Here is a 55,476-nt window from a genome sequence, read left to right as displayed (position 1 = left end):
GCGAGGGGCTGCCGCGGCGGCTGCTGGCCGGGATGGGGGTGTCGTTCGCGGGGGCGATCGTCGTGGGGGTCTCGGTGTCGGGGTCCGGGCACGCCTCGGTGCTCGGGGTGGTGCTGTGCCTGCTGGCCGCCGTGTCGTACGCCGGGGGCGTCGTGGCGCAGAAGCCGGCCTTGAAGCACGCCGGCGCGTTGCAGGTCACCTTCTACGGGTGCCTCGTGGGCGCCGTCGCCTGCCTTCCCTTCGCGGGTGTGCTCGTGAGCGAGGCGGCCCGGGCTCCGCTGTCCGCGACGCTCAACATGGTGTACCTGGGCGTGTTCCCGACCGCGCTGGCGTTCACCACCTGGGCGTTCGCCCTGGCGCGGACGACGGCCGGGAAGATGGGGGCGACCACCTACGTGGTGCCGATGCTGGTCGTGCTGATGTCGTGGGTGGCGCTGGGGGAGGTGCCCGGGATCATCACCCTGGCCGGCGGGGCGCTCTGCCTGGCGGGGGTCGCCGTCTCCCGTCGTACGGGCTCCAGAGCGGCCGCGACTCCCGCGGCCGGGGTCAGCTCCCGGTGAGGTCGCGTTCGAGGGTGCGGGCGTACGACTCGACGGCGGTGACGATGTCCACGGCCTCCGGGTCCAGCAGCCACTGCGTCTGCAGCCCGTCGAGCGTGGCGATGATCTCGGCGGCCTTGGCCTCCGGGTCGAGGCCGGCGCGCGTCAGTCCCGCCTCCTGGGCCGAGCGGATGGTGCCGGCGACGATGGCGCGCATCGCGCGATAGCGGGTCACGAAGTGCTCGTGCCCGGGCGCGTCCGGCTCCAGGCTCTCCGCCACCAGCACCGTGAACAGCTTGGCGAGCCCCGCCCGGTCCTTGTTGCGCCGGGCGAACTCCGGCAGCGCCCGTAGCCGCGCGGCCGGCTCCATGCCGAGCAGCTCCAAAGCGAACGCCTCGCCGTCGAGGTCGCGGCGCTCGATCACCGCCAGCAGCAGCCCGGCCTTGTTGCCGAAGTGGTGTAGCAGTCCGGGCTCCGTGATGCCGGCGCGGGCGGCGACCTCGGCCAGGGAGGTGCCCCGGTAGCCGCGCTCGGCGAACAGCTCGGCGGCGATCACGATGATCTCCTCGCGCCGCTGCCGGGCCCGCTCGCGGCGCGTCGGCGCGGACGGGGAGTCGCGGAGGGGTTGATCGGCGGGGCTCACGGTGTTAAACCTAGCGCATTCGCTTACCGAGCACTAAGTAAGTCGAAGGGGCCGGCGCATGGCGGGACTACTGTTACGAACGGGGGTCGTCGCCCTCGCGGCGGCGCTGAGCACAGGCCTGGGAACGGGCCTGGGTACGGGCATGGGGTCGGCGACGGCCATGACCCGGTCCGTCCCGGAGCCGGTCATCCTCGTCCACGGATGGAACGGCACGCCCGACGCCTTCGCGCCCATGAAGACGGCCCTGGAGCAGGCCGGGCATCCCACGTACGCGATCGACCTGCCCGGTGAGGAGAACGTCGCGAACGCCAGCGCCATCGCCGCCCTCGTCGAGCAGGTACGGCAGACGCACGGGGCCGACAAGGTCAGCCTGGTGGGCCACAGCATGGGCGGCCTGTCGGCCCGCCACTACCTGAAGTCCCTGGGCGGCGCGGCCAAGACCCTCGGCTACGTCTCCATGGGCACCGGTCAGCGCGGCTACTGGCCCGCCTGCCTGCTCCCGACGGCGCAGGGCGGGCAGATGTGCCCCACGAGCACGTTCATGAGGCAGCTCAACAGCGGCGACCCCACGCCCGGTGCGGTCCGCTACACCGTGCTGGCCAGCTCGCTCGACGAGACGCGCGCCGACACCATCGACGGAGTGGCCTGCACGGCGGAGCTGCCGGGCGTGCAGCACGCCGACGAGCCCGGGAACCAGCTGTTCATCGACGCGGTCCTGACCGTGCTCGACGGCCGGTGCCCCGCACCCTGACGGGGCGTCAGCCGCGGACCGCGCATTCATGGGCCCCAACTCCAGCTCCCCGGGTGCGGCCGGGGAGCTGGAGCCCGTTTCATTCAGCGACGGTCCGCTCCGCCTCCGCGCGGAGGGCGGCCAGTCGCTCCGCCTCGTCGTGCAACGCCGCGATCAGGAGCAGCTCCAGTCGGAGCTCCTCAAGGTCCGGCGTCGCGAGGCCGTCAAGGACGCTCATGGCGGGCCTCCCTTGGCAGGAAGACGCCCCACCGGTCACACCGGTTTACCGCTCCGCGGATATCGGTCCCAGCGAAATCCCGCCCAGGGGGACCCGGAAGGCGTCACTCCCGGAACCGCTCCCACGCGGACTGCCGGGTCATGCCCAGCGAGGCCCCGATGCGCTCCCAGCTCACGTCGCGGGTGCGCAGGTGCCGTACCCAGTCGTGCAGGTTGTCGTCGACCTGGACCTGCACCGCGGCGATCTTGGGGAGATGGTCGAGGATCTGCTCCTCGGTCATGGTCTCCCACATGGGCAGGCGCGGCTCGGTGGAGGCGGCGAGCCGCTCCTGCTCCAGGATCTCGGAGCAGAGGCCGACGCACTGGTCGCAGATGTGGACGCCGGGGCCCGCGATGAGCTTCCCGACGTCCGCGCTCTTCTTGTGGCAGAACGAACAGTGGAGATTCTCTTTCCAGTCAGGCATGCCCTGACACTAATCCGTCAGGCGATGCCTGACAACATCCATGCGGGTCCGGATGATCTCCTGACGTTCCTCGCTGATCCTGCGGCAGATCGTCACGTACGCGTTGACGACCTTGCAGTAGGCCTGGCGCGCCTCGTCGAGCTGGGCGGTGAGCGCGACGATCCGGTCGAGGTCGCCCCGCAGCTCGGCCTCCGTGAGAAGGACGCGCGTCTCCTCCATGATCTCTTCGGCCCGCAGCCGTGTGCGGCGGAGCAGTGCCGAGCACTCGGAGAGCTCCCTCAGGCGCGCCGAGGAGACGATCAGCTCCGCGGCGCGCACCGCCGAGCCGGTTTCCCCGTGTCTGCGGAGATCAGATGCCACTCCCGCCACCTCCCCGGTCGAGATTGCCTAAGCGTAGACGCGTGAAAGGGTGCGGCGGATCACCGTGGAAGGCCCTGGGGTACGGCACTCCTACCAGTGGGAAAGTTCTCTACCCACGGTGGAGAAACCCGCTCCTGAAAGTAATTCGGTACTGACAAATAGTGACCGCTTGGCACTATTAGCTGGGCTTTTCTGAAATAGGCGAAGAATTGTCGGAGTCGAGAGGGGACGGGAAAAAAGCGTGCGGCGAAGTCGCCGATCGCCCCACGCGCCCACCGGCCTTCGTCACATACTGAAACGAGGTGAAGGCGGACTGTAGCGGCGAGGGGCGCGGCTGTGGCTATCACGACATCGGCGAAGGACGGGGAGACGGTGGACGTCAGCATCGTCATCCCGGCCCGCGACTGCCGGCCGTACCTGGACCGGTGCCTGACCTCGGTCCTGGTTCAGCGGGTGCGCAAGGAGATCGTCGTCGTCGACGACGGCTCGACCGACGGCAGCGCGGAGCTGCTCGACCTCTACGCCGCCTACCACAGGGCCAGCATCAAGATCGTGCGCCTGGAGGGCGCGGGAGGAGGGGCCGGGCGCCCGCGCAACGTCGGTCTTGACCACGCCACCGGCCGCTACGTCTTCTTCTGCGACGCCGACGACTACCTCGGGCCCGAGGCGCTGGAGCGCATGGTCGCCATGGCCGACCGCAACGGCTCCGACATCGTGCTCGGCAAGATGGTCGGCCACGGCCGCCGGGCCCCGGTCTCGATGTTCGCCCGCGACGCCGAGCACGCCGACCTGGGCGCCAGCGCGGTCTACAACAGCCTGTCGTGCTTCAAGCTGTTCCGCCGGGACATGCTCGAACGCCACCGCATCCGCTTCGCCGAGAGCCGGCTCGTGGGCGAGGACATCTACTTCACCGTCCACGCCTACTGCCACGCCGGCGTGATCTCCGTGGTCGCCGAGCACGACTGCTACCACCTGGTCGCCCGCTCCGACGGCAGCAGCATCATGCAGCAGTCCGGCAGCCGCGATCCGCTGGGCTGGCTCGCCATGATCCGCGGGCCGGTCCAGCTCATGCTGGAGCACATCCCTCCCGGCCCGCTGCGCGACCACCTGCTGCTGCGGCACTTCAAGCTCGACGTGCTGGCCCAGCTCGGCGTGCCGTTCCTGGAGTCCGGCCAGGTACGGCGCAAGGACATCGCGCAGGAGGTCGCGGCGCTGTGCGACGAGTGGCTGACGCCGGGGGTCCACGCGCGGCTCGGCCGCATGGGCCGCCAGCGGATCGCCTCCCTCGACGACGTCGACCGGCTGGGGCGGCTGGCCGACATCGAGGCCGCCGCCGTCCGCCGCCGGCTGACCACGCTGCGCTGGGAGGACGGCCTGCTCGTGGTCGCGGGCACGGCCGGGCTCGACGGCGTCCACCTGCCGTACACGATGTCGCTGGTGCTGCGCGAGCGGCACGACGCGGGGCGGGAGCTGGTCGTGCCGGCCGCGTGCGAGGGGGACCGGTTCACGGCCCGTGTGGACGTGTCGGAGCTGGGCTCGGGCATCTGGGACGCGCGGATCGCCATCGAGCTGGAGAACGTGCTCCGGACGGGCCGGCTGGGGGCCGACCGTGACGAGGACGTCGCCCGCCCCGCCGCCCGGCTCGTCGGCGAGGCCGTCGTCATCCCGTACTTCACCAAGGACAACGGCAACCTCAGCGTGGACGTCGGCGGGCACCTGATGGCAGTGCCGGGCTGCGTGCGGGTCACCCGCACCCGGTGGGCGCTGGGCAACCGGCTGGCCATGGACGGCGAGGTCACGGTCGGCGGTTCGGCCCCGGCCGAGTCGGCGCTGCGCCGGCTGATCTGGCGGGAGCGGCGCACCGGCGCCGAGCGGTCCGAGCGGGTGGTGCCGCTGCCGGAGGGAGGGTTCACGGCCCGGCCCGCGGTCGGCCGGCTGACGCCCGGCACCTGGGACGCCTATCTGGAGGTCGTGGTGGGCGGGCCGCCGGCACGGTTCCGGGTGGAGATCGACGCCGAGACGGTGGCCGCGCCGCGCCGCCTGTGGGGCGGGGCCGTGTTCCGGAGTGTGCGGCCGTACGCGACGCCGGGGAAGGGACGGTTGAGCGCCGTCGTCCGGAAGCTCACCGCTCGCACCGTGCTTCGGAAGATCCTGCCGTAATTGCCACCTATGTGCAGGTGCAAGAGAATGTCCTAAAGTAGGGCATGTTGTGACGCCCCAGCTGAAGGATGTGCCGTGCACGTACCCGATGGCTTCTTCGACGCCGCCGTGTCCGTCTCCGCCGGAGCCGTGGCGGCGGCCGGCGTGGCGGTGTGCCTGCGCGGAGCCCGGCGGGAGCTGGACGACCGCACCGCTCCCATGGCGGGGCTCGTCGCCGCGTTCGTCTTCGCCGTGCAGATGCTGAACTTCCCGGTCGCGGCCGGCACCAGCGGGCACCTGCTCGGAGGCGCGCTGGCGGCGATACTCGTCGGCCCCTACACAGGGGTGTTGTGCATGGCCGTGGTCCTGCTCGTGCAGGGCGTCTTCTTCGCCGACGGCGGACTCACGGCGCTGGGCGTCAACATCACCATCATGGGCATCGTCACCGTGCTAGTGGGCTGGGGCGTCTTCCGGCTGGTCACCCAGCTCGTCCGGGGCAGGGGCGGGGTGACGGCCGCCGCGTTCCTCGCCGCGCTGGTCTCGGTGCCCGCCGCGGCGCTGCTGTTCACGCTGCTGTTCTGGATCGGCGGCACGGCGCCGATCGAGGTGACGGCCGTGGCCGCCGCGATGGGCGGCGTCCACGTGCTCATCGGCATCGGCGAGGGCCTGATCACCGCGTTCACGGTCGGCGCGGTCCTCGCGGTCCGGCCCGACCTGGTGTACGGGGCGCGCGGGCTGGCCACGTCACTGGTGCTGCGCGGCGCCGACGGCACCACGACGGTCGAGCCGGCCCGGCCGACGCCCTCGGGAGTGCGGCCGCGACCGTTCCTGCTCGGCGGGGTCGGGCTGACGCTGCTGCTGGCGGGCGTGGTGTCGTTCTTCGCCTCCTCCAGCCCGGACGGCCTGGAGGCGGTCGCCGAGAACAAGGGCTTCCTCGACCAGGCGACCGACCACCTGATGAGCTGGTCGCCGCTGGGGGACTACGGTGAGGTGGGCGGCATCCCCGTGGGCGTCGCCGGGGTCATCGGCGTCGGCATCGTGCTGCTCGTCGCCGGGGCCGTCGCCTACGTGGCCCGCGGCCGGTCCACGGGTGACGAGGCCCGCGGTCAGGACCCAGACGCCGGACATCGGGTCCACATCTAGGGAAGGCGCGGAGTACGGATGGGTGCGGGGCACCACCACCAGCTCTACCTGCCGGGCGGCTCGGTGGTCCACCGGCTGCCGCCGCAGTGCAAACTGCTCGCCGTCTTCGTCTTCGCCGTGGTCGTGGTGGCCACGCCGCGCGAGCGGTTCTGGGCGTTCGGCCTGTACGCGGTGCTGCTGGCGGCCGTCGCCTGGGCCGCCCGGGTGCCGCCGGGGCACGTGCTGCGGCGGATGGCGATCGAGCTGCCGTTCGTGCTGTTCGCCTTCCTCATCCCGGTGATCGGCCTGGGGGAGCGGACCACGGTGCTCGGCCTCTCGCTGAGCGTGCCGGGGCTGTGGGCGGCGTGGAACATCCTGGCCAAGGCCACGCTGGGCGTCGTCGCCTCCATCCTGCTGGCGGCCACGACCGAGCCCCGGGTGATCCTGCTGGGGGCGCAGCGGCTGCGCGTGCCGTCGCTGCTGGTGCAGATCGCCATGTTCATGCTGCGCTACCTCGACGTGATCCTGGACGAGATGCGGCGGATGCGGGTGGCCCGCGAGTCGCGCGGCTTCGAGGCCCGGGACGTCCGGCAGATCCCCGTGATCGCCCGCTCGGCCGGGGCCCTGTTCATCCGCTCGTACGAGCGGGGTGAGAGAGTGCACCTGGCGATGCTGAGCCGCGGCTACTCCGGCCGTATGCCGATGATCGGCGAGGTCTCGGCGTCGGCCGCGCAGTGGGGGACCGCACTCCTGCTGCCGGTTTCGGCTCTGGCGGTGTTGGGACTGTCCCTGTGATCGTGAACTCTCTCGAAGTCAGCCGGCTGGCCTACGCCTACCCGGACGGCACGCAGGCCCTGTTCGGCGTGGACCTGACGATCGGCCGGGGCGAGCGGGTGGCGCTGCTCGGCCCGAACGGCGCGGGCAAGACCACGCTCGTCATGCACCTCAACGGCATCCTGACCCCCGGGCACGGCACGGTCACCGTGGCCGGCACGCCCGTGCGCAAGGACACGCTCAAGGACGTCCGCCGCCGCGTCGGCCTGGTCTTCCAGGACCCCGACGACCAGCTCTTCATGCCGACCGTCCGCGACGACGTGGCCTTCGGCCCGGCCAACATGGGGCTGACCGGCGAGGCGCTGGAGCACGCGGTCAGGGGCGCGCTGGACCGGGTCGGCATGTTGGAGGCCATCGACCGGCCGCCGCACCACCTGTCCTTCGGCCAGCGCCGCAGGGTGGCCGTGGCGACCGTGCTGGCGATGGAGCCGGAGATCCTGGTGCTGGACGAGCCGTCGTCCAACCTGGACCCGGCCGCCCGCAGGGAGCTCGCCGAGATCCTGCGCTCGCTCGACGTCACCGTCCTCATGGTCACGCACGACCTGCCGTACGCGCTGGAGCTGTGCGAACGCTCGCTGATCCTCTCCGACGGGGTGATCGCCGCCGACGGGCCCACGCGCGAGCTGCTCTCGGACGCCGAGCTGCTCGCCGCCCACCGGTTGGAGCTCCCGTACGGCTTCGCCATTCCAGCTCCGGCCGAGCCGGCCTGAGCCGCGCCACAGCACCTCCAGGCGAAGTACAGTGGCTCATCGAGGAGGGGCCCAATGAAGCTGCGGCTTGCGCGACACGCCCTCGGTGACGCCGTGGTGGTGGCCGTGGAGGGTGAGCTCGACCTTTTCACGGCGCCCTTCCTCCGGGACGAGGTGCGCGACGCCATCAAGCAGGACAGCGCCCGGCTCGTCCTCGATCTCCAGCAGCTGTCGTTCATGGACTCCAGCGGTCTGTCGGTGCTGATCGAGGCGTGGCGGCTGGCCACCGGGGAGGGCGGCGGGGTGTCGCTGGCGGCCCCCCAGGCGCCGGTGGCGCGGATCCTGCGCACGACGGGCCTCGACCGCCGCATCAAGGTGTACTCCGACGTCGACAGCGCCGTGGGTGAGATTTAACCCACCCCGAGTAGAACTTCATTCGGTCGGCGGGTTAAGGTCCCCGATATGGACGTGAACGGATCTGCAGCAATCATCTCCGGCGGCGCCAGCGGCCTCGGTGAGGCCACCGCCCGTGAGCTGGCGCGGCACGGCGCGACCGTCGTCGTCGCCGACCTGAACGAGGAGCGCGGCAAGGCCGTCGCCGACGAGCTCGGCGGCGTCTTCGTCCGCACCGACGTGTCGGACGAGGACCAGGTGCAGGCCGCCGTGGAGGCCGCCGTCGCCACCGGCAAGCCGCTGCGCGTCGTGGTCAACAGCGCGGGCATCGGCTGGGCCGAGCGCACGGTCAACCGCGACGGCGCCCCCCACAGCGCGGCCTCCTACCGGAAGGTCATCGAGGTCAACCTGATCGGCACGTTCAACCTCATGCGCATCGGCGCCGCCGCCATCGCCAGGACGGAGCCGGTGGACGCCGACGGCCAGCGCGGCGTGGTCGTCAACACCGCGTCCGTCGCGGCCCTGGAGGGGCAGACCGGCCAGCTCGCCTACTCGGCCTCCAAGGGCGGGATCGTCGGCATGACCGTCCCCGCCGCCCGCGACCTCGCGGCCATCGGCGTCCGGGTCAACACGATCTGCCCCGGCATCATCGACACCCCCATCTACGGCTTCAACCCCAACGCCGACGAGTTCAAGGCCAAGCTGGTCGCGCCCGTCGTCTTCCCCAAGCGCATGGGACAGGCCGGCGAGTTCGCCCACCTGGTCCGCTCGCTCATCGAGAACGACTACATGAACGCCGAGGTCATCCGCTTCGACGGCGGCATCCGCTTCCAGCCCAAGTGAGGTCCCGTGTCTGACGACGTCCTCGTCGAGGAGTCCGGCGGCGTCGCCGTGCTCACGATCAACCGCCCGAAGGCGCGCAACGCGATCAACGGCGCGGTGGCCCGGGGCATCGCCGAGGCGCTGGACGCCCTCGACGGCCGCCCCGACGTGTCCGCCTACGTCCTGACCGGCGCGGGCGGCACCTTCAGCGCCGGCATGGACCTCAAGGGCTTCCTGGCCGGCGACTTCCCCGTGGTCGAGGGGCGCGGGTTCGGCGGTCTCACCGAGGCGCCGCCGCGCAAGCCGCTGGTGGCGGCGGTCGAGGGGTACGCGCTGGCGGGCGGCTTCGAGCTGGCGCTGTCCTGCGACGTGATCGTGGCCTCCTCGGAGGCGACGTTCGGCCTGCCGGAGCCCAGGCGCGGGCTGGTGGCCGGTGCGGGCGGCATCATGCGGCTGCCGCGTCGCATCCCGTACCACGTGGCCATGGAGATCGCCCTGACCGGCGACCACTACCCGGCCTCGCGCCTGTACGAGCTGGGCCTGGTCAACCGGATCACCGAGCCCGGCGCGGCCCTGGAGGGGGCGCTGGAGCTGGCCCGCAAGATCGCGGCCAACGCGCCGCTGGCCCTCGCGGCGACCAAGAAGGTGATCATCGAGTCGGCGGACTGGCCGCTGGAGGAGATGTTTCGCCGCCAGGGCGAGATCATCAACCCGGTGTTCGGCTCCAAGGACGCCATGGAGGGCGCGGCGGCCTTCGCCGAGAAGCGCGCCCCCCAGTGGAAGGGCGAGTAGCCCGTCCGTCCGCCCCCTCCCCTCCACGGGGAGGGGGTTTCTTTCCTCACGCGCGCATGACACGCCCTGCGTACGGTAAAGGAGAGGACGTCTGAGCGGGAGGGCGTATGAGCGGCTATTCCGGGTCGAGGTACGAGTCGGTCAAGCGCGGAGCGGGCACGTTGCTGACCGGCGCGCTCAGCGCGCTCGTCGTGATGGTGCTGATCCTCGGCGTGATGTGGGGCGTCGAGATCGTCGACTACCTGTTGAACGGCAGCCTCGACCAGTACGGAATCGTCGGCTTGGAGCCTGAGGGGCTGGTCGGCATCCTGTTCGCGCCGTTCCTGCACGTCGGCTTCGGCCATCTCATGGCCAACTCGCTGCCGCTGCTCGTGCTCGGCTTCCTGGCCGCCGTGCGCGGCCTCGGCAAGTTCCTGGCCGCCAGCCTGCTCATCGTCCTCGTCGGCGGCATCGGCACCTGGCTCACCAGCCCGGACATCATCACGGTGGGCGCCAGCGGGCTGGTCTTCGGCTACTTCGGGTACGTCGTGTGCCGGGGGCTGTTCGACCGCCGGGTCCTCGACATCGTCCTCGGCATCGGCGTGGCCGCCGCGTACTACTCGATCCTGTGGGGGCTGCTGCCCAACCAGCAGGGCATCTCGTGGCAGGGCCACCTGTTCGGCCTGCTCGGCGGAGTCGTGGCGGCCTGGGTGCTGCGCCTCAAGCGCTGACCTGACCCGGCGCCGGGGGTTCCCGGCGCCGGACCAGGCCGTCCGGATCAGGCCGTCCGGATCAGGCCGTCCGGATCAGGTCAGACGCGCTCGACCACGTAGTCGATGCACGCGGTCAGCGCCTCGACGTCGGCCGGGTCGATCGCCGGGAACATCGCCACGCGCAGCTGGTTGCGGCCCAGCTTGCGGTACGGCTCGGTGTCGACGATGCCGTTGGCGCGCAGCACCTTGGCCACCGCCGCCGCGTCCACGTCGTCGGAGAAGTCGATCGTGCCGACCACCTGCGAGCGGAACTCCGGCGCGGCGAACGGCGTCGCGAAGGACGCCTTCTCGGCCCAGGAGTAGAGGCGCTGCGCCGAGTCGCCCGTGCGGGCGGTCGTCCAGGCCAGGCCGCCGTTGCCGTTCATCCAGTCGAGCTGGTCGGCCAGCAGGAACAGCGTGGCCACGGCCGGGGTGTTGTAGGTCTGGTCCTTCGCGGAGTTGTCGATGGCGACCGGCAGGCTGAAGAACTCCGGCACGTAGCGGTCGGTGGCGGCGATCTCCTCGACGCGGGCCAGCGCGCGCGGCGACATCAGCGCGATCCACAGGCCGCCGTCGGAGGCGAAGCTCTTCTGCGGCGCGAAGTAGTAGACGTCGGTCTCCTCGATCGACACGGGCAGGCCGCCCGCGCCGGAGGTGGCGTCCACGAGCACGAGCGAGTCGTCGGAGCCGACGCGCCGGATCGGCATGGCGACGCCGGTCGAGGTCTCGTTGTGGGTGAGCGCGTAGACGTCGACGCCGTCCTCGGCGACCGGCGTCGGGTAGGTGCCGACCTCGGACTTGATCACCGACGGCTCGCCCAGCCACGGCGCCTTGCGGGCGACGGTGGCGAACTTGGAGGAGAACTCGCCGAACGACAGGTGCTGCGAGCGGTCGCGGATCAGCCCGAAGGAGGCGATGTCCCAGAACGCGGTGGTGCCGCCGTTGCCCAGGACGACCTGGTAGCCCTCGGGCAGCGAGAACAGGTCGGCCAGCCCGGAGCGCACGCGGCCGACCAGCTCCTTGACCGGCTTCTGGCGGTGGGAGGTGCCCATGACGCTCGCCCCGGCGGAGGCGAGGGCGGCCAGCTGCTCGGTGCGTACCTTCGAGGGCCCGCAGCCGAAACGGCCGTCGGCGGGCTTGATGTCAGCGGGAATCACGATGTCAGCCACCCGACCAGGTTACTGAGCCGCTCGGGATGACTTGGCCCGGGTCCGGATTGTGAGATGTGCGCGTCGCTGGTCGCGGCTCGTGACGATCACGTACGCTCGGCGTGGTCAGGTGAGTCTCGGGGGAGCAGTCGAGTCCGGAGGCCGGTTCGATCATGCCCGACAGCCCGGTGTACCAGGTGATCGACGAGGCCGTGCGGCGGCCGTCGCCTCTGTCGAAGGAGCGCGGGCTGCCGATCCTGGTGCTCACCGGCGATCCGGCGGCGGCCGGGCAGGCGGCCGGCACGGCGGCCCGGTTCGGCCGGCGGGTGCCGTACGCGGAGATCCACGCCAAGGGCTTCACGGACGTGGCGGCCATCGTCGAGCGGCTGGCGGGCGCCCAGGGCATGCTGTCCACCTGGGCGCGCGGCACACTGCTGCCGCCGCCCCGGTTCCCGCTGACCCTGTTCGCCCTGTGGGCCTGGAGCCGGCGCGGCGCCGAGGTCCCGGGCGCGGGCACCCCGCCGAACCCCGTGGTGAAGCGGCTGGTGTTCCGGCAGTGGCTGATCGAGTGGCGCAAGGAGCGGGCGCGCACCGGCCGGGTGCGCAGGGCCATGGCCGACTACGTGGGCCGCGCCATGACCGCCTGGATCCCCGCCTCCGGCCTGGCCGCGTACGGGCTGCAGAAGCTCGTTGACGGCATCAGCCTGCTGGTGTGGGGCGCGGGCATCGCGGTCGCGCTCGTCGGCGGACTCGTCCACGCCCTGCTGCTGATCCGCGGGCCGATCTTCTACCGCTGGTTCCGCCGGGCCCCCTACTTACGGCGCGGGCGGGACGAGAGCGTCATCGAGTACGCGGTGCGCGTCAGCGAGGCGCCGCCGGAGGAGGTCGAGCGGCTGCTGGTCGCCGCCCTGCTGGAGGACCTGCGCCAGGCGTACCAGCGCCGGGTCATCCCGTGGCCCGGCTGGGGCCGCGACACCTATCCCGTGCTCCAGCTCAGGAACGCCGACCCCGGCACCGCCAGCCGCCGGTTCATGGAGCTGCTCAACGAGGTCAGGACCGTCGCCGGGCAGAAGGGCCCGCTGTTGGTGGTCGCCTCCACCACGGTGGCCCCCGGGACCGAGCCCGTGGAGCCGCCCAGCGGCCCCGAGGCGGACGCGGTGCAGCTCTTCCACGACTGGCGCAATCGGGTCCGCTGGGTCCGGCCCAGCCCGTACCTGCTGATCGAGGCGGAGGCAGAGGCGGAGGCGCAGGCCGGGGCCGGCGGGGACGAGCGTCACAGGATGCTGCCCGTCCGGCCGCTGGCGTACTGGCTGGCGGTGGCGGCGCTGCTCGTGCTGCCCCTCACCGGGGCCGTCGTCGCGACCGCGGGCTGCGGCGCCGAGCTGACCAGGGTGGCCGACCAGTGCGTGGGCCTCGGAGCGCTGGAGAAGATGGGCCCCCACCCCCTCGTCCAGCCGGTGCTGAGCCGCATCGAGCGGCAGAACTCGCAGATCCCGTTCGCCGCCAAGGTCTTCACCGTCGCCTACCTCGGCCCGCTCACCACGCAGCCGGGCGCGGCGTTCAAGGACGGCCAGATGGCCGCGGTGGCGGGCGAGCTCACCGGCATCGGCGCGTACCAGGACAGCTACAACCGGAGCAAGTCCGACTGGAAGATGAAGGTCGTCTTCGCCAACACCGGCCAGGACTTCCTCAGCGCCGAGCTGGCGGCCAGGGACATCGAGGACCGTGCCCGGCGCGACCCCTCGCTGACGGCCGTCGTGGGCTTCGCCTGGAGCCGCGAGGAGGTCAGGCGGGCCGTGAACGTGCTGACCGGGGCCAACCTGTCGATGGTCAGCACGGTGAGCACGGTCGGCCAGCTCGCCGGGGCCGGGCAGCAGCGCTCGGCGTACCTGTTCCGGCTCGCGGTCGTCGACGAGCTGCAGACCAGGGCCACGGTGGAGTGGCTGGCCACGCTGGGCCTGGGCGAGGGCGTGGCGCCGAAGCCGAGCGTCGCCGTGGTCTGGCAGCGGCAGCCGGGCGAGCTGTACAGCGAGGACCTGAAGAACCTGTTCCTGCGCGACTATCCGGGCGAGAAGTCCGAGCACTCGTTCAGCGACGACGCCTCGCTCGGCGCGGCCATGGAGGAGGCGTGCGGGAGCGGTGCGCGGGTCGTCTACTACACGGGCCGGGCCGACTTCCTCAGTGGCCTCAAGCGGGCGTGGGGAGCCTCATGCGAGCGGCGGCAGGTCAGGCTGGTCGTCTCGGACGACCTCACGGGCGCCGTCGCCAACGACGTCGCCTCGAACGGGCGCGGGCACGACACGACCCTGTCGTTCGTGTCGCTGACCGACGTGCGCGACGCCTCGCTCAACCAGGGGCAGAAGACGCTGCGGCAGTGGGCGGGCACGTCGTTCGTGTTCTCGTTCGCGCATGCCTCGTTCGGCTACGACGCGGCGCAGGCGGTGGCGATCGCGGTCGACGCGTACCGGACGCAGAGCGGCGCGGAGGACATCCGTGACGGCGTGCACTACAACCTGAGGGGCCTGCGCTTCGACGGCGCCACGGGGTCGGTGGCCTTCTCCGGCGACGCCAGGAACCACGACGCGCAGGAGCGGGAGGTATGGCTCATGTCCGTCGAGTCGGGGCAGCCGATCCGGGCCCGCTGGGTGTGCAGGCCGACGGCTGAGGTGGCCGGCTGCGGAGCTCCGCCCAAGTGAGGGAGTCCGGGGAGCGGCGAGCTGTGCCGCCCGGGTGACGGGCACCCGGGCGGCGAGCCGGCCGGATCGGCGCCGGGTCAGATGGTGCCGGCGACCTCGGCGGCCCCGGGCACGTCGCTGAGCGGACGCGAGGCCGGGCCGATGTAGTTGGCGCTCGGGCGGACCAGGCGGCCCGTCCGCTTCTGCTCCAGGATGTGCGCGGCCCAACCGGCCGTGCGGGCGCAGGTGAACATCGAGGTGAACATGTGCGACGGCACCTCGGCGAAGTCGAGGACCACGGCGGCCCAGTACTCCACGTTGGTGGCCAGCACACGGTCGGGCTTGCGGGCGTGCAGCTCCTCCAGGGCCGCCTGCTCCAGCGCGGCCGCCACCTCGTAGCGCGGCGCGTCGAGCTCCTTGGCGGTACGGCGGAGCACGCGGGCACGCGGGTCCTCGGCGCGATAGACGCGGTGGCCGAAGCCCATGAGCCGCTGGCCCTTGTCCAGCTCGCTCTGCACGTACTTCTTGGCGTCGCCCATCTGCTCGACGCCCTCGATCATGTGCAGCACGCGGGCCGGGGCGCCGCCGTGCAGCGGGCCGGACATGGCCCCCACGGCGCCGGACAGAGCGGCGGCCACGTCGGCGCCGGTCGAGGCGATCACCCGGGCCGTGAACGTCGAGGCGTTCATGCCGTGCTCGGCGGCCGAGGTCCAATAGGCGTCGATGGCCTTGACATGCCTGGGGTCGGGCTCACCGCGCCAGCGGACCATGAACCGCTCGACGATGGTCTTGGCCTCGTCCACCCGGCTCTGCGGCACCATCGGCAGGCCGAGGCCGCGCGCCGACTGCGCCACGAAGGACAGGGCCATCACCGAGGCACGGGCGAGCTGGTCGCGCGCCTCCTCATCCGAGATGTCGAGCAGCGGCTTGAAGCCGTAGGCCGGGGCCAGCATGGCCAGGGCGCTCTGCACGTCCACCCGGATGTCACCGGAGTGGACGGGAATGGGGAACGGCTCCGCCGGGGGCAGGCCCGGCTGGAACTTGTTGTCGACCAGCAGGCCCCAAACGTGTCCGAAGGGGACACGGCCGACCAGCTCCTCGATGTCGACGCCGCGGTATCGAAGGGCGCCCCCTTCTTTGTCCGGTTCCGCGATCTCGGTCTCGAAGGCCACGACGCCTTCGAGGCCGGGTTTGAAGTCGGACATTGTTGGCCGCCTCCCTTTCTTGCCATGTTCCGGCAATGCTGCGTGTACGGTCGCGGCCGCTTCGGGACTCGTCGGCATTGTTGCCTCGCTCTCTCGCCCCGAGCTCCACCGCTCTGTTGATGTCGAGATACCGGCGGGTCAATTTAACCCCCTGCCGAGTCATGCTCGGTCTCCGGACCCGTTGAAACGCCATCGCCCCAGGTCGGGGGCTCAGTATGGGGTCCGCGGCCGGGCGCGCAAGAATACCGTCTCGTGGATGCCACCTCGCGCCCGCCCTCGCTGGCCGGGCTTCGCCGCACGTATGAGGGCGAGCCGCTGCTCGAATCCGACGTCTCTCCCGATCCGATCACGCAATTCAGCGTGTGGTTCGAGGACGCGCTGCAGGCCGGCGTGCCCGAGCCGAACGCCATGGTGCTGGCCACGGCCTCGGCCGGCGGCCGGCCCAGCGCCCGAACCGTGCTGCTCAAGGGCTACGACCAGAGCGGCTTCGTCTTCTACACCAACTACGAGTCCCGCAAGGGCCGCGACCTGGCCGAGAACGCCAGGGCCTCGCTGCTGTTCCCGTGGCACCCCATCCGGCGCCAGGTGCGCGTGGAGGGCTCGGTGGTGCGGCTGCCGCACGAGGAGTCGGCGGTCTACTTCCGCTCCCGGCCGTACGGCTCGCGCGTCGGCGCGTGGGCGTCGCGGCAGAGCGCGGTGGTGCGCTCGCGGGAGGAGCTGGACGCCCGCTACGAGGAGCTGGCGGCGCGCTGGCCGGACGATCCGCCGGTGCCCGACTTCTGGGGCGGCTACCGGGTCGTGCCGCTGGAGGTGGAGTTCTGGCAGGGCCAGCTCGACCGGATGCACGACCGCCTCCGTTACCGGCGAACCGGAACCCGGTGGGTCTTGGAGAGACTCGCCCCTTAATGTGCGTCAAGTGGCAATCGGGGAGCTCGTCAAACGTCACTTACTGGACACCCGGCCGCTGGCCGTGCCCGCGTACCGGCGGATCTGGATCGGCCAGACCGTCTCGCACGTGGGCAACGCCGCGACTCTCGTCGCGGTCGGCCAGCAGGTCTACGTCCTCACGCACTCGTCCTTCTGGGTCGGCCTGCTGGGCATGGCCAACTTCGTCCCGCTGGTCGCCTTCGGCCTGTGGGGAGGCGCGGTCGCCGACGCGGTGGACCGGCGCCGCCTCCTGCTCGCCGGCTCGGCCATCTCGTGGACGGGCACCCTGTTCGTCCTGCTCCAGGCGCTCCTCGGCCTCGGCAACGTCTACGTCCTGCTGGCCGCCGTAGCGGTGAGCGCCACCGGTTTCGCGATCAGCTCGCCCACCCGGGGCGCGATCATCCCCCGCGTCCTTCCCCCCGACCTCGTGCCGGCGGCCAACGCCCTCAACTCCCTCGTCCACAGCCTCGGGGCCATCGCCGGGCCGATGATCAGCGGCCTCGTCCTCGCCTGGTCCGGCTATCCGGCCGTCTACGCGCTCGACGCGGTCCTGTTCGGCGCCGGCCTGTACGCGGCGCTGCGCCTGCCGCCGCTGCCGCCGCAGGGCGAGGTGCGGCGCCCCGGTGCGCGGGCGGTCGCCGAGGGGCTGCGGTTCATCCTCGGCAGCCAGGTGCTGCTCATGTCGTTCGTGGTGGACATCATCGCGATGGTGCTCGCGTACCCCCGCGCCCTGTTCCCGCAGGTGGCGGCCGAGCGGTTCGGCGGCGACCCCCTCGCCCTCGGCTGGCTCAACGCGTCCATGGCGATCGGCTCGTCCGCCGGGGCGCTGTTCTCCGGCTGGGTCGGGCGGGTCACCCGGCAGGGGATCGGGCTGGTCGCGGTCATCGCCGTGTGGGGGCTGTCCGTCGCCGCCGCCGGGCTCGTCCACCAGTTGTGGGCCGTGGTGGCGTTCATGGCCGTGGGCGGGGCGGCCGACGTGGTGTCGTCGGTGTGGCGGCAGTCCATCCTCCAGCTCCACGCGCCCGACGAGATGCGCGGCCGCATGCAGGGGGTCTTCCTCGTGGTCGTGGCCGGCGGGCCGCGGCTGGGCGAGCTGCGGGCCGGCGCCACGGCCGCCGCGTTCGGGCTGGGCGCGGCCTGGGTGGGGGGCGGGCTGGCGTGCGCCGCCGCCGTCCTGGCCGTCGGCCTGTCGGCCGCCCGCTTCAGGAACTACCGCTCCGGCGACCGTACGGACGCGTAGCGAGGCTCAGGCAGTCGTACGGGGGCCGAACAGTCGTACGGAGGGTCAGGCGGCGCCCCTGACGGTGCCCGCGGCGACCCTGAGGTCGGCCAGGAAGCCCGCGTAGGCCGCGTCCCGGTCCGGGGCGCGCAGCACCGCCGACGGGTGGATCGTCGCGACAGCCAGCGCGTCTCCCAGCGGCACCGGCTCGCCCCGCTGCCGCGTCACCCGGAACGCCGCCCCCAGCAGCGACCGGGCCGCCGTGGCGCCCAGCACCACGACCACCTCCGGCTCCACCACCGCCAGCTCGGCCGTCAGCCACGGCCGGCATGCCTCCACCTCGGCGGCCGTCGGCTTCTGGTGGATGCGCCGTTTGCCGCGCATGACGAAGGAGAAGTGCTTGACCGCGTTCGTCACGTAGACGTCGTCGCGGTCGATGCCCGCCTCCTCCAGCCCCCGGTCCAGGACCCGCCCGGCGGGCCCCACGAAGGGCTCGCCCTTGAGGTCCTCCTGGTCGCCCGGCTGCTCGCCCACGAGCATGAACCTGGCCCGCGCCGGCCCCTCGCCGAAGACCGTCCGGGTGGCGTTCCGGTAGAGGTCGCATCCCTGGCAGCCCGCCGACGCCTCCCTCAGGGAGTCCAGGTCGAGGTGGCCGGGAAGGAACCGGGCCGCCCCGTTGTTGCCGTCCTTTGCCATCGCCGGTCCTTGTCCGCAAGTGAAGAGGTACGCAAGTAAGGTTTCCTCTGACTTGTGTGCCCGAGGCGGACGGGCTCAGTCCCTGCCATGACCGGCGTAGCATTCCAGATGGGAGGAGCCTTGACCGCACACGGCCTGATCGACACGACGGAGATGTATCTCCGGACGATTTACGAGCTCGAGGAGGAGGGCATCGTCCCCCTCCGGGCCCGCATCGCCGAGCGTCTCCAGCAGAGCGGCCCCACCGTGAGCCAGACCGTGGCCCGCATGGAGCGCGACGGCCTGGTCCGCGTGGAGGGCGACCGGCACCTGTCGATGACCGAGTTGGGCCGCACCCTCGCCACGCGGGTGATGCGCAAGCACCGCCTCGCCGAGTGCCTGCTGACCGAGGTGATCGGTCTGCCGTGGGAAGAGGTGCACATCGAGGCGTGCCGCTGGGAGCACGTGATGTCGGAGTCCGTCGAGGCCCGCCTGGTGACGCTGCTGCACAACCCGACGACGTGCCCGCACGGCAATCCCATCCCCGGGCTGGGCGAGCTGGGAGCCCAGGAGCCGGCTGACACGAGTGTGTCCATCTTGACGTCGATGTCCGCCCTGGCCGGACCGAGGGACATACCCGTGGTCGTGCGGCGAATTAGCGAACAAGTGCAAAGCGATCCCGCCGTGATGCTTAAACTCAAGCAAGTTGGGATACAACCCGGACGCGAGGTCACGCTCGCGGCGAGCGACGACGGTGTACGGGTGACAGGTGACGGTGACGCGAACAACATTCCCGCGGAGCTACCGCGCGACGTTGCCGCGCACGTTTTCGTCTCCAAGCGCTGACGCGCGCGCTGCTGCTTGGTTGAATCCCTCGAGGGAGGCCCTCCACTCCCTTCCGGTCAAGACTGTTGCAGGAGCGTCCGTGGTTCGCTTTGCGCACATGCCTCCCCTAGGAGTGGTCTCCGGATGAAGCGCTGGGGGGATCTCTCCGAGGACGCGGCCGACCAGCTCGCCGCGGAGTCCGTCCTGGACCACGCCGAGATGGCGGTCGTGGTGACCGACCGCTTCAGCAACCTCCTGTACTGGAACCCGTTCGCGGAGAAGCTGTTCGGCCGGCCCGGCAAGTCCGTGGCCGGTGACACGTCGGTGCTGTCCCTCGGCATCCTCGAGAAGGACCACCCGCTCGCGGTCGAGCTGGCCAAGCACGTGCTCAAGGGCGGCGTCTGGGAGGGCACGTTCGACGTCCGGCGCGGCGACGGCACGATCGTCTACGTCCGAGCCCAGGCCGTGCCGCTGCGTCACTCCTCCGGCTCGGTGACCGGCATCGTGATCACCGCCCGGGAGGCGCTGCGCAGCAACGAGCGCGAGAAGGACCGCTTCGGCCTGCTGGAGCGCATCGGCGAGCGGCTCGCCGGCTCCCTGTACGTCGAGGAGACGCTCAAGCGGGTCGCCGAGATGCTCGTCCCGCAGTTCGCCGACCACTGCTTCATCGAGCTGATGGAGGGCGACCGCCTGGTGCGCCGGGTGTCGCAGCACGTGCAGGGCTGGACCCCGCCGCCCGGCACCTGGAAGCCGGTCGGCGCGGAGATCCGCTACCCTCCCGGCCACTACGCCGACGTCGCGATGCGCCGCCAGGAGACGATCCTCGTCGAGGACTTCGCGGTCAACAGCTTCCCCAGCCCGAGCGAGAACAGCGCCAAGCTGTGCGGCGAGGTCGGCATGACCTCCGCGATCGTGGCTCCGCTGTGCGTGCGCGGCGAGACCCTCGGCCAGATGTACCTCGGCCTGTCCAACCTGACCGACCGGCGCAGCCCCCACTACGACGCGTTCGACCGTGACTTCGTCGGCGCCATCGCCACCCGGGTCGCGCTCGCCATCGACAACGCGCTGCTGTTCGAGGAGGAGCGCCACACCGCCGAGTCGTTCCAGAAGCACCTGCTGCCGAGGGCGCTGCCGCAGCTCGACGGGCTGCAGATCGCGGTGCGCTACTACCCGGCGGCGCCGCTCGCCTCCCACGGCCAGGGCATCCAGACCCAGGTCGGCGGCGACTGGTACGACGTGATCCCGCTGTCGGCCGGCCGGGTCGGCATCGTCATCGGCGACGTCGAGGGCCGGGGCGCCCGCGCCGCGGCGATCATGGGACAGCTCCGCGCCGCGCTGCGGGCCTTCGCCCAGGACGACAAGTCGCCCGCCGACATCCTCGCCCGGCTCGACGAGTGGACCCGCATCATCGCCACTCCCGAGAAGGACGACAACGGCGCCGACATCAGCGTCCCGCCCATCGTGACCTGCCAGTACCTCGTCTACGACGCCTGGTCGCGCACGTTGTCGTTCGCCAACGCCGGCCACGCGCCGCCGCTGCTGCTGGTCGACGGCGAGTGCGTCGAGATGGACATCGAGGAGGTCGGCCAGCCGCTGGGTGTGCGCGCCAAGGGCCTGCACGCCGACCTCGTCTACAAGGAGCAGACCCGCGTGCTGCCGCCCGGCGCCGCCCTGCTGCTCTACACCGACGGCCTGGTGGACCGGCGCCCCAGCCGCGACGGCCAGATGGCGAGCGACGAGGAGACACTCGGCGTGCTGTGCGAGAAGCTCGCCAAGTACGCCGACGCCGAGGTGGAGCGGGTGGCCGACGCCGCCACGGTGGCCGTGCCCGGCGAGATCGACGACGACATGGCGATCCTCGTGGTCCGCTCCGCCCAGGCCGACCTGGACGTGGAGGAGCGCACGTTCCCCGCCCAGCCGATCATGGTGGGCGAGGCGCGCCGCATGGCGTCCGAGGCGTTCGACGCGTGGAACGTACCGGAGGAGCGGGCCGAGCTGGCCTGCCTGCTCGTGTCGGAGGTCGTCACCAACGTGGTGCTGCACGCGGCGACCGCCACCGTGCCACGCCGCGAGCTGACCGTGGACGGGCCGCTGCCGTTCGACGAGTCGTGGGACGTGCCGGGCTTCGAGGACGAGGTCGTGGGCGAGAAGGAATTCACGCTGCGGCTGCGGCGGGGCGACGAGGCCGTCTGGGTCGAGGTGTTCGACCAGGACCTGCGGCTGCCGCGCATCCGCAGCGCGGGGGAGAACGACGAGGGCGGCCGCGGCCTCTATCTGGTGGACCAGCTCGCCCGGCGTTGGGGCTCGCGACCTACCAGGGAAGGCAAAGCCGTCTGGTTCGAGATTCCCACCCGTAGCCGCTGAGTGGTTCACTCGTCGGCATGGAGCTGGCCTTCGAGCGGCGTGGCACCGGCCCGCCGCTGATCCTCGTCCACGGCATCGGGCACCACTGGCAGGCATGGCTGCCGGTGATGGACCGGCTGGCCGCCTCGCGCACCGTGATCGCGCTCGACCTGCCGGGATTCGGCGTCTCGCCGCCGCTGCCCGCCGGCACGCCGTACACCGCGGAGTCGCTGGCCGACGCGGTCGAGGCGTTCTGCGACCTGCTCGGTGTGCGGGAGCCGCACGTGGCGGGCAACTCGCTGGGCGGCTACATCGCGCTGGAGCTGGCCTCACGCGGCGTGGTCCGCACCGCCACCGCGCTGTCGCCGGCCGGCTTCTGGTCACGCTCCGAGCTCCTGTACGGCCGGACGGTGCTGCGCGCCATGCGGGCCGCGGCCGGCGCGATGCCGCCGGAGCAGGCGGTCCGGGCCGCCTCCACCCCGGCGGGCCGGGCGCTGACCGCCGGTCTGCTGGTCGCCCATCCCTCCAGGCTCTCGCCGGAGGCGCTGGTCGCCGCCTCGCAGGCGCTGGCCGCGGCGCCGGGGTTCGAGGAGACGCTGGAGTCGTTCGCCGGGATGATGCCGCCCGCGCCGCCCAAGGCGCCGATCACGATCGCCTGGGGCGAGCACGACCGGCTGCTGCCGCGCCGCCAGGCCGTGCGCGCGGCCCGGTGGTCGGGGCAGCGGGTCAGGCTGCTGCTCGGCTGCGGCCACGTGCCGATGAGCGACGATCCGGAGCTGGTGGCGCGGGTCCTCCTGGAGGGCAGCGGCGGCTAGGGCGGTGCGGCCGGGCTAGCGGAACGTCTGGCCCCAGAGGAGCAGCATGACGATCACGAAGACGATCATGATGCCGGCGTAGCCGACGGCGCCCAGGCGCAGCGCGCGCCGCACGCGGTTCAGGGCCCAGGCGAACAGCAACGCGAGGAACACCAGGAGGATCAGGCCGCTGTCCATGGTTGCCAGTATGCGCCGCCATGAGGCCCGGCGTGCGCCGGACGACCGGGTCTCTCTAGAACCCGAACGACCGGCCGATGATCTCCTTCATGATCTCGGTGGTGCCGCCGTAGATGGTCTGCACCCGGCTGTCCGCCCACGCCCTGGCCACCGGGTACTCCGTCATGTAGCCGTAGCCGCCGTGGAGCTGGAGGCAGCGGTCGATGACCTTGTTCTGCAGCTCGGTGGTCCACCACTTGGCCTTGGCCGCGTCCACCGCCGTCAGCCGCCCGGCGTTGAGCGCGAGCACGCACTTGTCGACGTAGTGGCGGGCGATGTCGGTCTCGGTGGCGAGCTCCGCCAGGACGAACCGGGTGTTCTGGAACGACCCGACGCTCCGGCCGAACGCCTGCCGGCCCCGGCAGTACTCCACGGTCTGCTCCAGTACGGCCTCGGCCGCGGCGACCGCGGCCACCGCGATCGACAGGCGCTCCTGCGGCAGGTTGCGCATGAGCTGGAAGAACCCCTGGCCGTCCTCCGGGCCGAGCCGGTTCGCCACGGGCACGCGGACGTTCTCGAAGAACAGCTCGGCCGTGTCCTGCGCCTTCATCCCGATCTTGTCGAGGTTGCGGCCCCGGCTGAACCCCTCCATGCCGCGCTCGACCACGAGCAGCGTGATGCCCCGCGCGCCGGCGGCGGGGTCGGTCTTGGCCACGACCACGACGAGGTCGGCGTTGACGCCGTTGGTGATGAACGTCTTCTGCCCGTTGACCACGTAGTGGTCGCCCTCGCGGACGGCGGTGGCGCGCACGCCCTGCAGATCGCTGCCGGCGCCGGGCTCGGTCATCGCGATCGCGGTGATCAGCTCGCCGCTCGCGAAGCCCGGCAGCCACCGCTGCTTCTGCGCGTCGTCGGTCAGCTCCACCAGGTACGGGGCCATGACGTCGTTGTGCAGGGAGAACCCGAGGCCCGTGGCGCCGTGGCGCATGATCTCCTCGACGATCACCGTGTTGAACCGGAAGTCGGTGACGCCCGCGCCGCCGTACTCCTCGGGGACCGAGAAGCCGAACATCCCGAGCTCGCCTGCCTTCTGCCAGACCTCGCGCGGGACGATGCCGTCCTTCTCCCAGCGGCCGTGGTGCGGGACCACCTCGCGGGCCATGAACTCGCGCACGGTCTCGCGGAAGAGCAGGTGCTCCTCCTCGAAGAGGTCTCGCTCCATCGGTCTCCTCCAGGCAGGCGTGAACGGACGCCAGAATACGATTCTGTTACCCCGAGGCATACCCGGTCGGGCGCCGGTTTTCGTGGCGCGGACACGGCTTCATCACAAGTGCCGAACATCGCCTGATTGAAAGTGGTATCGACCTTAAGATCTACCTTCGGTCTATGTGTGAGCGGAGTGTCCGGTGAATCGGTGGCGCAAGGCGTTGATCGCCGCAACGGTCGGCATGGCCGCGTCCGCCGCCTTCGTGGTGGCATCCCAGCCAGGACAGGCTGAGGCGTCTCTCGTCGCCAAGTACTTCTGCACGGGAGGCGTCGCCGGCGCGACGGGCGGTGTGCAGGTGGAGGCGCTCGTCACCCCCCGGCTCACGTCCGGGGGCATGCTGGACGTCGGGTGGTCGATCAAGTATCTGGGCGGCAAGCAGTTCGGCTCGCCCGGCTTCTTCCCGAAGGGCTCCACGCTGAACCTCGAAGGCACGGTGGACATCACCGGCGCCTGGTCCGGCCAGCTCCGGCCGAAGGGCTCCCAGGACCAGGCCGAGCTCGTACCCGGCGACTTCCTCAAGCTGCCGTCGGGCCTGTCCGACGCGGGGTCCGTGCAGCGCTCCGGCACCATCCGCGTCAAGCCGGCCGGTCTGGTCGTGCGCTTCAAGCCCGCCAAGGGCGAGGTCATGGTCAACGACAACAGGCTGGTCACGTACTCAGGAGGCTGGTATCACCAGCAAACGCCTGAGCAGTACGCGGATCACATCTACGACCTGCACACGACCACCGAGAAGGACGCTGTCGCCAAGCTGGAGTTCAAGGGCACCCAGGTCGCCTACATCGGCAGGCGCGAGCCGGGGCTCGGCCCCGTGCGGATTCTCCTGGACGGCGACACGGTCACCGACCCGCTGGTCGAGCCGGGCAAGGACCGCAACGGCGAGCCGATGACCGGGACCAGGTCCAAGGAGGTCCTCTGGGAGTCGCCGGAGCTCGAGTACGGGCCGCACACGATCGAGGTCGTCAACGTCGTCGACGGTGACGACAAGACCGCGCACGTGGACGCGTTCCGGGTGAGCACCGGTGAGATCACCGAGCCGCCCTCGCACAACGAGGCCACCTGCACCCTCCAGGGCGACCCGGGGGCCATCGAGGTGAACGTCCCCGGCGCCACCCCCACGAGCCCCACCCCCACGACCTCGGACCCGACGACGCCCCCGCCGACGTCTCCGACCACCCCGTCCACGAGTGCCACGCCGACCACCGGCAACACGTGGCACTACACGCCCACCCCCGGCACGAGCCACGTCAGCGTGGTCACCGGAGGCGTCAGGACGGCGACGGCGACGGCCACGGTGACCCCGACGCGGTCGCCCAAGCCGACGACCACCAGGTACGTCAAGGCCCAGGTGGCCAAGACTCCCAAGGGCGGGGTGGACACGGGTGAGGCGCCGGAGCCCGCGAGCTCCTCGTACGGGCTGATCGCCGGCGGTTCGCTGCTGCTGATGGGAAGTGCCACGGGCGGGCTGCTGCTGCGCAGACGGCAGGCCGCGCACGCCGGAGGAGAGCGCTGATGACCGAGCACACGAACGCCCAGCCGGACGAGCAGCCGAACCCCCAGCCGCCCGCGCTGCCGCAGGCGCAGGTGGATGAGCGGAAGCAGGCGCGCCGGTCGGCGCTGAACAGGGCCATGCCGGCGCTGCTGGTCGCCGGCTCGCTGGGCGGGGTGGGCGCCATCATGGTCGGGCTGCTCTCGCTGATCCCGGCCGTGGACGACGGGTCCGGCCCCGTTCCGGGAACGGTGGCGCAGGCCGGGCCGAGCGCGGTGCAGATCCAGAACGCGGCGGGCGCGTTCGTGCTGTCGCCGACGGTCGGACCGGGCGGCAAGAACGTCCCGCTGACCCCGGCCCGCCCCGACGCCCCGCCGCCCCTGGCGGCGGCCCCGGTCGTCGCGCCGATCCCGCCCGCCAAGACCACGGCCAAGAAGAAGCCCGCGCCGACCCGCATCAAGATCCCCAAGATCAAGGTGAACGCGTTGGTCGGTTCCGTCACGGTGGACCTCAAGGGCAACCTGACCACGCCGCCGCTGACCAAGCCCAACCTGACGGGCTGGTACCGCTTCTCGCCCGTGCCCGGTGAGCTGGGCCCCTCGGTGATCAACGGCCACGTGAGCACCCGCAAGGGCGCCGCCGTGTTCTACCGTCTGCGGGAGCTGGCCAAGGGCGACGCGATCTACGTGTACCGCTCGGACAAGAAGGTGACCAAGTTCACGGTCAGCGGGATCGAGCAGGTCGGCAAGAATGCGTTCCCCACCAGCCGGGTGTACGGCAACACGGCGAACGCGCAGCTCAGGCTGATCACGTGTGGGGGCGTCTTCAACAAGACAGCCCACTCCTACACGGACAACATCATCGTTTATGCCACCCTGTCCAAGAAGAAGGGCTAGAGCCCGACTTGCACGGGTTTCCGGGTTTACAGGAGATTTACAGGGAGTGTTCGTAAGATCTCAATCTAACCGTGACCAATGGCTGCCAGTCTGGTACGCCTGTTGAACCTGTGCCGAAACGGAGAAGGACAGTGCTGACGTCCAAGGCGCGGCGCCGCCTCGCCCTCAAGACATCCGCCTTAGCCGCAGCAGGTGCAGGTATCTTCGGTGTCATCCCAGCCGTGGCCGCCCTGGCGACCCCCGTCGAGCGGCAGTATGTCTGCACGCCTGCCACCGGGGCCGGTGTCCCCGCTGCTGCGCCGACCATGACGGTGCCTTTCGGCATGGAGATGGTGACGCCCGGGGCAGCCACGCCGCACGCGACGGTCACGGTCAACTGGCGGATCGTGCAGCCCAGCACCGGAGCCCTCACTGCGCCGGCAGCGATCACCCCCACAGCGACCATCGTCGCCGACGCCACGGTGACGCCTAGCGGCTCCCCGGCTCCTTCCTTGCCCATCGTGGCCTCGGGAGCCGTCACCCCCTACAGCACGGTCACCGCCGGCTCGCCGCTTCCGATCCCGACCATGAACATCGTGGTGACTCCGACGGCGACGGGCACGATAGCCGTCAAGGGCGACGCGTTCGCGCTGAAGGTGAACAACACCACCTGGTACAACTGCGCACCTCATACCGCGGGCGGTGGCCCGTCGATGGCCTTCGTCGTCGGCACCGGCACGCCCACCTCGACCTCCACCTCGACGTCGACCTCCACACCCACCACCACCCCGACCACCCCCACCCCCACCCCGACCCCCACCAAGACGACCGCCACCCCCAAGCAGACCAAGACCAGCTACGTCACCGTGGTCGAAACCCCCACGAAGCGGTCCTCCAAGACGCCCAAGGCCGGTGCCAACACCGGTGCCGGTGGGGAGATGGGCCCCGACGGGCGGATGTTCGTGCTGGTGGGATCGGCGCTGATCCTGGCCGCGGGCGCCGGTGGGCTGGCGATGCGCCGTCGCGGCGTGACCCGGGGCTGACGGCGCCGTGGCACCGCACTATCCCTACGGCGAGCCGCCCCAGGACCCGGGCGGCAGGGCTCTGCGGACCGTCCTGATCCTGGCCGCCATCGCCGGGGTGATCACGGTGGTGGCCGGCATGCTGATCGTCTTCAACTCCCCCGAGGAGTACGGCCTGGCCGCGCAGCGCGACCAGCTCCCCCTGGGCGCCCAGTCCGACGGCAAGGCCACCGGTCAGCCGGCGCAGGCGCTGTTCAAGGCCGCCCCGACCGTGCCGCCGCCCCTTCCGCTGCCCGACCCGGCGCCGCCGATGATGCCCTCCAGCCCGGTCCGCATCGTGATCAAGAAGCTGGGCGTGAACGCCCCGGTCAGGTCGCTCGGTCTGGCCAAGGACGGCACGATCCAGGTCCCGCCGGCCAACAACCCGAACCTGGTGGGCTGGTACCGCGAGATGGCCACCCCGGGCGAGGCCGGCGCCGCGGTGATGCTCGGCCACAAGGACACCTACACGCGCAGTGCGGTGTTCAGCCGCCTGCACGAGTTGCTCAACGGCGACACCATCGAGGTGAGGCGCCAGGACGGCATCACGGCGGTCTTCACCGTCGGCGGCGTGGAGCAGGCCAGCAAGAAGACCTTCCCCACCGAGCGCGTCTACGGCAGCCGGGAGAACGCGCAGCTTCACCTCATCACCTGCGGTGGCTCGTACAACCGCACGATCGGTCACTACACCGATAACGTCATCGTCTACGCGACAATGACGAGCTCCTACCGAAGCTGATCGCGGAGGCGCGCATGGGCTGGATGGCGAAGCGGAGACTGCGTACTGGCCCGACGGCGGCGTTGCCCGCCAAGCCGGCCAAGGGCGAGCTCCTGCGCCTGGTACGACTGGCCGATCCCGACGCCCGCGAGGACGGTGAGGACGTCGTGGCGGCCGACGTCCGGGTCCACGCGCCGGTGGAGGCCGAGCCCGACCTGGTGGGCGGCATGCTGGAGCAGGTCTGGGCGGTCCGGGTGTCGGCCGAGGGGCCGCTGCCCTTCGACTTCTTCGACCGCTACCTCGCCGAGGGCCTGGCGTTCCGGCTGGGCGGGCTCGCGGTGTGCAGGGGCGAGGTGAGCGACCCCGCCGACGAGGAGGGCGGAGGCCCCGCCGTGATCGTCCCCGTACGGCCGGCGGACGACGAGCTGCTGCCCCGGCTGGAGGCCGAGCTGGGCGAGGTCGAGCAGGAGGAGGAGTTCGTCCACACCGGCGACGGGGTGCGGGTGCTGGTGGTGCCGCAGAAGGGCCGGCCGCCGGCCGTTCAGGAGCTGCTGCCGTTCGCCTCGGACCTGACGGCGATCGAGCTGCGCGGCGAGGACGCCGAGCGGCTGGGCGTGCTGGCGCTGCGGCTGGCCGAGGCGCTGAACGGCCTGGTGGTGGACCGGTGGCGGTTCCGGGTGGACGCGGCGGCGGATCTGCTGCCCCCGGCCGGGAAGGCGTAGAGCATCGTTCTGTTGTAGTCTCTCCCTATAACCGAATAATGCTCGGTTTCAGGAGGCACTGTGGCAGAGGCGTACATCGTCGGGGCGGTCCGCACCCCGGTCGGCAAGAAGAAGGGCGGCCTGTCCACCGTCCACCCCACTGACCTGGCCGCGCACACGCTCAAGGCGCTGATCGACCGCACGGGCGTCGACCCCGCGGCGGTCGAGGACGTCGTCATGGGATGCGTGATGCAGTTCGGGCCGCAGAGCATGGACATCGCGCGCAACGCGTGGCTGTCGGCGGGGCTCCCCGAGACCACCGCCGGCGTCACGATCGACCGGCAGTGCGGCTCCTCGCAGCAGGCGATCCACTTCGCCGCGCAGGGCGTGCTGTCCGGCACCCAGGACCTGGTGGTGGCGGCCGGCGTCGAGTCGATGAGCATCGTGCCGATGGGCTCGTCGATCACCGCCGCGCTGGAGAAGGGCATGCCGTTCCCGTTCGGCGACAAATGGGTCGAGCGGTACGGCAAGCAGGAGATCTCGCAGTTCCGCGGCGCCGAGCTGATGTGCCAGAAGTGGGGTTTCACCCGCGAGGAGCTGGAGCGGTTCGCGTTCGAGTCGCACCAGCGGGCGGCCAAGGCCGTCGCCAACGGCTACTTCCGCGACCAGATCGCGCCCGTCAACGGCGTCGAGGACGACGAGGGCCCCCGGCCCGACACGTCGCTGGAGAAGATGGCCTCCCTGAAGACGCTGAAGGACGACGGCCGGATCACCGCGGCCACGTCGTCGCAGATCTCCGACGGCTCGGGCGCGGTGCTCATCGCCTCCGAGCAGGCCGTACGCGAGCACGGACTGACGCCGCGCGCCCGGATCCACCAGCTCGCCCTCATGGGCGACGACCCGGTCTACATGCTGACCGCGCCGATCCCCGCCACCCGCAAGGCGCTGGACAAGGCCGGCCTGTCGATCGACGACATCGACGTGGTGGAGATCAACGAGGCGTTCGCGCCGGTGCCGCTGGCCTGGATCAAGGAGCTGGGCGCCGATCCGGCCCGCGTCAACCCCAACGGCGGCGCCATCGCCCTCGGCCACCCGCTGGGCGCCACGGGCGCCGTCCTCATGACCAAGCTGCTGCACGAGCTGGAGCGCACGGGCGGCAGGTACGGCCTGCAGACGATGTGCGAGGGCGGCGGCCAGGCCAACGTCACCATCATCGAGCGGCTCTGACGGACGACTGATCCACGAGGCGGTCCAGCGCGGCGCCCCGGCCCCACGTGGAGGCCGGGGCGCCGCGGTGGTGTGCGGGGGCCCATGGCGTACGGGCCGCGCGCCGCACTCACCACCATCCCGGTAGTGGTCTAGCGCCCCTTGGGCGGGATGCGCCGAGGCGGGGCGATCGGCCGCTGCGGCTGCTTGGGCATCCGCCGCGGGACCGGCGACGCCGGGGTTCCCGGAAGACCTGGGGCCTTCTTGTTCCGCTTGTTGCCTGCGTGTACTCGCATACGAAGCTCCTTCACGTGACTCGCGACGCGGCATGGAAAGCCGGTCGGCAAGCAGCTGCCGCGTCTGTAACGGACTCGCCGGCGGGCATGGTCACCGCACGGCTGATGGGCTGCCAGAGGGCCGGGCCGATCGAGGTCGGCCCCGCCGAATCACAGGTAAAGGCGCATGTCCTAGACGGTAGAGGGCGCCGCGGAACGGGCGCAATCGATTATTCGCCCGCTATCCTCCCGCGGTATGGACGATCGGCGCATGGTGCGCGTGTCGAAGTACCTGTCCAGGCATCTACGGCATGATCCCGGCCGCATCGGCGTCGAGCTCGACCCGCACGGCTGGATCGAGGTCGACACGCTGCTGACGGCCGCCGCCGCGCACGGGTTCGCCATCACGCGGGCGGAGCTGGAGCTGGTCGTGGCGGGCAGCGACAAGCAGCGGTTCGCGCTGCGCGACGGCCGGATCCGCGCCAACCAGGGTCACTCGGTGCCGGTGGACCTCGACCTGCCGGTGGCCGTGCCGCCGCCGTACCTCTACCACGGCACCGTGGCCAGGAGCCTGGCCCCGATACGGGCCGAGGGGCTGCGGCCGATGGGACGCCACCACGTGCACCTTTCGCCGGACCGTGAGACGGCCACCCGGGTCGGGGCGCGCCGGGGACGGCCGGTCGTGCTGGGGGTGGACGCCGGGGCGATGCACGAGGCCGGGCACGCGTTCAGGGTCAGCCCCAACGGGGTGTGGCTGGTGGACACCGTGCCGGTGGCCTACCTGCGGTTCCCCGGCTAGTCCTGCGGGTCGGGGAGGCGGGCCGGCGCGGTGTCGTGGACCTGCTGGAAGATGACCGAGGTGCGGAAGCCGGCGATCTCGCGCCGCTTGCTCAGCCGGTCCAGCAGGAACGCGTGCAGGTGGTCGAGGTCCTGCACCGCCACGTGCAGCAGGAAGTCGTCCCCGCCCGCCAGCACGAACACGCTGAGCACCTCGGGCAGCTCCGCCGCCGACTGCTTGAACGCGTCGATGACCGCCCGGCTCAGCGGCCGCACCTGCACCGAGACCATCGCCTGGACGGAGCGGTTGAGCGCCGCCGGGTCGATGTCGGCGTGGTAGCCGCGGATCACGCCCCGGCGGGTGAGGGAGCGCACCCGCTCCAGACAGGTGGAGGCCGCCACGCCCAGCTTGCGGGCCAGCTCCCGGTTGGACTGGCGCGCATCTGTTTGGAGAAGCCGCACGATCGCCGAATCAAGTTCGTCCATGACGGTAGTCTGGCACCGCTTCCGGCCGTCCGTTCGGTGGGAACCCCGACAAGGCACTCGAATGACTAGTTTTCCGGTCATGAGCGGTACGACGGGACAGAAGACGGGTCGGCTGGGGGCCGTGCAGGGGACGGCGCTGCTGGTGGGCGCGGTGCTCGGGCCGGGGATGCTGGTGCTCCCGCACCTGGCGGCAGCGGCGGCCGGGCCCGCCTCGGTGCTGGCGTGGACCGCGCTGCTGCTGCTGAGCGTGCCGGTGGCGCTCACCTTCGCCGCGCTCGGCTCACGCCATCCCGACGGCGGGGGAGTGGCGAGCTTCGCCGGGCTGGCGTTCGGGCGGCGCGCCTCGGCGGTCGTGGGCTGGTGGTTCTACGGGGCCGTCCCCGTGGGCACGGTGGCCGGGGCGCTGGTGGGCGGCGAGTACGTGGCCGCCGCCGTCGGCGCGGGCTCCCGGACCGGGACCTGGGTGGTGGCCGGGGGACTGCTCCTGCTGGCGTTCGCCTCCAACGCCGCGGGGCTGCGCACCTCCGGGCGGTTGCAGCTCGGCATGGTGCTGGCCCTGGTGACGGTGCTGGCCGTCGCCGTGGTCACGGCCGCGCCGCACGCCGAGGCCGCCCGCTTCACGCCGTTCGCGCCGTACGGCGTGGCGGGGGTCGCGGACGCGGCCGGGGTGCTGCTGTTCGCCTTCGTCGGCTGGGAGGCGGCGAGCCACCTGTCGGCCGAGTTCGCCGACGGCCGCGGGCTGACCAGGGCGACCGTGACCACGCTGGCCGTCGTCTCGGTCCTGTACCTGGGCGTGGCCTTCACCACGATCGGCGTGCTCGGCCGGGACGCGGCCGAGACCCCGGTGCCGCTGGCCGCGCTGCTGGAGACCGGCGTCGGCGCCGCGGCCCGGCCGGTCGTCGGCGGGGTGGCGGTGCTGCTCACGTTCGGCGCGATCAACACCTACGTCGCCGGCGCCTCCCGCCTCGGCGCCGCGCTGGCCAGGGACGGCGCTCTGCCCGCCTGGTTCGCGGAGGGCGGCGGTCCCGGCCGCACGCCGTACCGCAGCCTCGGACTGCTGGCCGGGGCGACCGGCGCGGTGACGGTCCTGGCACTGGTCTGGACCGTGGACCTGGACACGCTGATGCGGGCCACGTCGGCCTGCCTGGCGGCGGTGACCGCGGCGGGCACGGCCGCGGCGGTGCGCGTGCTGCCCCGCGGGCGGCTGCGGGCCACGGCCGCCACGGCGACCGTGCTCGCGGTGGTCGCGCTCGCCTGCTGCGGGCCGTACCTGCTGGTGCCGGTCGCGCTGGCGCTGGCGGCCCTGGTCGTGACGCGCGCCGGCGCCCGCCGCCCGCTGCCGCGCGTGCCTGTTTCCTGAGCCGGCATCCGGTGGCAGGCGTGACGATCTCTTGGGATGACCCCGCCGGAGCGCCGGGTACACAGGCATCTCCAGGGAGCGTAACGTCGGCGGGAGGATGCCATGAGCGAGTACGCGAAGGCGAGAGAGCTCGGCGAGCAGGCCCGCGAGAAGGAATGGACCCGGCCGAGCTTCGCGAAACAGCTGTTCCTCGGAGACTTCCGGCTGGACCTCGTGCGTCCGGCGCCGGTGCCCGGTGACGGGCCCACAGCAGCCGGCGCCGCCAAGCGGGGCGAGGAGTTCGTCCGCGCGGTGCGCAGGTTCCTCGACGCGCACGTCGATCCCGCCGAGATCGAGCGCACCGCGCAGGTGCCCGACGAGGTGGTCAAGGGGCTGGCGGGGCTCGGGGCGTTCGGCATCACGATCGCCGAGGAGTACGGCGGGCTCGGCCTGCCGTACCTGTACTACTGCCGCGCCCTCATGCTGGTGGGCTCGTACTGCCCAGCGCTGGCCACCCTGCTGTCGGCGCACCAGTCGATCGGCGTGCCCCAGCCGCTCAAGCTGTTCGGCACCGAGGAGCAGAAGCGCGAGTTCCTGCCCCGGTGCGCGCGGGGCGAGATCTCCGCGTTCCTGCTGACCGAGCCGGACGTCGGCTCCGACCCCGCCCGGTTGTCCACCACCGCGGTGCGCGACGGCGACGCGTACGTGCTCGACGGCGTCAAGCTGTGGACCACCAACGGCGTCGTCGCCGACCTGCTCGTCGTCATGGCCCGCACCGGGGAGAAGGTCAGCGCGTTCGTCGTCGAGGCCGACACCCCCGGCATCACGGTCCAGCGGCGCAACAGCTTCATGGGACTGCGCGGCATCGAGAACGGCGTCACCGAGTTCCGCCAGGTCAGGGTGCCGGCCCGCAACCTCATCGGCCGCGAGGGACAGGGCCTGAAGATCGCCCTCACCACGCTCAACACCGGCCGCCTGTCGCTGCCCGCCACCTGCGCGGGCAACGCCAAGTGGGCCGTGAAGATCGCCCGCGAGTGGGGCAACGCCCGCGTCCAGTGGGGCCGCGGGATCGGGCGGCACGAGGCCGTCGCCACCAAGATCTCCTTCATCGCGGCCACCGCGTACGCCCTGGAGGCCGTCTGCGACCTGACCAGCCGCATGGCCGACGACCGGCGCAACGACATCCGCATCGAGGCCGCCCTGGCCAAGCTGTACGCCTCGGAGATGGCCTACCAGGCGCTCGACGAGCTGGTCCAGATCAGGGGAGGCCGCGGCTACGAGACCGCCGAGTCGCTGGCCGCCCGCGGCGAGCGGGGCGTGCCCGCCGAGCAGATGCTGCGCGACTCCCGCATCAACCGCATCTTCGAGGGCTCCTCCGAGATCATGCGCCTGCTCATCACCCGCGAGGCGGTGGACGCCCACCTGTCGGCCGCCGGCGAGCTCATCGACCCCGGCGCCTCCCGGCAGGCGCGCGCCCGCGCGCTCAGGCGGGCCGGCGGCTTCTACGCCCGCTGGCTGCCGACCCTGGTGGCCGGCACGGGCGACCTGCCGACCTCGTACGCCGACTTCGGGCCACTGGCCCCGCACCTGCGGTACGTGGAGCGGACCAGCCGCAAGCTCGCCCGGTCCCTGTTCTACGGCATGTCCCGCTGGCAGGGACGGCTGGAGCACCGGCAGGCGTTCCTGGGCCGGATCGTCGACGTCGGGGCCGAGCTGTTCGCCATGACCGCGGTCTGCGTGAAGGCCGAGGAGGACGAGGCGGACCTGGGGCGCCGGCCGTACGAGCTGGCCGACACCTTCTGCCGGCAGGCCAGGCGGCGGGCCGACGCCCTGTTCGCCAGGCTCTGGGACAACAGCGACAGCGCGGACGTCCGCCTGGCACGGTACGTGCTCGACGGCCGCTACACGTTCCTGGAGGAAGGGGTGCTGGACCCGTCGGTCGAGGGGCCGTGGGTCGGATCGCCCGAGGGCGGGGAGAACGTCCGCCGGAAGATCACCTGACATCCGGTCTAGACCGGAGGTGAGCGCTTTCCGGTCCAGATGTTGTCGAACCGAGACGAGCCGGTATAGACCGCCCAGCAAAACCGGGCTTACGCTGACGCAAACGCGTGGAGCGGTGGCTCACGCGCCCCCAAAACCCTCTGGGCGGGGCGACGACTGGTACGGACCAGCGGAACCCGTCCGACGAGAAGGCGGTACACAGGTGAGAATCAAGCTTGCGGGCGGCGCCGCTCTCGGCGTGGCGGCCATGCTGGTCCTGTCCAGCTGCGGTTCGGAGTCAGGCTCGGCCGGCGACCAGAAGGCCTCCGAAGGGGGCCAGGTCACGCTGAAGATGGTCGCCGCCGACTACGGCGACGGGCCCGGCAAGCCGAACTCGGGTGAGACCTTCTGGAAGGGCGTCACCGACGAGTTCACCAAGGCCAACCCGAACATCAAGGTCGACGTCCAGGTCATCAACTGGAACGACATCGACAAGCAGGTCGCCACCATGGTCCAGAACGGCCAGGTGCCCGACATCCTGCAGACCGGCGACTACTCCGGCTTCGTCAAGGACGGCCTGCTCCACAAGGCCGACGAGGTGCTCTCCCCGAACGTCTCCGGCGACCTGCTGCAGAAGTTCGCCGAGTTCGGCAAGGTCGACGGCACCGCGTATGGCATCCCGTTCGTCTCCTCCGCCCGCGCCCTGTTCTACAACAAGGAGCTGTTCACCAAGGCCGGCGTCGCCGAGCCGCCCAAGACCTGGGACGAGCTCAAGGCCGCCGCCGAGAAGCTGAAGAAGGCCGGCGTCAGCCAGCCGTTCGGCCTGCCCCTCGGCCAGGAGGAGGCCCAGGGCGAGTCGTTCCTGTGGATGCTCGGCAACGGCGGCGGCTACAAGGACGCCTCCGGCAAGTGGGCGATCAACTCCCCGCAGAACGTCGAGACGTTCACCTACCTCAAGGGCCTTGTCGACGCCGGCCTGACCACCCCGAACCCCGGCACCAAGGACCGCAAGACGGTCTGGGAGGACTTCGGCGCCGGCAAGGTCGGCATGGTCAACGGCGGCCCCATGTCCATCCCGATCTTCGACGCGGCCGGCCTGAAGGACAAGTACGGCGTCGCGCCCATCCCCGGCAAGAGCGGCCCGCTGGACACCACGCTCGGCGTCATGGACTGGATCATGGCGTTCAACAAGAACGGCCACGCCGCCGAGATCAAGAAGTTCTTCGACTTCTTCTACACCGGCTCCGCCGCCCAGAAGATCAGCGACACGTACAAGCTGCTGCCCGTCACCACCAGCGGCATCCAGAAGCTGTCGAGCGACGAGAAGCTCAAGCCGTTCCTCGACGGGCTGCCCAACGCCAGCTTCTACCCGTTCCAGGACCCCAAGTGGGCCGAGGTGAACCCGGCGATCAAGCAGACCATCGGCGGGGCCGTCAAGGACGACCCGGCCAAGGTCCTCGGCGAGCTCCAGAAGACCGCCGACGCCAGCTGACCCCTCGGGGGCACTGTACGGCCGGCGTCTCGCAGCCGGGACGCCGGCCGTACCGTCATGGAAGGTAGTTCATGAGAAGGTTGCGCGCCCTGGAGCCGCTGGCCTGGATCGGGCCGGCCACCGTGCTCATCGCGGTCGTGGTGCTCTGGCCCGTCGTCGAGATGATCCGGTCGTCGTTCCTCAAGATCAGCCGGTTCGGCGTGGTGCAGGGCTCCAACGGCTTCGCCAACTACGAGAAGCTGTTCGGCGAGAAGGACTTCGCGGACATCATGCTCCGCAGCGTCATCTGGGTCGTCGCCGTCGTCGCCCTGACCGTCCTCGTCTCGCTCGCCCTCGCCCAGCTGTTCAACCAGCGCTTCCCCGGCCGCCGCCTCGCCCGGTGGGCGCTCATCGCCCCGTGGGCCGCGTCCGTGCTGATGACCGCGATCGTCTTCAAGTGGATGCTCGACCCCGAGGTCGGCGTCATCAACCAGATCCGGGTCAAGCTCGGCCTCATCGACGCGCTCGGCGGCGCCTCGGCCGACCAGCTCGGCGACGCCTCCACCGCCATGCCGTGGCTGATCTTCGTCGCCGTGTTCGTCTCCGTGCCGTTCACCACGTACGCGCTGCTCGCGGGCCTGGCCACCATCCCGGCGGACGTCTACGAGGCGGCCAAGATGGACGGCGCGTCCAGGCTGCGCACGTACTGGTCCATCACGCTGCCCCTGCTGCGGCCCGCCCTGACCGTCGCCGCGCTCATCAACGTGATGAACGTCTTCAACAGCTTCCCCATCATCTGGGCAATGACCCACGGCCAGCCCGGCTACTCCACGGCCACCTCGACGATCCTCATGTTCATCCTCAAGGGCTCGAACATCGGAGAGTCCGCGGCCATGTCCGTCGTCAACTTCGGCATGGTGCTGGTCCTGACCGTGGTCTTCCTCAAGGTCTCCCGCTGGAACAAGGAGGTGGCCTGATGGCCGTCACGACCGCGCCCCCGGCCACCGCCCAGCAGCGCACCAGGCAACGGCCCACTCCCAGCCGGGCCCTGCCCGCGCTCAAGACCACGGTCACCGCGGCCGCCGCCTACGTGATCGCGTTCATCTTCGTGTTCCCGTACCTGGTGATGCTGCTCACCTCGCTGCGATCCCAGGACTCGCTGCGCGAGGCCACCCTCCTGCCCACGACGTGGGAGTGGTCGAACCTGGCGAACTTCTGGAGCAGCGGCCTGGCCGGCAACCTCATGGTCACCCTCAAGGTGGCCGGCGGGTCCACGATCCTCGTGCTGCTCGTGGCGCTGCCCGCCGCCTACTACTCCGCCCGGCACAACTTCCGGGGGCGCACCGCGTTCCTCATCCTGGTCCTCGTCACCCAGATGTTCCAGCCGACCGCCATGCTCGTCGGCATCTACCGCGAGTTCTTCCAGTTCGGGCTGGTCGACTCGATCTGGTCGCTCATCCTGGTCAACGGCGGGTTCAACCTGGCGTTCGCGGTGTGGATCCTCAACGCGTACTTCTCCTCGATCCCGCGCGAGCTGGAGGAGGCCGCGTTCATCGACGGCAACGGCCGCTTCGGCGCCCTGTTCCGCATCACGCTGCCGCTCGCCATGCCGGGGGTCATCACGGCGCTGATCTTCACGTTCATCGCCGCCTGGAACGAGTTCGTGGTGGCGCTCACCCTCACCACCACGCCCGAGAACCAGCCGCTCACCGTGGCTCTCAACTCGTTCATCGGCCAGTATCAGGTGGACTGGCAGAACCTGTTCGCCGGCTCGGTCATCGCCACCATCCCGGTGATCATCCTGTTCGCGCTGATCGAGCGGAAGGTCGTCGGCGGCCTGACGGCCGGCTCCATCAAGTGACCGGACCGGCCGCGGGGCTGCTCAGCCCGGGACGCGGGCCACGCAGAACACCGTCTGGCCGAACGGCGGCGTGACGAACCGCTCGATGAACCGCGTCGCCGGCACCACGGTGCGGTCGTAGATCTTCACCAGCCGCGGGTCGGGGTAGCCCACCCCGCCCCGCCGCACCGCGGCCCACCAGGCGATGCCGCCCAGGAAGTTGATCGGCTTGAGCACGTCGACGTCGAGCCCGGCCTTGGCGACCGTCGAACGCAGCGTCTTGGGCGTGTAGCGCTGCACGTGGCCCACCTTGCGGTCGAAGTCCCCGTACAGCTGCATGTAGCCCGGCACCCAGATGATGATCCGCCCGCCCGGCAGCGTCACCCGCGCCAGCGAGCGCAGCGCCTCGGCGTCCTCCTCGATGTGCTCGAGGACGTTCATCATCACGACCGTGTCGACCTTCTCCTTCAGCGGGATCTCGGTCGGCAGCCCGAACTGGAGGACGTCGATGTCGTCGCGGCCCGCGAACCGCTTGCGCAACTGCTCGACGCAGTAGGGGTCGAAGTCGCTCACCACGAGCCGGTCGAGCCGCGGCAGGAACTGCTCGGCGAAGTGGCCCAGACCGGAGCCGATCTCCAGCATCGACCGCCCGACGTGCGGGGCGACCATGTCCAGCTCGTACTGCCGGTAGTTCTTCGCCTCGTCGCCGCCGAGGTGGTTCTCCAACGCCTCATCGCCGGCCGCCGGTTGCACTACACGGTCATACCCTGAAGACATAGTCCCGTTCCTTTAAGGGCTCGCGGATTGGCCCGAGTCTAGTGCCCGGCCGGGCCCGAAGGTCACATGATGCGCCCAACGCCCTTCCCAGCCCGTCCCGAATACGGTGGAATCTGACACGCCCATGGACGACGACGAGGCCATCGCCCGCGCCCTCGCCGGCGACCTGACCGCCTACGAGGCGCTGGTCGCCCGGTACAGCACGCTCGCCCACCGCACCGCCGCCCTGCTCGGCGCCGCCGACGAGGCCGAGGACGTGGTGCAGGAGGCGTTCATCAAGGCGTACCGGCATCTGCCGTCGTTCCGGCGCGGCTCCCCCTTCCGCCCGTGGCTGCTGCGGATCGTGGCCAACGAGACGCACAACCTCACCCGCTCGCGCGGTCGCAGGAACGGCCTGGCCGCCCGGCTCGGCGCCGTCGCCGACCCCGTCGCGCCCGACGACCCCGAGGGCGCCGCCGTGGCGGAGGACCGCCGCGCGCGCCTCCTGGAGGCTGTGCGCGCCCTGCCCGGCGGCGAACGCGACGCCGTCGTCTGCCGGTACTTCTTACAGCTCACCGAGGCCGAGACCGCGCAGGTGCTCGGCCGTCCGGTGGGGACCGTCAAGTCCAGCACGCACCGCGGGCTGGCCCGGCTGAGGGAGGGGGTGGGCGGTGAGCTCGCGTGAGCCCCACGACGACGATCACGACGGTCGGGACGATCACGACGGTCCGGACGGTGTCGATGGCCTGGACGGTGTCGATGGCCTGGACGGTCTCGATGGTCTTGACGGCCTCGGCCGCCTCGGTGGCCTCGAAGCCGAGCTGATCGCCCTCGGCGACTCCCTCGACGTGCCCGCCCCGCCGCCCGCCGACGTCGCGGCGCGGGTCCGCGCCCGCCTGGGCGGCGAGGGCGTCGAGGCGGCCCCCGGCGTCCCGCGGCGCCGGCTGGAGCGCAGGCGCAGGTGGGCCGTCATCGCCGCCGTCGTGCTGGCCGTGGCCGCCGTCACCGCCGCCACCCCGCAGGGCAGGGCCGCCGTGACCCAGATCCTCAGATACGCCGGGATCGAGCTGCGCCTCGGCGGTGCGCCCGAGCCCGTCCTCTCGCCCACCCCGCTGCCCGGCGAGCGCGTCGTCACCCTCGACCGGGCCCGCGCCCTGGTCCGCTTCCCCGTCAGAACCCCCGGCGCCCTCGGGCCGCCGTCCGCCGTCACCGTCTCCGACGGCGGGCGGGTCGTGTCCATGCTGTGGGCCGGTGGCCTCCGCCTCGACCAGTTCGACGGCACCATCAGCCCGTACCTGTGGAAACAGCTCGGCCCGCCCTTCCCCGAGCAGGTCGAAGCCGGCGGCGTGGAAGCCCTGTGGATCGGCGGCGCCCACTCCCTCGGCTACATCAAGCGCGAGGACGGCACCTCCGTGCCGCTGCGGCAGGCCGCCCCCACCCTCATCTGGGAGTCGGGCGGAGTCGGCCACCGCCTGGAGGGCGCCGGCGACAAGGCCCGCGCCACCCGCATCGCCGGCTCACTGCGCTGACCTCCACGGTCCGGTCCGCGGCGCCGCCAGCCAGTCGTCGATCTCCTTCAGCAGGTCCTTGCGTGTCGCCTCCGGCGCGGCCGACGCCCGGACCGATTGCCGCGCCAGCTCCGCGAGCTCCGCGTCGCTGAAGCCGTACACCTCCCGCGCCAGCTCGTACTGCCGCGCCAGCCGCGAACCGAACAGCAGCGGGTCGTCCGCGCCCAGCGCGATCGGCACCCCCGCCTCGAACAGCCGCCGCACCGGAACGTCGGCCGGCCGCTCCACCACCCCGAGCCCCACGTTCGAGCTGGGACACACCTCGCAGCAGATCCCGCGCGCCGCCAGCCGCTCCATCAGCCGCTCGTCCTCGGCCGCCCGCACGCCGTGACCCACCCGGTCGGCCCGCAGGTCGTCCACGCACTGCGCCACGCTGCGCGGCCCCAGCAACTCGCCCCCGTGCGGCACCGCCAGCAGCCCGGCCCGCCGCGCGATCCGGAACGCCCGCTCGAAGTCGCGCGCCTGCGCCCGCCGCTCGTCGTTCGACAGCCCGAACCCCACGACCCCGCGCCCGGCGAACTGGCCCGCGAGCCGCGCCAGCGTGTTGGCGTCCAGCGGATGCCGCGTCCGGTTGGCCGCCACGACCACCGCGATCCCGACGCCCGCGTGCTCCGCAGCCCGGTCCACCGCGTCCAGCACCAGCTCCATCGTCGCCGTCAGCCCGCCGAACCGCTGCGCGTAACCCGACGGGTCCACCTGGATCTCCAGCCACCGCGACCCCTCGGCCGCCTCGTCCTCGGCCGTCTCCCGCAGCAGCCGGTAGACGTGCTCCGGCCGCGTCAGCACCGACCGCCCGATGTCGTACAGCCGCTGGAAGCGGAACCAGCCGCGCTCGTCGGTGGCGCGCAGCCGCGGCGGCCAGTCCTGCTCCAGGGCGTCCGGCAGGTGCAGGCCCTGCTCCCGGGCCAGCTCGATCAGCGTCGAGTGGCGCATCGAGCCGGTGAAGTGCAGGTGCAGGTGGGCCTTGGGGAGAGCGTCGAGCGGGCGTGCCATTTCCCTATGGTGCCACTCAACCTGACACGGCACTCACGCGTTGGGAGGGGCGAAAGGGGACCCCCGCTCATGACCGATGAAGACGAAGCGGCGTTCGACGAGTTCCTCGCCGCCAGGAGCACCTCGCTCATGCGTACCGCGATCCTGGTCTGTGGCGCCACCAGCCACGACGCCGAGGACCTCGTCCAGCACGCGCTGGAGAAGGTGTACCGGCACTGGCCCAGGATCCGGCGCGACAATCCCGAGGCGTACGCGCGCAGGGTCGTCGTCAACGCGGCGATCAGCAAGGCGCGGCGCCGCCGCCTGATCCAGGAGATCACGTTCGCGCGGCCGCCCGAGACGGCCGCGCCCTCACCCGACCTCGACCTGCGTGACGCGCTCTTCGAGGAGCTGCGCAGGCTCCCGCCCAGGATGCGGGCCGTGCTCGTCCTCCGCTACTGGGAGGACCAGTCCGAGGCGTCGACGGCCGCCCTGCTCGGCTGCTCGCTCGGCACCGTCAAGTCACAGGCCGCCCGCGGCCTCGCCAAGATCCGCGAACGCATGAACGTCACCGAAGGAGCGCTGTCATGAAGGTCGAGGACGCCCTCGCGGAGGCCATGGAGCGCCAGGTCGCCCACGTGCAGGCGCCGCCCACGCTGGGCCGGGCCGTGCGCCGCCGGCACCGCGCCCACGTCATCAGGCTCCGCACGGCCGGCGCCGCCCTCCTGACCGCCGCCGTCGCCGTGGCCGTGCCCGTGGCGCTCAACGCCGGGCGGCCGGCCCCCGCCCCCGTCGCCACCTCGCCCGCCGCCGACCCCGCAACGGGCCAGGACAAGGTGGTGGTCGAATCCGTCACCGTCCCGGACGTCACGGGCCTGACCGTCACCCGCGCTCTCGACCAGCTCAAGGCGGCCGGACTGGTCGTGGACGATCCGGAGACGCTCGGCGCCGAGGAGACCGACAAGGTCGTCCTCCAGCAGAAGCCGGCCGCCGGCGAGCAGCTCGCCAGGGGCGGACGCGTCATGCTCACCCTCGCGTCCCCCGCGCAGGAGCCGCAGGACCTCGGGGACCTGGGCGACGGCCGCACGTTCGGCGGGATCCACATCGGCTACCTGCCCGACGGCCTCGCCTGGGACAAGTGGTCCGGCAAGAACGGGTTCGGCAAGAAGAGCTACACCACCTCCTTCTCGCCCGGCGGGGACGGGTCCCAGGGCTACGGCGTCCAGGTCGTCGTGTACGAGGGCCAGGCCACCCAGCGGGTACGGGACCGGATCGGCGCCCTGCCCTCCGTCGAGGTCGGCGGCCGCGAGGGCTACCTCGCCCACCTCACCGAGGGTGGCGAGGTGGCGCAGAAGGCGGCGGACGACACCACGGCCACGGTCGGCTTCTTCGTCCGCGACCGGCTGGCCGTCGAGGCGTACATCAGCCCCGTGTACGCCAAGAAGGTCGACGCCCTGGCCGAGCTGAAGAAGATCGCGGAAGCGATCGAACCGGCCAAGTGACCCGCGTGCCGTCGCCGGCCGTGCCGTCCGTTCGTACGACTCGTGCCGTCCAGTCGTACGAACGGGACCACGGACGGCGGCGGACCGGGGATCCTACGGTCATGACCCCTGAGGCGACGACCCCGCGTCTCCGGCACGACGCCTCCCGCCGTGACGCGCACTCCGGGCAGGACGGGCGCTCAGTGCATGACGGGCACCCCGGGAATTCCGGGCGAGAGGGACGCTCCGGGCGGGACGGGCATTGGTGGCGGGCTGCGCTCGCGCTCGGCGCGTTCGGGGTGGCGGCGGCCGCCGTCTACGGGATCTTCTCCTCGGGATTCGGCCGCCCGCCCCGCGCCGCCGCCCTGTCACCGGCACCCGCCCTGTCACCGGCACCCGCCGTGTCGTCGCGCCCCTCCGCGTCCCCGCGATCGTCCCCGCCCCCCGCGTCCCCGAAATCGTCCCCGGGATCGTCACCGGGGCCGTTCCCGGGGCCGTTCCCGGGGCGAGCCGCGGCCGCGAAGGTGCCGCCCGTCCCCGGGCGCGTTCCCGCTCTCGCCGTCGTCTCCGACGACCTCTGGCTCACCCACCTGCCCCCGGGGCTCGCCCGGACCGGAGGGGGAGCGGTCGAGGCCGGGCCCGGCTCCCGGGCCGTACAGGCACTCTTCGGCTCCGGCGACAGGTTCGTGGAGGCCCGCGTCGACTACGGCGCCGTCGCCGCCGGCTGGGCGGTCTATCGGCGCACCGCCCCGCCCGGTGCCCGCGAGACCACGGTCCGCGGCCGGCCCGCCATGGTCGGGCGCGACCCGCGCGGCGGCCGGACCATCGTGTGGCTGGAGCGGCCGGGCACCGGCGTCCGCGTCCGGGTCGGCGAACCTCTGGCCGGAGAGCTGCTTGCGGTTGCCGCCTCCGCGCGCACTCCTGTAGGAGACTGGGGAGGTTTTCCCTGAGTCTCCACAAGAAGTCATGGGGGATGGATGCGCGGCCGCCTGGCCTCGGCGATCATCATGCTGGCAGTGGCCGGCTGCGGCTCCGGCGCGCCCGTGACGCACACCGCACACACCACGCCCGGCCACGCCACCGTCCACGAGACGCCGCACCCGAGCCTCACCTGCGGTGACGGCCCGTTGACGATCACCTACGTGCCGTCCGGGCTCGACCCCGGACCCGCGTTCGAGCGGATCAAGTCGCTGACCCGACGCCTCGACGTGCGCGGCCTGTCCTGGCGCGGCAGCGGCGGCGAGCAGTTGCTGGTCGCCGTGGTGTGCGGCGTGCGCTCGGCCGAGACGTTCGCCACGCTGGTCAGCAGGTCGGGGCTCGGCGCGTACCAGGGCATGCCGGCACTGCGCTGGCGCACACGCGGCGACATGCGTAACTTCATGTGGCTCCAGCGGCCCGGTGTCGCGGTGTACGTCGCCACGACTCCGGGCCTCGCCGACGAGGTCGGCGAGGTCGCGGCCGGCATCGTCCCGGACGGCTGACCGGCCGCGACAGCGCCCCGAACGGGCCTCAGCGCGCCTCGGACAGCAGCTTGGCCATCCGGCTGACGCCCTCGACCAGGTCGTCGTCGCCGAGCGCGTACGACAGCCGGAAGTAGCCCGGCGTGCCGAACGCCTCGCCCGGCACCACCGCGACCTCCGCCTCCTCCAGGATCAGCTCGGCCAGCTCCGCCGACGACGCCGGCCGCCGCCCGCGCAGCTCCTTGCCGACCAGCTCCTTGATCGACGGGTACGCGTAGAACGCCCCCTTCGGCTCCGGGCACACCACGCCCGGGATCTCGTTGAGCATCCGCACCATGGTCCGCCGGCGCCGGTCGAACGCCTCGCGCATCCGCTCCACCGCCGACAGGTCGCCCCGCAGCGCCGCCAGCGCGGCCATCTGCGAGACGTTCGCCACGTTGGAGGTGGCGTGCGACTGGAGGTTCGTGGCCGCGCGCACCACGTCCGGCGGCCCGATCAGCCAGCCCACCCGCCAGCCCGTCATCGCGTACGTCTTGGCCACGCCGTTGAGCACGACCACCCGGTCGGCCAGCTCGGGGACGGCCGTGGCGATGCTGGTGAACTCCGCGCCGCCGTACACGAGGTGCTCGTAGATCTCGTCCGTGACCACCCACAGGCCGTGCTCGGCGGCCCAGCGGCCGATCTCCTCGGTCTGCTCGCGCGTGTGGACGGCGCCCGTGGGGTTGGACGGCGAGACGAACAGCAGGACCTTGGTGCGCTCCGTGCGCGCCGCCTCCAGCTGCTCGACGCTCGCCAGGTAGCCGGTCGTCTCGTCGGTCACGACGTCGACCTGGACGCCGCCCGCCAGCTTGATCGCCTCCGGGTACGTCGTCCAGTACGGCGCGACGACCAGGACCTCGTCGCCCGGGTCGAGCAGCGTGGCGAACGCCTCGTAGACCGCCTGCTTGCCGCCGTTGGTGACCAGGACCTGCGTCGGGTTCACCCGGTAGCCGGAGTCGCGCAGCGTCTTGTCGGCGATCGCCAGCTTCAGCTCGGGAAGGCCGCCGGCCGGCGTGTACTTGTGGAAACGGGGATCGCGCGCCGCCTCGATCGCCGCCTCGACGATGTAGTCGGGCGTGGGGAAGTCGGGCTCGCCGGCGCCGAAGCCGATGACCGGGCGGCCGTCCGCCTTCATCGCCTTGGCCCGGGCGTCCACGGCGAGCGTGGCTGACTCGGAGATCGCGGAGATCCGCGTGGAGATGCGAGGTCGCATGGACATGGCTCCATGCTCCCATCTCCTCGCCGCCCAGGACCGTCGGCGGGCCTCTGACCTGCGAGATCGGAATGGGTTCGACGGAACGGGGATCCACCGATACACTTTCGCCTGGTCGTGCCGCCGCATGTCGATGTGCGGTTCGGTCCAGGCAGTGAGCCGATCAGGGTAGTGTGGTTGGCGACATAGGGCACTGGCGCAATTGGTAGCGCACCGGTCTCCAAAACCGGCGGTTGGGGGTTCGAGTCCCTCGTGCCCTGCGAGTGCGGTCCGCGCAATAATGGGCGTGTAATGCGCGCCGCAAACTGCGTCGGATACGACAGATTCAGGTGAGGACTGTGGCGATCGACACGCGCGGCGAGACCGCAGGCAAGCCCAGTGGTGAGAAGAAGTCTCGCACTACGCCTGCCCTTTTCTACCGGCAGGTCGTCAATGAGCTCCGCAAGGTCATCTGGCCGACACGCAAGGATCTCATCACCTACACCACGGTCGTTCTGGTATTCGTTCTGATCATGGTCGCGATCGTGTACGGGCTCGACAGCGCCCTCGGGTGGGCCATCCTCCGCGTCTTCGGCGGAGCCTGATCCGACGCCGCCGGTATCACCTGACGGAGTCGCCATACGATTCGACGAAATTCGACGGAAGAGGAAAGTCACCGTGTCCGAGTCTTCAGTGCCGGCGGAGGAGTCCCGCAGCGAGTGGGGCGACGAGCCGGAAGAGGCCGTCGAGGCCGCTGAGGAGACCTCCGGCGCCGAGCTCGCTGACAGCGACGAGGCCGCCGACGACGAGGTCGTGTCCGCGACCGACGAAGACGGTGACGCTGAGTTCGACGACGACGAGGACGATGCCGACGAGGTCGACGTCGCCGAGTCCGAGGTCGAAGAGCCCGACGTCGATCCCGTCGAGGAGTTCAAGAGCGGCCTGCGTGGCCAGCCCGGCGAGTGGTACGTGATCCACTCCTACGCCGGCTACGAGAACCGCGTGAAGTCCAACATCGAGAGCCGCAACGTGTCGCTCAACATGGAGGACTACATCTACCAGGTCGAGGTGCCGACGCACACCGTCCAGGAGTTCAAGAGCGGCAAGAAGGTCCCGGTCAAGGAGCGGGTGCTGCCCGGCTACGTGCTGGTGCGCATGGAGCTGACCGACGAGTCCTGGGCCGCCGTGCGCAACACGCCGGGCGTGACGGGCTTCGTCGGCCTGTCCAACAAGCCGAGCCCGCTGAGCCTGGACGAGGTCGCCAAGCTGCTCGCCCCGGAGCCCACCGAGGAGAGCAAGAAGGCCGCCGCCAAGACCAGCAGTGGCCCGACGGTCGAGTTCGAGATCGGCGAGTCCGTCACGGTCATGGACGGCCCGTTCGCCACGCTGCCCGCCTCGGTGAGCGAGATCAGCCCCGAGTCGCAGAAGCTCAAGGTGCTCGTCTCCATCTTCGGTCGCGAGACCCCGGTTGAGCTGTCGTTCAACCAGGTCTCGAAGATCTAAGACGATCACTTACACTTAGACGTTCGGCCGGCCGCCTCTCGCGAAGGGCGGCCTTCCGACATGTCCGGCCGCACCCGCGCCCGGACAGCATCACGATCAGGACCCGGAGAAGGACTCATGCCTCCGAAGAAGAAGATCGCGGCGCTCGTCAAGGTCCAGCTTCCCGCTGGCCAGGCCACGCCCGCCCCGCCGGTCGGTACCGCCCTCGGTCCGCACGGCGTCAACATCATGGACTTCGTCAAGCAGTACAACGCTGCGACGGAGGCTCAGCGGGGCAACATCATCCCCGTTGAGATCACCATTTTCGAGGACCGCAGCTTCACCTTCGTCACGAAGACGCCTCCGGCCCCCGAGCTGATCAAGAAGGCTCTGGGTCTCGACAAGGGCAGCGCGGTCCCGCACAAGGACAAGGTCGGCAAGCTCAGCCGCGAGCAGCTCCGCAGCATCGCCGAGACCAAGATGCCCGACCTCAACGCCAACGACATCGAGGCGGCCGAGAAGATCATCGCCGGCACCGCCCGGTCGATGGGCATCACCGTCGCCGACTGAGACCTTTCCCTACCCCGTGGGAGGGCCCGGAGCTGGCCCGCGGACCACAAGGAGACATCATGCAGCGCAGCAAGGCGCACAAGAACGCCGCGGCGAAGATCGACCGCGACAAGCTCTACTCCCCGGCCGAGGCGGCGAAGATCGCCAAGGACACGTCGACCACCAAGTTCGACGCGACCGTCGAGGTCGCGGTGCGGCTCGGCGTCGACCCTCGCAAGGCCGACCAGATCGTGCGCGGCACGGTCAACCTTCCGCACGGCACCGGTAAGACCGCCCGGGTCCTGGTCTTCGCGACCGGTGACCGTGCCGAGGCCGCCCGCGAGGCGGGCGCCGACATCGTCGGCGCCGACGAGCTGATCGACGAGATCGCCAAGGGCAACCGGCTCAACGAGTTCGACGCCGTGGTCGCCACCCCGGACCTCATGGGCAAGGTCGGCCGTCTGGGCCGCGTCCTCGGCCCGCGTGGTCTCATGCCCAACCCCAAGACCGGCACGGTGACGCCCGACGTCGCCAAGGCCGTGACGGAGATCAAGGGCGGCAAGATCGAGTTCCGCACCGACCGGCAGGCCAACCTGCACTTCATCATCGGCAAGACGTCGTTCGACGAGCGCAAGCTCATCGAGAACTACGCCGCCGCGCTCGACGAGGTGCTCCGGCTCAAGCCGTCGGCCGCCAAGGGCCGCTACGTCAAGAAGGTCACCTTCTCGACCACCATGGGCCCCGGCGTCCCGGTCGACCCCAACGCCACGCGCGGCCTCACGGCCGAGCTCGACGCGTAGGCGACGACCTCCGCGCCTCCGGCTCACCCCGGGACGCGTGACGTCCTGGGCGCCTGTGAGGCACTCCGAGGCGCGTGACGTTCCGCGCGTCTCCGAGGCACTCCGGGACGTGTGACGTCAGCGCCTCGGGCGCTCGCCGGCACAAGCGCACACCGAACGGCCCCCGCCCCCACCGGGCGGGGGCCGTTCGCGTTGTGCGGAGAGGCCGGCGGCAAAGGACCCGTCCGGGACGACCCTGGGTTTTCCCCGAGATCTCCGGGGAAGTCGGCAATTCCGGCTACTGACACGTAGGGTCAAAACATGCTGAAGCGCAGGATCTCTCTCGCCACTACCGCGGCGGGCGCCGCCTTAGTGGCGGTCACGCTCACCGGTTGCGGCTCGAACGCACAGCCCATCCAGGTGAACCTGGCCGCCTCCGAAGTGCTGGCGCAGGCCGCGCAGAAGACCGCGGAGGTCACCAGCTACACCGTCGACGCCGTCGTCGACGTGTCGAGTCCTGAGGACAAGGGCAAGGTGCAGGGGCGGATGCTCTACCAGAGCAAGCCGCAGCTCGCCGTGGACCTCACCCTCGACACCGTCGACCTGGGCGAGCGCGGGCTCCCCGGCGGGGTGCGGGCCGTGCTCCAGGGCGACACCGTCTACGTCAAGGTCGAGGCGCTGAAGGAGCTCGTCGGCGCCACCAAGCCGTGGATCAAGGTCTCGCTCAACGACATCGGCGGCTCCGACCAGGTCAAGCAGACGCTCGGCCAGATCCAGCAGTTCGACCTGGCCAACGTCACCAAGATGGTCACCACGTCCCAGGACGTGAAGTCCGTCGGCACGGAGACCGTGGACGGCACGGACGCCACCCACTACAGCGGCACGTTCCCGACGGACGTGGCCGTCAAGCAGCTGCCCGCCGACGAGCAGGAGCAGGCCCGCAGGGGCCTGGCGGAGCTCAAGGACGTCAAGTTCGACGTCTGGGTCGGCTCCGACGGCCTGCCGCGCAAGCTCGCGCTGAACGGCAAGGAGCAGGACACCACGCTCGACGCGACGCTGCTCTTCAAGGGCTTCAACGAGCCCGTGAACATCGACGCGCCGCCCGCCGACCAGGTCGGCGAGATGCCCAAGCCCACCACCAACTGAGCGACGGTTCCAGAGAGCGATTTGGAAACTCGGCGACCAGCACGTACTCTGGTCGTTGCCGAAGACCGCCGGTCGTCGTCAGGTGCCTCAAGACCTGACGACCGAAGGATCCGCTCAAGCGGACGGCCCGCGCAGGTGTGATGCGAGTTTCCCGCATGGTTATCCATGTGTGAGCCCCGTGTGCGCCCCTGCGCCCGGGGCTGTTCTCTTTTCTGGGGTGCCTTCACCGGTGGCACATCTGGAAGGAGGCCCATGGCGAGGGCGGATAAGGCGACAGCGGTTGCCGAGCTCAAGAACGAGTTCGAAGGCAGCGCTGCCGCCGTTCTGACCGAGTACCGCGGTCTCACCGTCGCCCAGCTCAAGCAGCTGCGCGTTGCTCTTGGTGAGAATGCGAAGTTCGCCGTGGCGAAGAACACCCTGACCAAGATCGCGGCCAACGAGGCCGGCGTGACGGGTCTGGACGACCTGCTGATCGGCCCGACCGCCGTCGCCTTCGTCAAGGGCGACGTCGTCGAGGCGGCCAAGGGTCTGCGTGACTTCGCCAAGGCCAATCCCCTTCTGGTGATCAAGGGTGGCGTTCTCGAGGGCAAGGCCCTCGACGCCGCTGAGATCACCAAGCTCGCCGACCTCGAGTCCCGCGAGGTTCTCCTCGCGAAGCTTGCCGGCGCGATCAAGGCGAAGCAGAGTGCTGCTGCCGCGATGTTCGCCGCGCTGCCCACCAACATGGCTCAGCTGGCCGAAGCCCTTCGCGCGAAGCGCGAAGAGGCGGGCGAGTAACTCGGGGATTGCCGCACCACCCGCGGTCCCGTTCCTAAATTTCGCAAGTCTCATACGGAGGAAACCATCATGGCGAAGCTCAGCACCGACGAGCTGCTCGACGCGTTCAAGGAGATGACCCTCCTCGAGCTCTCCGAGTTCGTGAAGCAGTTCGAGGACGTCTTCGACGTCAAGGCCGCCGCCCCCGTGGCCGTCGCCGCCGCCGCTCCGGCCGGTGGCGGTGCCGCCGCCGCCGAGGTCGAGGAGCAGGACGAGTTCGACGTCATCCTCGAGGCCGCCGGCGACAAGAAGATCCAGGTCATCAAGGAGATCCGCGCCCTCACGTCCCTCGGCCTGAAGGAGGCCAAGGACCTGGTGGACGGCGCTCCCAAGCCGGTCTTCGACGGCAAGGTCAACAAGGAGCAGGCGGAGAAGGCCAAGGCTGCCCTCGAGGGCGCCGGCGCCACCGTCACCGTCAAGTAACACCCCTCTCCGGGCGCCCTCGGGGCGTCTCGCGGAGGTCGTTCGTCCAGAAGGGGCGGCCACACCCTGGTGCCGGGTGTGCCGCCCCTTCTGCGTGTCCGGACCCGGCGCGACAAGGCGACCCCGGGCACTAACGAGATTCTCATGCTCGTCTCATCGCCGGCCGAGGGGCCGTTCCTAGCCTGCGAGGGTGACCACTACGCATGCCGGCACGCGATGGGCGCCGGCCGGGCTGCTCGCCGCCACCGCCGCGCTCTACCTCTGGGGGCTCGGCTCCTCCGGCTGGGCGAACTCGTTCTACTCGGCCGCCGTCCAGGCCGCCAGCCAGAGCTGGAAGGCGTTCTTCTTCGGCTCCTCCGACGCCGCCAACGCGATCACCGTGGACAAGACGCCCGCGTCGCTGTGGCCGATGGAGCTCAGCGCGCGGCTCTTCGGGCTGAACTCGTGGAGCATCCTCGTACCGCAGGCGCTCATGGGGGTGGCGACCGTCGCGGTGGTGTACGCCACGGTGCGGCGGCGCTTCCCCGTCTGGGCGGGGCTGCTGGCGGGGGCCGTGATGGCGCTGACGCCGGTGGCGGTGCTGATGTTCCGGTTCAACAACCCGGACGCGCTCCTGGTGCTGCTGCTGACGCTCGCGGCGTACTGCGTGGTGCGGGCGCAGGAGCGGGCCGTCACCCGCTGGCTGGTGCTGGCGGGGGTGTGCCTGGGGTTCGCGTTCCTGGCCAAGATGTTGCAGGCGTTCCTGGTGCTGCCGGGGTTCGCGCTGGTGTACGTGATGACGGCGCCCACGGGGGTGTGGCGGCGGATGCGGCAGCTCGCGCTGGCCGGGGTGGCCATGGTGGTGTCGGCCGGGTGGTGGCTGCTGGCCGTGGCCCTGGTGCCGGCGTCGGAGCGGCCGTACATCGGCGGCTCGCAGACCAACAGCGTGCTGGAGCTGGCCCTCGGCTACAACGGCATCGGGCGGCTGAACGGCGCCGACTACGGCGGCCTCGGCAACCTCAACCAGGAGGCGGGGCCGTTGCGGCTGTTCGACACGGAGGCCGGGGGCCAGATCTCGTGGCTGCTACCCGCCGCGCTGATCCTGCTGGCGGCCGCGCTGTGGCTGACGCGGGGAGCGTCTCGCACCGATCCGGCCCGCGCCCAGTTCGGCGTGTGGGGCGGATGGCTGGCGGTCACGGGGCTGGTCTTCAGCCTCATGCAGGGGATCTTCCACGCGTACTACACGGTGGCGCTGGCGCTGTGGTCGTACGTGCTGCTGACACGTGACGAGGACTGGAACCCGTGGCTGGGGCCCGTGGTGCTGGTGGCCGGGCTGGGGCTCGCAGCGGCTCTACTGGCGGGCAGCCGCTTCACCGCCCGGCCCGAGGCTCCGGCCCCGGCCCCGGAGGTCCTGGAGCCCGTACGGCGGCGGATGCCGCGATGGTGGGGCGCGGTCGTCGCAGGGGCGATCGCGGTGTCCTTGGCCGGGCCGGCCGCCTACGCGGTGGACACCGCGGCCTCCCCGCACACCGGAGCCATCCCGACGGCCGGTCCGTCCACCGGCGGGTTCGGTCCGGGCGCGTTCCGGGGCGGCGGGGCGCCGGGCATGGGCCGCATGGGCGCCCAGCCGGGGCCGGGCCGGCCCGGGGGAGCGCCGCAGGGCATGGGTCGCGACGGCATGGGGGGCGGCATGCGCGGCCGGGCCGGCGGCATGGGCGGGCTGCTCGACGCGGCCGCCCCGTCGGCCGAGCTGACCACGCTGCTCAAGAGCGGGGCCGCCTCCTACACGTGGGCCGCCGCGACCGTGGGCTCGAACAACGCCGCCGGGTACCAGCTCGCGACCGGCCTGCCGGTGATGGCGGTGGGCGGGTTCAACGGCACGGACCCCGCACCGACGCTCGCCCGCTTCAAGCAGTTCGTCGCCGAGAAGAAGATCCACTACTTCGTAGGCTCGGGCATGGGGATGAGCGGCCGCGCGGCCCCCTCGGGCGGCGGGGGGAGCGACGACGCGGCCCGGATCGCGACCTGGGTCCAGGAGACGTTCACGGCCACCACAGTGAGCGGGGTGACGGTCTTCGACCTGACGACGGGCTGATCCGCTGACCCGGCTGACGTGCTGACCGTCCGCCCGGGCGTGCCGCCCTCCCGGATCACACGGCGGCGGCGCGTACGCCGCCGATGGCGCCGGTGTCCATGTAGTCACGGGTGTGGACGATCAGCCCGCCCCTGATCCGCAGCACCAGCAGGCCGGGGACGGTGATCGGCCGGCCGTTGACCGTCACGTCGGTCTCCTGCTCCACCACGACGACCTCGGCGTCGGCCCCGGGGTGGAGCGCCACGGTGCGGACCCGTTCGACCTCGGCGGGCGTCGTGGACCAGGTGGCGCGGTAGCCGGCGCGGACCTCCTCCCGCCCCCTGAGCGGCGGCAGGCCACCGAACGGGAACTCGTGCAGGCCGTCCTCGGCGTACAGATCGGCGAGCTCGTCGGCGGACTTGCGCAGCATGGCCCGGTGGTAGGCGGCGACGACCTCTTCGGCGACGAGAGGCTCTTCGGTGGACACAGGCTCTTCGGTGGACACAGGCATATCCCATTCCCTCGGCGGACGTTGGCTCAACGAGCGTAGAGCGAAAAGGCAGAGTGGGTCAACGCGTGTAGAGTCGGAGCCGTGACCGAGCCAGCGCTCACGCGCGCCGAGCGCCGCCGCAGGACCGAGCGGCGCATCCTCGACGCGGCACGCGAGCTGTTCGCCGAGCGCGGCTTCGAGCGCACCACGATCCGCGCCGTGGCGGGGGCCGCCGAGGTCGATCCCGCGCTGGTCATGCAGTACTTCGGCAACAAGCAGCGGCTCTTCGGCGAGGCCGTGCGCGTGGCCCGCCCCACCGAGCCGGCGACGGGCCCCGACGAGGCCGTCGAGCACCTGCTCGGCACCCTGGGCGTGAAGATGAGCCTGCCGCCCGCCTCGCTGGCGATGCTCCGGTCGATGCTCACGCACCCGGAGGCCGCCACGACGGCTCGCGAGTCGCTGAGCCGGCAGGTCGAGCAGGTGAGCGCGTCGCTGCCCGGAGAGGACGCCCGGCTGCGGGCGGCGCTGATGACGACGATCATGCTGGGGCTGACCGTGGGCCATCAGCTTCTGGAGTTGGAGGAGCTGCGCGAGGCGTCCCGCGAGGAGATCGTCGCCGCCCTCCGTCCCGCGCTGCGTGCCCTCGCCGCCCCTGAGGCTCACTGACCGATCCATACCGTCTCGTGCCTGTCCGGCCGATTGCCGTCCTGCCGCGGTGACCTCCGCGTTATGATCCGGCGACCGGCGAAAGGGGCGAGCGGACGTGACGAATCTCTCTCTCCGGCTCGGCCGCCCGCTGATCCTCGTGCTGTCCGGGCTGCTCGTCCTCCTGGCCGTCGCGGGTCTGTGGATCGGCGCGCAGGAGCGGGACGCGCAGGCCAGGGCCGACGAGCGGAGAGCCGCGCTCGACGCCGCGGGCGCGCACGCGGTGAGCCTGCTGTCGCTCCACTACAAGACCGTGGACGCGGACGCGCGGCGCATCCTGGACACCTCGACCGGGGCGGCGCGCGAGGAGTACGAGGCGAATCTGGGACGGCTCAAGAGCACCACGGTCGCCAACAAGGTGGTGCAGGACGGCGTGCTGCGGGCCACCGGGCTGGTGTCGCTGACCGGCTCGGCGGCGAAGGTGCTGGTGGTGGCCGACGTGGACATCCGCTGGGAGGGGTCGAAGACGCCGCCCCAGGACCGGTTCTACCGGTGGTCGATGGATCTCACCAAGGTCGGCGGGGTCTGGCTCGTGTCGAAGGCCGTACAGGTGTGAGTGCCGTACAGGTGTGAGGTCCCGGACGGGTGTGAGACGCGGACGGGCGCCGAAGGCCGTACAGGCGTGAAGGAGGCGGGTGTGAGGGTCGTCATGGCCGCTGTGCTGGCCGTCGCCGTGCTCGTGCTGGGCGCGGTCGTCGGCGTGATGTGGGCCGACCTGCGGGCCCTTCACGACGCCGACGCGGACGCCGTTGAGGCCGTGGCGGCGGCCCGTACGGCCGCCCCTGAGCTGATGTCGTACGACTACCGCACGGTCGAGCGTGACCTGGCGCGGGCCAGGACGCGCACCACCGGCGCGCTGGCCGGCTACTACGGCGAGCTGGCCAGGTCCCTGACCGGCAAGGCGAAGGCGCAGAAGACCGTGCAGACGGCCTCCGTGGCCGCGGCCGGAGTCGAACGGGCCGAGCCCGGGCGGGTCGAGGTGCTCTTGTTCGTGAACACCGGTACCGTCAGGGAGGTTCCGGGGGAGGCGGCCCCTCAGCGGCAGATCAGCCAGAACAGGGTCAGGCTGGTCATGGTCCGCGGTGACGCAGGGTGGTTGGCGGCGGACCTGTCCACGCTGATCGGGACGGCCTGAGCGGTCTGGGCGCGGCGGGACCGTCAATTGTTACCAAAAAAGAGGTTTGGCGAAGGTCAAGGACGGGGTACCTCCTTCACGACCACACCGGTCGCCGGCATGGGTTCGTCCCTCGGCGTGACGGAGCGTTAACCGTCCCCGTTCGCGGGTATCGTCTTGGGCCTGACGGTTGGCGTCCGATCACGCAGGGGAGAAAACCCAGCGTCCGGGCCCTGGGTCGGCGGAAAGTCCGGCTTGTGGGCTTGACGTTTTCGCTCGAACGGGCGATGCTGCGACCAACGTGAAGCATGCAGCGAGAGCAAAGTGGACAGGCGTGTGCCGTTCGGCTACACTGCCCCTTTGCGCTGCCCTTTGACGACCCGCTCCGCTTGCTCACGTTGCGAGGTTGTCTGGCGTGCGTGTAGTCAGTCCGCCGCGAGCCCTCGGAAGGACATCTGTTGGCAGCCTCGCGCAACGCCTCCGCCG

General features: G+C 71.2%; 58 protein-coding genes, 1 tRNA gene and 1 pseudogene (1 of these 60 only partly in view). 46 read left to right on the top strand and 14 right to left on the bottom strand.

Annotated elements, in window-relative coordinates:
- Positions 1–560, top strand: the 3' portion of a protein-coding gene (locus AB0H64_RS06820) for a DMT family transporter (RefSeq protein ID WP_357620916.1). 358 nt of this gene lie to the left of the window's left edge; only the last 560 of its 918 coding nucleotides appear in the window; the start codon falls outside the window, past its left edge; the stop codon is at positions 558–560.
- Here the strand turns inward: AB0H64_RS06820 and AB0H64_RS06815 are convergent.
- The gene (locus tag AB0H64_RS06815; RefSeq protein ID WP_357620914.1) at positions 547–1,182 is read right to left on the bottom strand and encodes a TetR/AcrR family transcriptional regulator; all 636 of its coding nucleotides are present in this window, start codon (positions 1,180–1,182) and stop codon (positions 547–549) included. The genes AB0H64_RS06820 and AB0H64_RS06815 overlap by 14 nt on opposite strands.
- Before the next feature lie 58 nt (positions 1,183–1,240).
- On the opposite strand from AB0H64_RS06815, the gene AB0H64_RS06810 reads away from it, so the two are divergent.
- Positions 1,241–1,933 (top strand): alpha/beta fold hydrolase, encoded by a 693-nt coding sequence (locus AB0H64_RS06810; protein ID WP_357620912.1) that lies wholly within the window; start codon positions 1,241–1,243, stop codon positions 1,931–1,933.
- A 79-nt stretch (positions 1,934–2,012) separates the two neighbouring features.
- On the opposite strand, the gene AB0H64_RS06805 is transcribed toward AB0H64_RS06810, so the two are convergent.
- The 3 genes and pseudogenes from AB0H64_RS06805 to AB0H64_RS06795 form a co-directional block, all read right to left on the bottom strand.
- A complete protein-coding gene (locus tag AB0H64_RS06805) occupies positions 2,013–2,150 on the bottom strand; it encodes a hypothetical protein (protein ID WP_357620910.1) in 138 nt (45 codons plus the stop codon).
- A 334-nt stretch (positions 2,151–2,484) separates the two neighbouring features.
- Positions 2,485–2,613: pseudogene (locus tag AB0H64_RS06800) on the bottom strand (ClpX C4-type zinc finger protein); the annotation flags it as partial.
- Between the two features lie 9 nt (positions 2,614–2,622).
- Entirely contained in the window at positions 2,623–2,973 is a 351-nt protein-coding gene (locus AB0H64_RS06795) for a hypothetical protein (RefSeq protein WP_357620908.1), read from the bottom strand.
- A gap of 336 nt (positions 2,974–3,309) precedes the next feature.
- Between AB0H64_RS06795 and AB0H64_RS06790 the strand changes: the two genes are divergently transcribed.
- The 8 genes from AB0H64_RS06790 (at position 3,310) to AB0H64_RS06755 (ending at position 10,474) form a co-directional block, all read left to right on the top strand.
- A complete protein-coding gene (locus AB0H64_RS06790) occupies positions 3,310–5,133 on the top strand; it encodes a glycosyltransferase family A protein (protein ID WP_357620906.1) in 1,824 nt (607 codons plus the stop codon).
- A 75-nt stretch (positions 5,134–5,208) separates the two neighbouring features.
- Positions 5,209–6,255 (top strand): energy-coupling factor ABC transporter permease, encoded by a 1,047-nt coding sequence (locus tag AB0H64_RS06785; RefSeq protein WP_357620904.1) that lies wholly within the window; start codon positions 5,209–5,211, stop codon positions 6,253–6,255.
- A gap of 18 nt (positions 6,256–6,273) precedes the next feature.
- Positions 6,274–7,029, top strand: a complete 756-nt coding sequence (cbiQ, locus tag AB0H64_RS06780) for a cobalt ECF transporter T component CbiQ (RefSeq protein WP_357620902.1) — start codon at positions 6,274–6,276, stop codon at positions 7,027–7,029.
- Positions 7,029–7,778 carry an ABC transporter ATP-binding protein gene (locus AB0H64_RS06775; RefSeq protein ID WP_357622129.1) on the top strand — a complete coding sequence of 250 codons (750 nt, stop codon included), beginning with the start codon at positions 7,029–7,031 and terminating at the stop codon, positions 7,776–7,778. The genes cbiQ and AB0H64_RS06775 overlap by 1 nt, the downstream gene beginning before the upstream one ends.
- A gap of 54 nt (positions 7,779–7,832) precedes the next feature.
- Positions 7,833–8,171, top strand: a complete 339-nt coding sequence (locus tag AB0H64_RS06770; RefSeq protein ID WP_101785558.1) for an STAS domain-containing protein — start codon at positions 7,833–7,835, stop codon at positions 8,169–8,171.
- Positions 8,172–8,219: 48 nt separating this feature from the next.
- A complete protein-coding gene (locus AB0H64_RS06765; protein WP_357620900.1) occupies positions 8,220–8,993 on the top strand; it encodes an SDR family NAD(P)-dependent oxidoreductase in 774 nt (257 codons plus the stop codon).
- Positions 8,994–8,999: 6 nt separating this feature from the next.
- Positions 9,000–9,764 (top strand): crotonase/enoyl-CoA hydratase family protein, encoded by a 765-nt coding sequence (locus AB0H64_RS06760; RefSeq protein WP_355435315.1) that lies wholly within the window; start codon positions 9,000–9,002, stop codon positions 9,762–9,764.
- Between the two features lie 107 nt (positions 9,765–9,871).
- Positions 9,872–10,474: a rhomboid family intramembrane serine protease gene (locus tag AB0H64_RS06755; RefSeq protein WP_357620897.1), complete on the top strand. Its 603-nt coding sequence runs from the start codon at positions 9,872–9,874 to the stop codon at positions 10,472–10,474.
- A gap of 80 nt (positions 10,475–10,554) precedes the next feature.
- On the opposite strand, the gene serC is transcribed toward AB0H64_RS06755, so the two are convergent.
- Positions 10,555–11,664 carry a phosphoserine transaminase gene (gene serC / locus AB0H64_RS06750; RefSeq protein ID WP_357620895.1) on the bottom strand — a complete coding sequence of 370 codons (1,110 nt, stop codon included), beginning with the start codon at positions 11,662–11,664 and terminating at the stop codon, positions 10,555–10,557.
- Positions 11,665–11,816: 152 nt separating this feature from the next.
- Between serC and AB0H64_RS06745 the strand changes: the two genes are divergently transcribed.
- Positions 11,817–14,339, top strand: coding sequence for a hypothetical protein (locus AB0H64_RS06745; protein WP_357620893.1), 2,523 nt, complete (start codon positions 11,817–11,819; stop codon positions 14,337–14,339).
- 77 nt (positions 14,340–14,416) lie between these two features.
- On the opposite strand, the gene AB0H64_RS06740 is transcribed toward AB0H64_RS06745, so the two are convergent.
- A complete protein-coding gene (locus tag AB0H64_RS06740; RefSeq protein ID WP_310706851.1) occupies positions 14,417–15,523 on the bottom strand; it encodes a citrate synthase 2 in 1,107 nt (368 codons plus the stop codon).
- Between the two features lie 252 nt (positions 15,524–15,775).
- Between AB0H64_RS06740 and pdxH the strand changes: the two genes are divergently transcribed.
- Together pdxH and AB0H64_RS06730 are read left to right on the top strand one after the other, a co-directional pair.
- Positions 15,776–16,429, top strand: coding sequence for a pyridoxamine 5'-phosphate oxidase (gene pdxH / locus AB0H64_RS06735; protein WP_310706850.1), 654 nt, complete (start codon positions 15,776–15,778; stop codon positions 16,427–16,429).
- A gap of 10 nt (positions 16,430–16,439) precedes the next feature.
- On the top strand, positions 16,440–17,690 hold the full coding sequence (locus AB0H64_RS06730) for an MFS transporter (protein WP_357620891.1): 1,251 nt from the start codon (positions 16,440–16,442) through the stop codon (positions 17,688–17,690).
- Positions 17,691–17,735: 45 nt separating this feature from the next.
- Here the strand turns inward: AB0H64_RS06730 and AB0H64_RS06725 are convergent, their stop codons facing one another.
- A complete protein-coding gene (locus tag AB0H64_RS06725) occupies positions 17,736–18,365 on the bottom strand; it encodes a UdgX family uracil-DNA binding protein (RefSeq protein WP_357620889.1) in 630 nt (209 codons plus the stop codon).
- A gap of 120 nt (positions 18,366–18,485) precedes the next feature.
- On the opposite strand from AB0H64_RS06725, the gene AB0H64_RS06720 reads away from it, so the two are divergent.
- The 3 genes from AB0H64_RS06720 to AB0H64_RS06710 all read left to right on the top strand — a co-directional run bounded on the left by AB0H64_RS06720 (position 18,486) and on the right by AB0H64_RS06710 (position 22,327).
- On the top strand, positions 18,486–19,190 hold the full coding sequence (locus tag AB0H64_RS06720; protein WP_357620887.1) for a metal-dependent transcriptional regulator: 705 nt from the start codon (positions 18,486–18,488) through the stop codon (positions 19,188–19,190).
- A 123-nt stretch (positions 19,191–19,313) separates the two neighbouring features.
- Positions 19,314–21,533 (top strand): SpoIIE family protein phosphatase, encoded by a 2,220-nt coding sequence (locus AB0H64_RS06715; RefSeq protein ID WP_357620885.1) that lies wholly within the window; start codon positions 19,314–19,316, stop codon positions 21,531–21,533.
- 17 nt (positions 21,534–21,550) lie between these two features.
- Positions 21,551–22,327, top strand: a complete 777-nt coding sequence (locus AB0H64_RS06710) for an alpha/beta fold hydrolase (protein WP_357620883.1) — start codon at positions 21,551–21,553, stop codon at positions 22,325–22,327.
- A 15-nt stretch (positions 22,328–22,342) separates the two neighbouring features.
- Here AB0H64_RS06710 and AB0H64_RS06705 read toward each other — a convergent pair whose 3' ends face one another.
- Positions 22,343–22,504 carry a hypothetical protein gene (locus AB0H64_RS06705; RefSeq protein WP_355435339.1) on the bottom strand — a complete coding sequence of 54 codons (162 nt, stop codon included), beginning with the start codon at positions 22,502–22,504 and terminating at the stop codon, positions 22,343–22,345.
- A 55-nt stretch (positions 22,505–22,559) separates the two neighbouring features.
- The gene (locus AB0H64_RS06700; RefSeq protein WP_357620880.1) at positions 22,560–23,705 is read right to left on the bottom strand and encodes an acyl-CoA dehydrogenase family protein; all 1,146 of its coding nucleotides are present in this window, start codon (positions 23,703–23,705) and stop codon (positions 22,560–22,562) included.
- Between the two features lie 184 nt (positions 23,706–23,889).
- On the opposite strand from AB0H64_RS06700, the gene AB0H64_RS06695 reads away from it, so the two are divergent.
- The 7 genes from AB0H64_RS06695 (at position 23,890) to AB0H64_RS06665 (ending at position 30,871) form a co-directional block, all read left to right on the top strand.
- A complete protein-coding gene (locus AB0H64_RS06695; RefSeq protein ID WP_357620878.1) occupies positions 23,890–25,260 on the top strand; it encodes a hypothetical protein in 1,371 nt (456 codons plus the stop codon).
- Complete coding sequence (locus tag AB0H64_RS06690) at positions 25,260–26,132, top strand: class F sortase (RefSeq protein WP_357620876.1); 873 nt, start codon at positions 25,260–25,262, stop codon at positions 26,130–26,132. The genes AB0H64_RS06695 and AB0H64_RS06690 overlap by 1 nt, the downstream gene beginning before the upstream one ends.
- A gap of 221 nt (positions 26,133–26,353) precedes the next feature.
- Positions 26,354–27,154 carry a hypothetical protein gene (locus AB0H64_RS06685; RefSeq protein WP_357620874.1) on the top strand — a complete coding sequence of 267 codons (801 nt, stop codon included), beginning with the start codon at positions 26,354–26,356 and terminating at the stop codon, positions 27,152–27,154.
- Between the two features lie 7 nt (positions 27,155–27,161).
- Positions 27,162–27,911: a class F sortase gene (locus AB0H64_RS06680; protein ID WP_357620872.1), complete on the top strand. Its 750-nt coding sequence runs from the start codon at positions 27,162–27,164 to the stop codon at positions 27,909–27,911.
- Between the two features lie 23 nt (positions 27,912–27,934).
- The gene (locus AB0H64_RS06675; RefSeq protein WP_357620870.1) at positions 27,935–28,612 is read left to right on the top strand and encodes a hypothetical protein; all 678 of its coding nucleotides are present in this window, start codon (positions 27,935–27,937) and stop codon (positions 28,610–28,612) included.
- Between the two features lie 60 nt (positions 28,613–28,672).
- Positions 28,673–29,818 (top strand): acetyl-CoA C-acetyltransferase, encoded by a 1,146-nt coding sequence (locus AB0H64_RS06670; protein WP_357620868.1) that lies wholly within the window; start codon positions 28,673–28,675, stop codon positions 29,816–29,818.
- A 510-nt stretch (positions 29,819–30,328) separates the two neighbouring features.
- Positions 30,329–30,871 (top strand): RNA 2'-phosphotransferase, encoded by a 543-nt coding sequence (locus tag AB0H64_RS06665; protein WP_357620866.1) that lies wholly within the window; start codon positions 30,329–30,331, stop codon positions 30,869–30,871.
- Here AB0H64_RS06665 and AB0H64_RS06660 read toward each other — a convergent pair.
- Positions 30,868–31,335 (bottom strand): Lrp/AsnC family transcriptional regulator, encoded by a 468-nt coding sequence (locus AB0H64_RS06660; protein WP_357620864.1) that lies wholly within the window; start codon positions 31,333–31,335, stop codon positions 30,868–30,870. The two genes, AB0H64_RS06665 and AB0H64_RS06660, sit on opposite strands and share 4 nt — an antisense overlap.
- A gap of 79 nt (positions 31,336–31,414) precedes the next feature.
- Here AB0H64_RS06660 and AB0H64_RS06655 point away from each other — a divergent pair, with 79 nt between their 5' ends.
- From AB0H64_RS06655 to AB0H64_RS06635, 5 genes are all read left to right on the top strand, one after another.
- The gene (locus AB0H64_RS06655) at positions 31,415–32,695 is read left to right on the top strand and encodes an amino acid permease (RefSeq protein WP_357620862.1); all 1,281 of its coding nucleotides are present in this window, start codon (positions 31,415–31,417) and stop codon (positions 32,693–32,695) included.
- 102 nt (positions 32,696–32,797) lie between these two features.
- Complete coding sequence (locus AB0H64_RS06650; RefSeq protein ID WP_357620860.1) at positions 32,798–34,675, top strand: acyl-CoA dehydrogenase family protein; 1,878 nt, start codon at positions 32,798–32,800, stop codon at positions 34,673–34,675.
- A 202-nt stretch (positions 34,676–34,877) separates the two neighbouring features.
- A complete protein-coding gene (locus tag AB0H64_RS06645; RefSeq protein ID WP_357620858.1) occupies positions 34,878–36,146 on the top strand; it encodes an extracellular solute-binding protein in 1,269 nt (422 codons plus the stop codon).
- Between the two features lie 71 nt (positions 36,147–36,217).
- Positions 36,218–37,102, top strand: coding sequence for a sugar ABC transporter permease (locus AB0H64_RS06640; protein ID WP_357620856.1), 885 nt, complete (start codon positions 36,218–36,220; stop codon positions 37,100–37,102).
- Positions 37,102–37,986 carry a carbohydrate ABC transporter permease gene (locus AB0H64_RS06635; RefSeq protein ID WP_357620853.1) on the top strand — a complete coding sequence of 295 codons (885 nt, stop codon included), beginning with the start codon at positions 37,102–37,104 and terminating at the stop codon, positions 37,984–37,986. Before AB0H64_RS06640 ends, AB0H64_RS06635 begins: the two co-directional genes overlap by 1 nt.
- Before the next feature lie 21 nt (positions 37,987–38,007).
- Here the strand turns inward: AB0H64_RS06635 and AB0H64_RS06630 are convergent, their stop codons facing one another.
- The gene (locus AB0H64_RS06630) at positions 38,008–38,718 is read right to left on the bottom strand and encodes a methyltransferase (protein ID WP_357620851.1); all 711 of its coding nucleotides are present in this window, start codon (positions 38,716–38,718) and stop codon (positions 38,008–38,010) included.
- A 148-nt stretch (positions 38,719–38,866) separates the two neighbouring features.
- Here AB0H64_RS06630 and AB0H64_RS06625 point away from each other — a divergent pair, with 148 nt between their 5' ends.
- Together AB0H64_RS06625 and AB0H64_RS06620 are read left to right on the top strand one after the other, a co-directional pair.
- Positions 38,867–39,406: an RNA polymerase sigma factor gene (locus AB0H64_RS06625; protein WP_357620849.1), complete on the top strand. Its 540-nt coding sequence runs from the start codon at positions 38,867–38,869 to the stop codon at positions 39,404–39,406.
- Complete coding sequence (locus tag AB0H64_RS06620; RefSeq protein ID WP_357620847.1) at positions 39,393–40,250, top strand: hypothetical protein; 858 nt, start codon at positions 39,393–39,395, stop codon at positions 40,248–40,250. Before AB0H64_RS06625 ends, AB0H64_RS06620 begins: the two co-directional genes overlap by 14 nt.
- Here AB0H64_RS06620 and AB0H64_RS06615 read toward each other — a convergent pair.
- On the bottom strand, positions 40,239–41,282 hold the full coding sequence (locus AB0H64_RS06615; protein WP_357620845.1) for an adenosine deaminase: 1,044 nt from the start codon (positions 41,280–41,282) through the stop codon (positions 40,239–40,241). The genes AB0H64_RS06620 and AB0H64_RS06615 overlap by 12 nt on opposite strands.
- 69 nt (positions 41,283–41,351) lie before the next feature.
- On the opposite strand from AB0H64_RS06615, the gene AB0H64_RS06610 reads away from it, so the two are divergent.
- From AB0H64_RS06610 to AB0H64_RS06595, 4 genes are all read left to right on the top strand, one after another.
- On the top strand, positions 41,352–41,852 hold the full coding sequence (locus AB0H64_RS06610; RefSeq protein WP_357620843.1) for a SigE family RNA polymerase sigma factor: 501 nt from the start codon (positions 41,352–41,354) through the stop codon (positions 41,850–41,852).
- Complete coding sequence (locus AB0H64_RS06605; protein WP_357620841.1) at positions 41,849–42,763, top strand: PASTA domain-containing protein; 915 nt, start codon at positions 41,849–41,851, stop codon at positions 42,761–42,763. Before AB0H64_RS06610 ends, AB0H64_RS06605 begins: the two co-directional genes overlap by 4 nt.
- 503 nt (positions 42,764–43,266) lie before the next feature.
- Entirely contained in the window at positions 43,267–43,692 is a 426-nt protein-coding gene (locus AB0H64_RS06600) for a hypothetical protein (protein ID WP_357620839.1), read from the top strand.
- A gap of 27 nt (positions 43,693–43,719) precedes the next feature.
- A complete protein-coding gene (locus AB0H64_RS06595; RefSeq protein ID WP_357620837.1) occupies positions 43,720–44,223 on the top strand; it encodes a hypothetical protein in 504 nt (167 codons plus the stop codon).
- Positions 44,224–44,251: 28 nt separating this feature from the next.
- Here AB0H64_RS06595 and AB0H64_RS06590 read toward each other — a convergent pair whose 3' ends face one another.
- Positions 44,252–45,460, bottom strand: coding sequence for a pyridoxal phosphate-dependent aminotransferase (locus AB0H64_RS06590; RefSeq protein WP_357620835.1), 1,209 nt, complete (start codon positions 45,458–45,460; stop codon positions 44,252–44,254).
- A gap of 181 nt (positions 45,461–45,641) precedes the next feature.
- Between AB0H64_RS06590 and AB0H64_RS06585 the strand changes: the two genes are divergently transcribed.
- The 9 genes from AB0H64_RS06585 (at position 45,642) to AB0H64_RS06545 (ending at position 52,702) form a co-directional block, all read left to right on the top strand.
- A tRNA-Trp gene (locus tag AB0H64_RS06585) sits at positions 45,642–45,714 on the top strand.
- Positions 45,715–45,792: 78 nt separating this feature from the next.
- Positions 45,793–46,038, top strand: a complete 246-nt coding sequence (gene secE, locus AB0H64_RS06580) for a preprotein translocase subunit SecE (RefSeq protein ID WP_310708543.1) — start codon at positions 45,793–45,795, stop codon at positions 46,036–46,038.
- A gap of 73 nt (positions 46,039–46,111) precedes the next feature.
- Positions 46,112–46,936 carry a transcription termination/antitermination protein NusG gene (gene nusG, locus AB0H64_RS06575; protein WP_357620833.1) on the top strand — a complete coding sequence of 275 codons (825 nt, stop codon included), beginning with the start codon at positions 46,112–46,114 and terminating at the stop codon, positions 46,934–46,936.
- A gap of 117 nt (positions 46,937–47,053) precedes the next feature.
- On the top strand, positions 47,054–47,485 hold the full coding sequence (gene rplK, locus AB0H64_RS06570; protein WP_175595475.1) for a 50S ribosomal protein L11: 432 nt from the start codon (positions 47,054–47,056) through the stop codon (positions 47,483–47,485).
- Between the two features lie 59 nt (positions 47,486–47,544).
- Positions 47,545–48,264, top strand: a complete 720-nt coding sequence (rplA, locus tag AB0H64_RS06565; RefSeq protein WP_310708540.1) for a 50S ribosomal protein L1 — start codon at positions 47,545–47,547, stop codon at positions 48,262–48,264.
- 300 nt (positions 48,265–48,564) lie between these two features.
- Positions 48,565–49,389 carry an LppX_LprAFG lipoprotein gene (locus tag AB0H64_RS06560; RefSeq protein ID WP_357620830.1) on the top strand — a complete coding sequence of 275 codons (825 nt, stop codon included), beginning with the start codon at positions 48,565–48,567 and terminating at the stop codon, positions 49,387–49,389.
- A 252-nt stretch (positions 49,390–49,641) separates the two neighbouring features.
- A complete protein-coding gene (gene rplJ / locus AB0H64_RS06555) occupies positions 49,642–50,166 on the top strand; it encodes a 50S ribosomal protein L10 (protein ID WP_310708538.1) in 525 nt (174 codons plus the stop codon).
- Between the two features lie 69 nt (positions 50,167–50,235).
- Entirely contained in the window at positions 50,236–50,628 is a 393-nt protein-coding gene (gene rplL / locus AB0H64_RS06550; protein WP_253768422.1) for a 50S ribosomal protein L7/L12, read from the top strand.
- Positions 50,629–50,818: 190 nt separating this feature from the next.
- On the top strand, positions 50,819–52,702 hold the full coding sequence (locus AB0H64_RS06545; RefSeq protein ID WP_357620827.1) for a glycosyltransferase family 39 protein: 1,884 nt from the start codon (positions 50,819–50,821) through the stop codon (positions 52,700–52,702).
- A gap of 55 nt (positions 52,703–52,757) precedes the next feature.
- Here AB0H64_RS06545 and AB0H64_RS06540 read toward each other — a convergent pair whose 3' ends face one another.
- Positions 52,758–53,168: a nuclear transport factor 2 family protein gene (locus AB0H64_RS06540; RefSeq protein ID WP_357620825.1), complete on the bottom strand. Its 411-nt coding sequence runs from the start codon at positions 53,166–53,168 to the stop codon at positions 52,758–52,760.
- Positions 53,169–53,273: 105 nt separating this feature from the next.
- On the opposite strand from AB0H64_RS06540, the gene AB0H64_RS06535 reads away from it, so the two are divergent.
- The 3 genes from AB0H64_RS06535 to AB0H64_RS06525 all read left to right on the top strand — a co-directional run bounded on the left by AB0H64_RS06535 (position 53,274) and on the right by AB0H64_RS06525 (position 55,011).
- Complete coding sequence (locus tag AB0H64_RS06535; protein WP_357620823.1) at positions 53,274–53,837, top strand: TetR family transcriptional regulator; 564 nt, start codon at positions 53,274–53,276, stop codon at positions 53,835–53,837.
- Positions 53,838–53,934: 97 nt separating this feature from the next.
- Entirely contained in the window at positions 53,935–54,432 is a 498-nt protein-coding gene (locus tag AB0H64_RS06530) for a hypothetical protein (protein ID WP_357620821.1), read from the top strand.
- 81 nt (positions 54,433–54,513) lie between these two features.
- Complete coding sequence (locus tag AB0H64_RS06525) at positions 54,514–55,011, top strand: hypothetical protein (RefSeq protein ID WP_357620819.1); 498 nt, start codon at positions 54,514–54,516, stop codon at positions 55,009–55,011.
- Positions 55,012–55,476 lie beyond the last annotated feature (465 nt).

Origin of the sequence: Nonomuraea sp. NPDC050733, from assembly GCF_040654215.1 — a bacterium.
Lineage (GTDB): Bacteria > Actinomycetota > Actinomycetes > Streptosporangiales > Streptosporangiaceae > Nonomuraea.
The sequence above is the reverse complement of the archived record's forward strand: the minus strand, read 5'-3'. Positions and strand labels throughout refer to the sequence as shown.

Excerpts from the sequence above, each read along its gene's own strand:
- AB0H64_RS06810 (WP_357620912.1), top strand. The coding sequence starts at position 1,241 with ATGGCGGGACTACTGTTACGAACGGGGGTCGTCGCCCTCGCGGCGGCG.
- AB0H64_RS06805 (WP_357620910.1), bottom strand. The coding sequence starts at position 2,150 with ATGAGCGTCCTTGACGGCCTCGCGACGCCGGACCTTGAGGAGCTCCGA.
- cbiQ (WP_357620902.1), top strand. The coding sequence starts at position 6,274 with ATGGGTGCGGGGCACCACCACCAGCTCTACCTGCCGGGCGGCTCGGTG.
- AB0H64_RS06770 (WP_101785558.1), top strand. The coding sequence starts at position 7,833 with ATGAAGCTGCGGCTTGCGCGACACGCCCTCGGTGACGCCGTGGTGGTG.
- AB0H64_RS06765 (WP_357620900.1), top strand. The coding sequence starts at position 8,220 with ATGGACGTGAACGGATCTGCAGCAATCATCTCCGGCGGCGCCAGCGGC.
- AB0H64_RS06755 (WP_357620897.1), top strand. The coding sequence starts at position 9,872 with ATGAGCGGCTATTCCGGGTCGAGGTACGAGTCGGTCAAGCGCGGAGCG.
- AB0H64_RS06745 (WP_357620893.1), top strand. The coding sequence starts at position 11,817 with ATGCCCGACAGCCCGGTGTACCAGGTGATCGACGAGGCCGTGCGGCGG.
- AB0H64_RS06740 (WP_310706851.1), bottom strand. The coding sequence starts at position 15,523 with ATGTCCGACTTCAAACCCGGCCTCGAAGGCGTCGTGGCCTTCGAGACC.
- AB0H64_RS06725 (WP_357620889.1), bottom strand. The coding sequence starts at position 18,365 with ATGGCAAAGGACGGCAACAACGGGGCGGCCCGGTTCCTTCCCGGCCAC.
- AB0H64_RS06715 (WP_357620885.1), top strand. The coding sequence starts at position 19,314 with ATGAAGCGCTGGGGGGATCTCTCCGAGGACGCGGCCGACCAGCTCGCC.
- AB0H64_RS06710 (WP_357620883.1), top strand. The coding sequence starts at position 21,551 with ATGGAGCTGGCCTTCGAGCGGCGTGGCACCGGCCCGCCGCTGATCCTC.
- AB0H64_RS06705 (WP_355435339.1), bottom strand. The coding sequence starts at position 22,504 with ATGGACAGCGGCCTGATCCTCCTGGTGTTCCTCGCGTTGCTGTTCGCC.
- AB0H64_RS06700 (WP_357620880.1), bottom strand. The coding sequence starts at position 23,705 with ATGGAGCGAGACCTCTTCGAGGAGGAGCACCTGCTCTTCCGCGAGACC.
- AB0H64_RS06690 (WP_357620876.1), top strand. The coding sequence starts at position 25,260 with ATGACCGAGCACACGAACGCCCAGCCGGACGAGCAGCCGAACCCCCAG.
- AB0H64_RS06675 (WP_357620870.1), top strand. The coding sequence starts at position 27,935 with ATGGCGAAGCGGAGACTGCGTACTGGCCCGACGGCGGCGTTGCCCGCC.
- AB0H64_RS06665 (WP_357620866.1), top strand. The coding sequence starts at position 30,329 with ATGGACGATCGGCGCATGGTGCGCGTGTCGAAGTACCTGTCCAGGCAT.
- AB0H64_RS06660 (WP_357620864.1), bottom strand. The coding sequence starts at position 31,335 with ATGGACGAACTTGATTCGGCGATCGTGCGGCTTCTCCAAACAGATGCG.
- AB0H64_RS06655 (WP_357620862.1), top strand. The coding sequence starts at position 31,415 with ATGAGCGGTACGACGGGACAGAAGACGGGTCGGCTGGGGGCCGTGCAG.
- AB0H64_RS06650 (WP_357620860.1), top strand. The coding sequence starts at position 32,798 with ATGAGCGAGTACGCGAAGGCGAGAGAGCTCGGCGAGCAGGCCCGCGAG.
- AB0H64_RS06640 (WP_357620856.1), top strand. The coding sequence starts at position 36,218 with ATGAGAAGGTTGCGCGCCCTGGAGCCGCTGGCCTGGATCGGGCCGGCC.
- AB0H64_RS06635 (WP_357620853.1), top strand. The coding sequence starts at position 37,102 with ATGGCCGTCACGACCGCGCCCCCGGCCACCGCCCAGCAGCGCACCAGG.
- AB0H64_RS06625 (WP_357620849.1), top strand. The coding sequence starts at position 38,867 with ATGGACGACGACGAGGCCATCGCCCGCGCCCTCGCCGGCGACCTGACC.
- AB0H64_RS06615 (WP_357620845.1), bottom strand. The coding sequence starts at position 41,282 with ATGGCACGCCCGCTCGACGCTCTCCCCAAGGCCCACCTGCACCTGCAC.
- AB0H64_RS06610 (WP_357620843.1), top strand. The coding sequence starts at position 41,352 with ATGACCGATGAAGACGAAGCGGCGTTCGACGAGTTCCTCGCCGCCAGG.
- AB0H64_RS06605 (WP_357620841.1), top strand. The coding sequence starts at position 41,849 with ATGAAGGTCGAGGACGCCCTCGCGGAGGCCATGGAGCGCCAGGTCGCC.
- AB0H64_RS06595 (WP_357620837.1), top strand. The coding sequence starts at position 43,720 with ATGCGCGGCCGCCTGGCCTCGGCGATCATCATGCTGGCAGTGGCCGGC.
- AB0H64_RS06590 (WP_357620835.1), bottom strand. The coding sequence starts at position 45,460 with ATGTCCATGCGACCTCGCATCTCCACGCGGATCTCCGCGATCTCCGAG.
- rplK (WP_175595475.1), top strand. The coding sequence starts at position 47,054 with ATGCCTCCGAAGAAGAAGATCGCGGCGCTCGTCAAGGTCCAGCTTCCC.
- rplA (WP_310708540.1), top strand. The coding sequence starts at position 47,545 with ATGCAGCGCAGCAAGGCGCACAAGAACGCCGCGGCGAAGATCGACCGC.
- AB0H64_RS06560 (WP_357620830.1), top strand. The coding sequence starts at position 48,565 with ATGCTGAAGCGCAGGATCTCTCTCGCCACTACCGCGGCGGGCGCCGCC.
- rplJ (WP_310708538.1), top strand. The coding sequence starts at position 49,642 with ATGGCGAGGGCGGATAAGGCGACAGCGGTTGCCGAGCTCAAGAACGAG.
- rplL (WP_253768422.1), top strand. The coding sequence starts at position 50,236 with ATGGCGAAGCTCAGCACCGACGAGCTGCTCGACGCGTTCAAGGAGATG.